Source organism: Paraburkholderia strydomiana (assembly GCF_046030495.1).
GTDB lineage: Bacteria > Pseudomonadota > Gammaproteobacteria > Burkholderiales > Burkholderiaceae > Paraburkholderia > Paraburkholderia strydomiana_A.
In genome coordinates, this window is sequence record NZ_JAQQCJ010000010.1 from 173,015 (window position 1) to 230,685 (window position 57,671).

Genomic DNA, 57,671 nt, shown 5'->3' on the forward strand with positions numbered 1-57,671 from the left:
GTCCCGCCGGGCCATGCTGCCGTGATATGCGCAGTTTTCAACGCGCAACGGTCGTCGGCGAAGACCGACGACCCCAATTGCTCTTCGCCGATGCGCACGGTCGGACCGGCGCATGTCCGCCGGTTCTCCAATGGCGTCCGTCAAGTCGACCGCGACCGCGACCGCGACCGCGAAGATTACGTCAATGCCTGGGCGTAGCGCGCTTCGTTGAGATCGGAGATCAGCGTCGGGCCCTCCGGTTGCCAGCCCAGACGCGCCTGCGTCTGCGCACTCGATGCCGGCATATCGAGCGCGGCGAACATCGCCATCCATCCGAAATGCGCCGGCGCTTCCTCACGGGCGATCGAGACGACCGGCACATTCAGGCCGCGCCCCAGCGCCTGCGCAATCTCAAGAACACTGACGCCCTCTTCACCGACCGCGTGATAGTGCGCACCCGCTTCACCCTTCTCGATCGCGAGCCGGTACAGCCGCACGACGTCCGAAAGATGCCCCGCCGGCCAGCGGTTTTGCCCCTCCTCCACGTATGCGCAAACGCCTTTCTCACGCACCAACTGGATAAGCGGTGTGATGAGGCCCTGCCGGTACGGGTTATGCACTTGCGGCAGGCGCATCACCGACACGTTGATCCCCGAGTCGAGCAGCGCGTTGCCGGCCAGCTCCGATCCGATGCGCGGGTTCGGGTGCTGGGTGTTGAACACGTCCTCGGTGGCCGGTTGCCCGTCGCTGCGGCTGCCGACGCCCGTGCCGGACGTGATGAGAAGCGGACGATCGGAGCCGGCAAGCGCGGAGCCGAGTGCCGCGATCGCATGCTTGTCTTTCTCGCAGTTTTCCACGAAGCGGGAGAAATCGTGGTCGAACGCGAGATGAATGACGGCGTCCGCCTTCTCGGCGCCGCTACGCAGGCTGGCGGCGTCTTCGAGCGAGCCGCGATGGACTTCGGCGCCCACCGCGCGCAGCGCCTGCGCGCCCGCATCGGAACGAGTCATACCGATCACTTGATGACCGGCTTCGATGAGTTCGGGAACCAGCGCCGAGCCGATGAAGCCGGTCGCGCCTGTCAGAAAGATACGCATTGGGAGTCTCCAGGGTGGTCACCCATGCACTATGCGATCATCCGCTATCCTGTTGAAGTAGTAACTTTATCCCGGTAAAACGACTAACAGGCTCCTCATGTCAGTGAACGCCGCCCAAACCCTTGGGGATTTCCTGCGCAGCCGCCGCACGCGGCTCGATCCGGCCAGCTTTGGCTTCTCGGGCCGCAGGCGCACGCCGGGACTCCGCAGGGAAGAAGTGGCCCAACGCGCGAACATCAGCTCAACCTGGTACACGTGGCTCGAACAGGGTCGCGGCGGCGCGCCCTCGGCGGAGGTGCTCGAACGCATCTGCGCAGCGCTGATGCTGACGGACACCGAGCGCGAACATCTCTTCATACTGGGTCTCGGGCGGCCAGCGGAAGTGCGTTCCCGTAGCGTCGACGGCGTGAACCCGCGCCTTCAGCGCGTGCTCGATTCTCTCGACGCGAGCCCGGCGATCATCAAGACAGCAACGTGGGACGTCGTGGGCTGGAATCGTGCCGCAGCCGTCGTGCTCACCGACTACGGCACGCTGGCGCCGGGCCAGCGCAACATCCTGCGCTTTCTGTTCGGCGACCCGAACGTCCGCGCGAAACAGCACGACTGGGAGAGCGTCGCGCACTTCGTCGTGGGGGCGTTCCGGGCGGACGTGGCGCGTGCCGGGCTTGCTTCCGAAGTGGGTGATCTCGTGGACGATCTGTGCCGCACCAGTCCCGACTTCGAACGCATGTGGCGGGAAAACCAGGTGTTGAGCCACGGCGAAGGCGAGAACGTAAAACACCTCCTGCATCCCAAGCTGGGGCCCATCGAGATGGAGTATTCACTGTTCGCAGTCGATGGTCGACCGGACCTCAGTATGCTTGTGTACACACCGCTCGACGCGCAGATGGCGGAGCGCATCCGCACTGCCGTTGCGCAACATCGATTGATGGCGGCCTGATGTCGAGCTGGTAGTCTGAAGTAGAGACGTGCTCAAGTCCTGCCGCAAACCTGCAAGATTCTGAACGGCGCCTCACATAGGCCGTCCAGCATTACGATATGCGCCGCGGATCATCCGCGGCGCATGTTTCGACGATCCCAATCAACTCGATCCCACGCCCCCGCTGAACATCACCGGCAGAGGCGTGGTGCTTCAGGCCGAAGCCAGATCGAAGCGATCGAGATTCATCACCTTCGCCCAGGCAGCGACGAAGTCGCGCACGAACTTCTCCTGACCGTCCGCGCTTGCATAGACTTCGCCCAGCGCACGCAACACGGAGTGGGAGCCGAATACCAGATCCACGCGCGTGCCGGTCCACTTGGACTTGCCGGTCGCGCGATCGCTTGCCTGGAACAGGTCGTTCGCCTCGGACTGCGGCTTCCATTGCGTGCCCATGTCGAGCAGATTGCGGAAGAAGTCGTTGCTCAGCACGCCCGGACGATCCGTGAACACTCCATGAGCTTCCTTGCCCGCCTGAACGCCCAACACGCGCAAGCCGCCGACCAGCACCGTCATTTCCGGTGCGGTGAGCGTGAGGAGTTGCGCCTTGTCGACCAGCAGCGCCTCAGCCGAGGCGGGGAACTTGCGCTGGAGGTAGTTGCGGAAGCCATCCGCCAGTGGTTCGAGCGCGCCGACCGATTCCACGTCGGTCTGTTCCTGCGACGCATCCATGCGGCCCGGCGCGAACGGCACCGTCACCTTGTGGCCGCCCTTCTCCGCGGCTTGCTCGACGCCCACGCCGCCCGCCAGCACGATCAGATCGGCAAGCGACACCTTCTTGCCGCCCGACTGCGTACCATTGAACTCGCTCTGAATGCCTTCGAGCTTCTTGAGCACCTTGGCGAGCTGTTCCGGCTGGTTGACCGCCCAGTCCTTCTGCGGCGCGAGACGAATACGCGCGCCGTTGGCGCCGCCGCGCTTGTCCGAGCCGCGGAAAGTGGAGGCCGACGCCCACGCGGTCGACACCAGTTCGGCAACCGAAAGCCCCGAAGCCGCGATCTTCTGCTTGAGCGCGGCGACGTCAGCATCGTTCACAAGGGGATGGTCGACCGCCGGAATCGGATCCTGCCAGACCAGTTCCTCGCTGGGCACTTCAGGACCGAGGTAACGCGCACGCGGACCCATGTCGCGGTGCGTCAGCTTGAACCAGGCGCGAGCAAAGGCGTCGGCAAACTCGCCCGGGTTATCCATGAAGCGGCGCGAGATTTTCTCGTACACCGGATCGAGGCGCAGCGACAGGTCCGTGGTTAGCATGGTCGGACGGATTTTCTTCGACGGGTCGTGCGCGTGCGGAATCGTCTCCCCGCCATTTTTCGCGACCCACTGATTCGCGCCGGCCGGACTTTTCGTCAGTTCCCATTCGAGGCCGAACAGGTTCTGGAAGAAGCCCATGCCCCACTGCGTGGGCGTGCTGCTCCACGTCACTTCCAGACCGCTCGTGATCGTGTCGGCGCCCCTGCCGCTGCCGAAGCTGTTCGTCCAGCCGAGGCCCTGATTCTCAAGACCGGCCGATTCGGGTTCGGCACCGACGTTGTCCGCCGGACCTGCGCCGTGCGTCTTGCCGAAGGTGTGGCCGCCGGCGATCAGCGCGACGGTTTCCTCGTCGTTCATCGCCATCCGGCCGAAGGTCTCGCGGATATCATGCGCCGCCGCAAGCGGGTCGGGGTTGCCGTCCGGGCCTTCCGGGTTCACGTAGATCAGGCCCATCTGCACTGCACCAAGCGGATTTTCCAGATTGCGTCCCGCGTCGGTGCGGCTTTTTTCGGTGCCGTGGAGTTCTTCGTCTGCGACGATCACACCTTCGTCGTCGTTGTCATTGCCGGCTGCGCCTTTGCCGTAGCGGACATCGCCGCCCAGCCAGGTTTTTTCATTGCCCCAGTAGACGTCCTGATCCGGCTCCCACGTGTCTTCGCGACCGCCGCCGAAGCCGAAGGTCTTGAAACCCATGGTTTCCAGTGCGACGTTGCCGGTGAGGATCAGCAGGTCGGCCCAGGAAAGCTTCTGGCCGTATTTTTGCTTGATCGGCCAGAGTAGACGGCGGGCCTTGTCGAGGCTCACGTTGTCCGGCCAGCTGTTGAGCGGCGCGAAACGCTGCTGGCCGCGTCCAGCGCCGCCGCGGCCATCGCCGATGCGATAGGTGCCGGCGCTGTGCCATGCCATACGGATGAAAAGCGGACCGTAGTGGCCGAAGTCAGCCGGCCACCAATCCTGCGAGTCGGTCATGAGCGCGGCGAGATCTTTCTTGACAGCCGCGAGATCGAGCGTTTTGAAAGCTTCGGCGTAGTTGAAGTTCGGATCCAGCGGATTCGACTTGCTCGAGTGCTGGCTCAGCAAATCCAGCCTAAGCTGTTGCGGCCACCAGTCACGGTTCGTCGTGCCGCCACCGGCGGCGTGTTGGAACGGACACTGCCCTTTGTCAGACATGGATATCCTCCTGAAGGTCTACAAATTATGCTCTTTCGTCGGCCAATCACCCAGACCTCGGTCGTGCACAGGTGATAAGGGAATAATGTAGAGGATTGTGGCAACCGCCAATCGTTAAAGTTGATCGGCGCGTTAGGTAAAGTTGATCGGCGTGTTAGAAACCGGCAATCGCGGTTGTGGCACACCGCCTGGCAATGCGGGCTTGGCAAGCGGCATTGAACGGATGCTGTAGCGTGTCAGGTTCTGCACTGATGCGCATGAACACTGGCTGAAAATATTCTCAATTACGCGTACGGCGGATTTGAGTCGTCGCCGACACGAAACGTGTTGCGCGCGCGTTGCCTGCGGCTTGCGCGTAATCCGCGCGCCGGGACACTTTCAGAACGCTTCATTAGGCATCGAGCCGATTTGAATTCACGAATGTGTCACACGCACCGTGCTCGGAAGACAGACGGATTTCAGGTGAGTTCGGTGAAGTGGTGCCAAGCGGCGAAGCGCGCGGCCACCGCCGGGTACTCTCAGCTGTCACTGGGCGTATCGGCTAAGGCTTCGCCTCGATTCGCTTCGAGTCCGTGGTCACAGCGAGGCGGCTTTGTACCGAGACGAGTTGGTCATCCGTGGTCGCCACGAGCCATAGACGCGCGTGCTCCGCGATAAGCCGATTGTGGTCCTTCAGCGGGCCCATTGCGCTGGCCGCCTTCCACACCACCGGGCCGATTCGGCTACTCCTGCCCGACGGCGCGCCTACCAGCAGGCAGTAAGGTCCCAGTGGCAGCGATACAAACGGAAGCGCGGGACTGACACCTACTCGCCAGTCGATGAACGGCGTATCGCTGATCAACAGCGGCATGGACAACCCATACAGCACACTGAAATCGTACAGCGCCAGTTGGTCCCGCATACCGGAGTAAATGCGCCGGACGTCGTCAATCACTGCCGCCCGGATTTCGTCGTCGAACATGGGCTCCTGCGTGTAGCGGGCCAATGCTTCCCGAGCTTGCCATTGATAGGCGCTGAACAGGCCGAGTTCCACGCAGTCCTGCACAGCGCGCTGAACCTCCGCGACCGAGCCGCCCTCCTCTGGCTTGCCCAACTGCGCAGCCCGCAAAAACCGCGCGAGTCCCGCGTCCTGGATCGCGGGACCATCCACGGATGCATCGTCTGCAACGTCCTTATCAAGCGGTACGTAGATATATTTCTCGGCCGCGAACCGCGATTTCTTGCCTTCATCAAACTTGATCTGACCATCAACGCAATCCAGATAGCGAGTGCCGATGTGGCCATGCTCCCAAACCCAATTCTTCAGAAGCGGACGTAGCGGATGCAGTTTGTCTTGATCGGTCATTGAAGCCTCCAGGTGCCCCAGTATAGTTCCTGGTCGTCGATCGTTCGCTGGAGACCTGGATGATCCACTGCCCTCAAGTACTTTCCGCCACGAGCAGATCTTCGATCATGATCGGCAACTTGCGCACGCGTACACCGGTCGCATGATGCGTGGCGTCGGTAATCGCGGCCGCGATCCCCGCAAGGCCGATTTCCGCGATGCCGCGCACGCCAAGCTCATTGAACACCGTGTCCGGATGATCGAGAAAGGTCACGTCGAGTTCGGGCGTATCCGCATTCGACGCGATGATGTAGTCGGCCAGGTTGCTGTTGATCGGTGCGCCCGTCCGGGCGTCGTACATCGTGTGCTCGAACAGCGCCATCCCGACGCCCATCACGACTGCGCCTTCGATCTGGTTGCGCGCAGCGTGCGGATTGACGATGCGTCCTCCATCGATCACCGTGACGACACGGCTCACGCACAACCGCGCGATCTCCGGCTGCCACGTGACCTCGGCGAAATGCGCGCCGTATGAATAAATGGAGAAGCGCTTTTTAAGCGGATCGTCGAAGCCGCCCGTGGCGCTGCCACTTCCCGACGCGGCGCGCATTTTCGCTGCTTCGAGAATCTGGACGAACGGCACGCCGCGCTCCGGCGCATCTTCCTTCCGATGCACACGTCCCGCGCTGAACGCGAGCGTATCTTCTGCCGCGCCTTTGAATGGCGAACCGTCGACTGCCGCGGCACGCGAGAGCAACAGCTTGATCGCCGAACGCACCGCGTCGAACACCGCCGGGACCACCGATGCCGTCACCGCGCTACCGCCCGAAACCGGTCCCGGTGGCAACATCGAATCGCCGAGACCGACTTCGATGCGCTCGAGTGGAATGCCGGTCTCTTCCGCCACCAGTTGCGCGAGCACCGTGTACGTGCCGGTGCCGATGTCCTGCGTGCCGCACACCACCCGGGCGCTGCCGTCCTCTCGAAGATCGACGTTGGCCGCAGCGGAAAAGCGCACGCCCGGCCAGACACAGGCGCCGACGCCCCAGCCGAGTGTCAGGCCGTCGCGCCGCATCGATCCGACGTCCGGCGTGCGCCGTGACCAGCCGAACCGCTCGGCGCCAGTGCGCAAACACTCGACGAGATGCCGCGACGAGAACGGCAAACCAGTGCTTTCGTCGGTACGCGGTTCGTTGCGCAGCCTCAACTCGACAGGATCGAGATTCAACTCGCGCGCCAGTTCGTTCATCGCCGATTCGATGGCGTACAGGCCAGGCACGGCGCCGGGGCCACGCATCGCCGTGGGAGAGCCGACGTTACGGCGCGCGAGGCCGGAGGTCACGCGCAGGTTCGGCGTGCTGTAGATGACCGGCGTGACTTCGCCGCAGCTTTCCTGGTATTCGTCGGCGATGGCGGTGTGATTGACGTAATCGTGCCGCAACGACGTGAGCTTGCCGTCGCGTTCGGCCGAGAGCCGCACGCGCTGCTGCGTGACCGGACGATGGCCGACGTTCTGGAACATCATCTTGCGGCTCACGACCAGCTTCACCGGGCGACCGGTCTGACGCGTCGCGGCGGCCGCCAGCAGCGTGTGCGGCCACACCCACAGCTTTCCGCCGAAGCCTGATCCCAGGTAACGCGAGATCACGCGGATCTTTTCCTTCGGCACGCCGAGCATCTGCGAGAGCGTGCCGAGGTGGATCGAAATGGACTGCGTCGTCTCGTAGAACGTGTAGTTTTCGCCGTCCCACTGTGCGATCGACGCGTGCAGTTCGATCGGGTTGTGCGTTTCGGTCGGCGTCGCGTAAGTTGCGTCGACGCTCGCTGCCGCCGTGTCGAACGCGGAATCCGGATCGCCGCGCTCGTTCTCGACCTTGGGTTTGCCGTCGGGCTCGAGCTCATCGCGCACGTCGTGCGGCGTGAGTTCGTAGCTCGCTTCGATCGCCGCCGCTGCGGCGCTCGCGGCCTCGAAGGTGTCGGCAATCACGAGCGCGATGTACTGCCCGTAGTAGCGAATGACGTCGTCTTCGAAGGGCGGCCGCGCTTCGTCGACATAGCCGGTCTCCATCGAATTGCCGGAGATCCGGTAGAAGCGGCCGATATTGCCCCGATGCAGCACCGCGTGGACGCCGGGCATCGCCTCGGCGCCCGCAATGTCGAGCGACGTAAGCCGGCCGCTCGCGATCGTGCTGCACACCGGCACCGCAATCAGCAAGCCGGGCAGATCGACATCGGATGTATAGGTTGCGCCGCCGCTGACCTTCAGCGGGCCGTCGACGCGCGCATGGGGCCGTCCGATCACGGACAGCACGGAGTCGGGCAAGGTAGTCATGGTGCGTTCCTCTCGATCGGCGGTTCAGGGCGTGGCCGTAGCCTGGCTCAGTGCGTGGACGATGCAGCGCCGCGCCAGTTCGACCTTGAAGCCGTTCTGGCTTTGCGGCTTCGCGTTCGCGAGTGCGGCGTCCGCGGCCTTGCGGAAGGTTGCAGTGTCGGGCGTCGCACCTTTCAGCACCGCCTCCGCTTCGAGCGCATGCCATGGCCTGGTGCCGACGCCGCCGAGCGCAACGCGTGCATGCGCGATGCGTCCACCGTCGAGCGTCACGACCACCGCAGCCGACGCCAACGCGAATTCGTACGACGCGCGATCGCGCAGCTTCAGGTAAACCGAACGCGCACCCACTGGCAGAGGCGGCAGTGTCACGTGCGTGATGAGGTCTCCCGGGTCGAGCACGTTCTCGCGCTGCGGCGTTGCGCCGGGCAACAGGAAGAAGTCGTCGATCGCGATGCTGCGCGCACCGCTCGTCCCTTCGACATGAATGGTCGCGTCGAGCGCCGTCAGCGCGACATTCATGTCCGACGGGTTCGTGGCGATGCACGCGTCGCTGGTGCCGAGAATCGCCAGCGTCCGATTGAATCCCTGGATCGCGGGACATCCCGAGCCCGGATCGCGCTTGTTGCATGGCATCGCGGTGTCGCGAAAGTAGACGCAACGCGTGCGTTGCAGCAGGTTGCCGCCGGTCGTTGCCATGTTTCGCAACTGAGCCGACGCGCCCGCAAGCAACGCCTGCGACAGCACGGCGTAAGACTCGCGAATCAGCGGATGCAACGCCAGGTCCGCATTGCGCGCCGTAGAACCGATTTTCACGCCGCCGTCGGGCAGCGCTTCGATGCGATCTAGCGGCAGACGGCTGATGTCGATGACACGCGTGGGCCGCTCGACGTTCAGCTTCATGAGATCGAGCAATGTCGTGCCGCCGGCGAGAAACCGGACTTGCGCGCCTTGCTGGGCCGTCGCCGAGGCCGCGGCTGCGGCGATCGCGTCAGACACACCGTTGGCGCGTGATAACTGGAACATGTCCATGATGGCGCTCCTCAGGACTGGCCGCGCACGCGCTGGATCGCCGCGACGATGTTCTGGTAGGCGCCGCAGCGGCACAGATTGCCGCTCATCGCTTCGCGCACGTCGGCGTCGCCGGGCCCGACCGCTTCATCGAGCAAGGCAACTGCGGACATGATCTGGCCCGACGTGCAGTAGCCGCACTGGTAGCCGTCGCATTCTACAAACGCGGCCTGCATCGGATGCAGCGCATCGGGCTGGCCGATACCTTCGATGGTCGCGATTTCGTCGCCGGCGTGAGTGCCCGCCAGCGACAGGCACGCATTCACACGCCGTCCGTTCACGTGCACGGTGCACGCGCCGCACTGACCGTGATCGCAGCCCTTTTTGGTGCCGGTGAGGTGCAGATGCTCGCGCAGCGCGTCCAGCAGCGTGGTACGCGGATCGAGCAACAGCTTGTAGACGTTGCCATTGACGTTCAGTTCGACGGGCATCGCCGTGTCCGCGGAAGCATGGCGACTCGTTCGGGTCGCGGCGCTCTGTTGCGGGGTGTCGGTGTTGGAAGCGGTCTGTTGCATCGTGGTTTCTCCTCGTGGGAAGAGCGGCCGGAATCTGCGTCTCTCGAGGTCGACACACGCGGAAATTGGGGCCGTTATAGATCGATGGCGGATTGTGGGGCGTTCAGGGACCGAGCGACGAAGTCGCGTGCCGCGAGCGCAAGCGATAGTGCAGCAAGCGTAATGCCTGCCTGAGCAGGGGCCGAAAATTAAAGGGCGTTGTGTGCCGCAGCAACTGGGAAATCGGGTGGTTGGCCCCAACGGGCAGTGAATTCGGCGTGTAGATAACCGCCCTCCCACAGTCACGCGGCGAAGCACGTCCGAAAAAATCTCCCCACAGCGCCGGTCAATTTCGGCGTCCTGCGCAACACATCTGGACGCCTGGTCATTCATCAGTACGCTTTGCATCCCGATACTAGCACTCACGAAACTCCACCACGAGGGACCGCCGAACGTGCCGGCATCACCACAAGGAGACTGCGGCTACCGATAGCCCGCGCATTTCGCAGATCAGCTTTTGATTTGCCCGATCGTCGCGCGGGCATGCTCGGAGTGCAATTCGCGGCGTCATCAAAAACAGGCAGCAAAACCACGCCTTCCCGTATCGCTGCCTTTTGCCTCTCAGGAGTTATTCATGTCCGCTGTTGATTCCTCTCTCTCGTCCGTCGCAGACTTCGCCGCCGTCAAGGTCCGGCAACAGGCAACATGGTCGACGGGCAACTATGCCGTCATCGGCACCACGCTGCAAATCGTGGGCGAGAATCTTTGCGAAGCGCTCGACTTGCGCGCCGGCAGTCGCGTGCTCGACGTCGCCGCAGGCAATGGCAACGCGACGCTTGCCGCCGCGCGCCGCTGGTGTGACGTCACTTCCACCGACTATGTCGCCTCGCTGCTGGAATCAGGGCGTGCGCGGGCGCAAGCAGAAGGGCTGCCCGTACTGTTTCAGACGGCTGACGCCGAGGCACTGCCGTACGAAGATGCTTCGTTCGACGTCGTGATGTCGACGTTCGGCGTCATGTTCACCCCGGACCAGGAGAAGGCAGCTGCCGAACTCGCACGAGTCTGCAAGCGTGGCGGCCAGATCGGTCTCGCGAACTGGACGCCGGAGAGCTTCATCGGACAGGTCTTCAAGACGATCGGCAAGTACCTGCCTCCGCCCACGGGCGTGGTGTCACCGGCGCTCTGGGGTACGAAGGCGCGACTGGATACGCTATTTAGCGCAAAGGCCCGGCAGATCGTCGCGACTAGCCGCTATTTCTCGTTTCGCTACCATTCACCGGCGCACTTCATGGAAGTGTTCCGCACATATTACGGGCCGATGAACAAGGCCTTTGCCGCACTGGACGGTGAGCGGCAGACCGCGCTTCTCGACGACCTGATGATATTGATCAGTAGCCACAACCGGTCGGGCGACTCGACGCTCGTCCTGCCGAGCGAGTACCTCGAAATCGTGATCGAGCGGTCATGAGAGAAGTCGGGTGGGGAGCCGCTGCTTGCTCGACGTCGGCTTACGGCAAGAAATTTGGCCTGCTTACGTGGATGCGGCTTACCCGCGCTCGCTGACTTCGTCGCGTCCGCGAGCGCGAGCGCGACGGAGTCGGCACGCCGATCTGCATGTCAGCGAGCCGGACTGTAGCTAGTTCAAGCCTCTATCCCGCAATGTACGTCATGAGCATTCTCCCTGCGCATGCTTTCGCGCGTGCAAACGGTTCAACGAGATTAACGACCGCTTGCTCTCGCACTCATGAGACAGAACCCCGCGGAGAGCAGGAGCAGTCTATCCAAACGAGCACACGCTCTTAAGGCGTAAGAGACACCGTCTGTCTGTCGTGGCTTCCTTTCACACGGGTAAGCGAGTGATGTTCGTTGGTGAGCCAACCCCCGCTCGCGCCTGTGACATCCGTATCGCAACGCGCGCCGCGCGCTTCGCGTTGCCTGAAACAAGGTGGGGAATTCTGCCAGGCGGCGGGGGCACGCAACGACTCGGCAAGATTGGCGGCCTTGGCATTGCGATGAAAATGATCTTGACCGGCGACGAGATCAGCGCCGATTTTGCGCTGAACTGCGGGCTGGTAACTGATCTGGTCGACAGGCGGGAGCTCGAAAACGCCGCACTCGCCATCGCCGGGCGGATCGTGAAAAATGGCCCCCTGGCGGTGGTATCCGCTCGGCAGGCGCTGCTTGCGAGTTTCGAAGTCTCAATGAAACAAGGTCTGGCCAAAGAAGCGGAACTGCAACGCAATCTATTGCTCACTGAAGATGCGACTGAAGGGGTCGCCGCTTTTGCCGCACGACGCCAGCCGACATATAAAGGCTGCTGATTTCGACGACTGGCGGCGCGGGAGAGAGTCGTATCACACGGCTCGTACACGCGCCGCCTGGCCCCTCCGAAGGCTCACACCACCCCGCCACCCGCGCGCACCACCGCGACAGGCTGCGCCAGCGCCAGATGACGCAGCAGCTTGGTCACCATCACAACCACGATGCCCGCGAGAATCACGAAGAACACCGCGAGCGGCGTCAGAATTTGCACCGACACGAAGCCGGCCAGCCCCATCATCGCCGACGACACGAGCAGCAGCGCGCACCCGAGAATCGCGCTCGTGAGCCCCGCGATGTGCGGAAACAGCGAGTTGCCCTTGGCCATCAGCGTCGGATACATCGCGCCAGCGCAAAAGCCCATCACGAGCACAGGCGTGGCGAGCGTCCACACGCGCAGGCCGATCGTGAGCGCAAGCACGAGCATCGCCACCGCAGCGGCGGCCATCAGGCGCGCACCGATGCGCAGCCGCTCTTCCGCGCTCGGCAGACGAGGACCGTGCAAGCGGTTCGACAGGCCGCCAAGAAAATACATCATGCCGATGCCGAGCGCGAGGTAGCCGAAGAAGGTCGGCGGCTTGTGCAGTGTGTTCTGCACCATGAACGGTCCGATGATATTGAACACCAGCAGGATGCTGTAGCACAGACCCTGCGCAAGAAAGCAGCTCTGGAACACCGGACTCGCGAGCACCTTGCGCGCGTTCGTGACCAGCGTGCGCGGTTCGAGATGCACGGGCCGCGGCAATGTTTCGCGATAGCGCCACAACAGCGCCCACATCACCAGCGAATAGATCAACAGGAAGACAAGGCAGGCTCGCCAGCCGAACCACGTCTGCAGATGGGCGCCGATCACCGGCGCCACGATCGGCGCGAGCCCCCACGCAATCGACATGTAGGTGAATGCGTGCATCAACGCCTGACCCTTGAACGAATCGGTGATGATCGCCTTCGCGAGCAGGTTGGTGGTGGCGATGCCGAAGCCCTGCAGGCAGCGTGCGAGGATAAACATCTCCAGGTTCGGCGCCACCAGCGAGAGCAGGCAGCCGATCGTGTAGATGACGAGCCCGAACCCCAGCACAGGCTTGCGGCCATACGCATCGGCGACCGGTCCGAAGATCAGCTGGCCGAACGCGTAGGCGACCATATAGCCAGTCACGCTCGTCTGGATGGCCTGCGGCGAGGTGGCGAAGAAACGCGCCATGGCGGGCAGCGCAGGCACGTAGATATCGATCGCGAGCTGCCCGGCGGAAGCGAACAGGCAAATCAGAATCAGCAGGAAGCGCGGCGAGTTGGGTGCCAGGGCGGAAGTGCCGGCGTGGTGGGCGTTATCGTGGGTCATGACTGCATCAATGGGGAATGCCGGTGGCGCGGCATAGGCCGGTTCGAAAGCCGAACCAGACGTGCGCGCGATGTTATTGCCCGCTATTGTGCCTGTGGTTACGCGCAGACGCGGGATTTCCCTGGTGGGGGAGTGGGATGCGCAATGGCGCGAGGTGGTTGATATCGCGCTCACATCGCGCTTCAGGATGGCGAGGACTCGCCTGACAGGCTGGCGTGATTCACCGAACGGCTCACGCTACATGGCGTCGCAATCGCAGCGATTTCCATGGCCGTCCTGACCAGTTCCCACAGCATCTGCGGACGCGTCTCGCGCACGATCTTGCCGTTGTCCGTGCTCTCGATGGTGGACAGACGATCGGTATTCGCCTCGATCAACGCCGCGAGCTTGTGCATCAGCCCCGCGCGCAGCACGCCCGGAGTATTGCGCCAGCCGTCATGAAACGCCCGGCTGCATGCGTGCCGCGACTCGCGCGACACGCCGATGAAGGGAATCTTCAAACGAAGGAGACCTGGCGTCCAATATCGAATTGGAACTTCTGTTATTTCGATTCGATCGGATTGTGATCGTGTGAGAGGTGCAGACAAACAAACGGCGCGGCGGCGCAAGCCCGCAGACCTTCCTGCAAGGCTTTCGCCACCGCGCCGCCTTGCGCTACGCCGCCTTTGAACTTACTTGACTGCCTGGATTTCGTCGGCGAGCTGCTTCATTTGCGGAGTCTTTTCGTACTTCGCCCACACCGGCTGCATCGCCTTCACGAAAGCCGGCCGGTCGATCTGCGATGCGGTGACGATCGTCGCCCCGCCCTTGGTCACCAGCTTGCCCGCGTCGGCTTCGCGCGCGGTCCACAGCTTCACGTAGTAAGGCACCGAGTCGGCCGCAGCCTTCTTGATGATGTCCTGTTCCTGCGGCGACAACGTATCCCAGACCTTCTTCGAGAACACGAGGACTTCCGGCGTCATCGAGTGCTGGGTTTCGGAATAGACCTGAGCGACCTCGAAGTGCTTGCCCTCTTCATAAGTCGGCAGGTTGTTTTCCGCGGCATCCACCAGACCCGTCTTCAGGCCCGTGTACACCTCCGCGGTCGGCATCGGCGTGGGGGTGCCGCCCATGGCGCGGATTTCGTCGACCATCAGATCGGACGGCTGCACGCGCACCTTGAGGCCCTTCATATCAGCCGGCGAATGGATGGCGCGCTTGGCGTACATCGAACGTGCGCCGCTCTCATAGAACGTCAGCGCGATCATGCCCTTCGCCTTGAAGGCGTCGAGAATCTTCTGGCCTTCCGGGCCGTACATCACTTTGCGGAAATGATCGATGTCGCGGAACAGGAACGGCAGCGAAGGAATCATCGACTCGGGGACGATCTCGTTGAACGCCGCACCATTGGCGCGAGTCATGTCGAGTGCGCCGATGCGCACCTGATCGATCGTGTCGTTTTCCGAACCCAGCGCGCTGTTGCCGAAGACCTTCACGGAATCCTTGCCGCCCGTCGCCTTGTTGATCTGCTCACCCATGTACTTCACGGCCATGTTGGTCGGATAGGTGTCGCCATGGACGTCCGCTACGCGAAAGACCCGCGCTTGTGCCGAACCGGCGCTGAATGCCAGTAAAGAGGCCGCAATAATCATCGGGAAACGGGAAGAGGCGAATTTCATTTTCATCATGACACTTCTTAAAATAGATCGGCCAACGGATTGCGGATTCGACGACATGGTTTGAAGACGCCGCACGGCGGAAAAATCGCGATGTTTTGTTCAGTTGCGTCTCTGAAAAGCACATATGTTGTACGACAACTTACAAATTCTATAAAGCGCGGTTTGACTTGTACAGACCGTGTTTACCCGCTGAGAGAACGCGATTCGTCATGAACGGGTCATCGTTTATCGTCTCGATGTCCGTTGCCTGCAGGCGGAAAGAGTGAAATTGCCGCGGAATCAGAGCCCCACCGCGATGCCGATGTCATACGATGACTGTGCTCTGTCGAACGGGAGCAATTTCATCGAATTCAGGGAGATGCGGATAAATAAAGCAATTCGCCAAACCCGTTTATTCGCGTGCGCAGAGTAATGGATAAACAGCAAACGAGAAGCCGCAAGAGTCGCGGGCTGACCATTGATTTCACACTGCCGAAGACGGAAGACCATTACCCCGATTGTGCCACCGGCGCGCGAGCGAACTCCGTTTCCTTCACGGCTTCGGCCAGATAGTCGACGAAGGACGCGATCCGTGCCGATATCGCGGTGTTGCGCAACAGGCCGAAATCCAGCCGACGTTCGATTAGCAGACAAGGCGCTTTGCGCGCTTCGCCTCAGTTCCCGATGACGACCGTACAGGACGATCTCGCTTCACTGACCACGGCGAAATGCGCGGTGTGATAGTGAGAGCCACCTATGCGCGAAAGCGCACCGGCAGGTTGCGATGAACGGGCGAGCGGAGCGACTTCGGCCCGTTGAGGCAGCGTTACGTGATCAACGTGCGATACAACTCGTTGGCGCGAGTCAGATGTGCGCGCATGGCTTCCGATGCTTCGTCGCCATCATGTTTGGCGATTGCATCGACGATACGCTGGTGCTCGGAAAGCGTCAGTTCCTCGGCACCCGGCGCACGGACAAGCGGCCGATAGTATTCGCCGGCCCAGCGAAACAACGATTCGACGATCGACGGAAAAATCGGATTGCCGCTGATCTTCGCGATCTCGCGATGAAACGCCATATCGCGTTCGATGAACTCTTCGAGATTGACCATCGACGCACGATGCTGGGCCACGCTCAATTGCAGCCGCGCGACATCTTCTTCGGTCGCGCGTTCGGCGGCCATGCGCGCGGTGCCTGTTTCCAGAAAGAGCCGCGCGTGCTTCAGATGCTCCAGCATGTCGGGATACGTGCGCAGCAGATGCATGGCGCCGCCGGCAATCTGTCCGATGAGCCGGTCCGCCGTGGGCACGACCACGCGCGCGCGTTCACCGTGCACGATCTCGACGATGCCCGAGCGCTCCAGCGAAGCACGGCGTGCGCAACTGGCACATCTATATCGGGCTTGCCTACACGACAGGCGTCCGCGGTTCGATATTGAACTCGACTACAACCTTCTTCAGCGTGTTGCTCGCCCATTTTATTTACAGGAACGATAAGATTTCGCCGCACAAAGCTGCCGGGTGTCTGCTCGGATTCGCGGGCGTAACGCTCGTCAATCTCAGCGGCGGCATGCTTGACTTCGCATTTACATTGCGTGGCGAAGGCTTCATCGTTATCGCCGCCTTTGTTCTTTCCGTCGCGTCGATTTACGGGAAACGCGTGTCGCAGGGCATGGACGTCATGGTCATGACCGGCTACCAATTAGGATTTGGCGGCATTGTCCTGTTAGCGATGGGTTATGCCGCGGGCGCAACGCTGCGCGAATTCACGCCGGGATCGGCCACCTTGCTGGGATATCTGGCAGTCCTTTCCGCAGTGGCTTTTACTTTGTGGAGTTTGCTCCTCAAATACAATCAGGTCGGCAAAGTCACCGTTTTCAATTTCCTGGTGCCTGTGTTCGGCACGGCGTTATCGGCGATATGCCTGAACGAGAACATCATGGATGTTGAAAAATCTCGTGGCGCTCGTTCTCGTCTGCAGCGGAATATGGCTGGTCACGCGTGTGCCGCAAATGCGTTCCCGTTATTCGAAACCGGCGGCCACTTTGGCTGATGCTCAAGGGTGCGGCCGAAGCCACGGCTGATAACAGGATTGCGCGAGGCCGCAACCCGTTGCGGCCTGCTATCGTCCTTCAGAACGGTCACTCAAATCCGGGGGAAAGGCACTCGACAGTGCGCAAGTAATGAATACCGCGCGTTGATCGAAGGCAACCTGCTTAAGTCCTCGTTTTTCTGTCCTCGTTCTTCTCAAGGCGCCAGAGCTTGGCGGCTTCAGCACTGTCGGCGTCTTTGATGGCACGCTCGCCAACGCCAACGCGCCCTCCCAGGTTCACGCCACAACCAGTTGACGCAAATACTCGGCCGTGCGGCTCTCCTTCGCGCGCGCGACTTCAGCCGGAATGCCGCTCGCCACGATCGTCCCGCCGGCGTCGCCGGCTCCCGGGCCGACGTCGATCACCCAGTCGCTTTGCGCCGCCACCCGCATATCGTGCTCGACCACCACCACGGTATTGCCCGCGTCGACGAGGCCCTGCAATTGCACCATGAGCCGGTCGACGTCGGCGGGATGCAGGCCGGTAGTCGGCTCGTCGAGTATGTACAACGTGTCGCCGCGCTGTGCGCGCTGCAGTTCGGTCGCGAGTTTGATGCGCTGCGCCTCGCCGCCCGACAGCTCGGTGGCCGGCTGGCCGAGGCGCAGATAGCCGAGGCCAATGTCGCGCAGTACGGTTAGCGCCCGCATCACGCCGGCTTCCTCGGCAAAGAAACTGCACGCGGCATCGACCGTCAGGTCGAGCACCTCGGCAATGTTTTTATCGCACCACGTGATTTCCAGCGTCGCACTGTTGTAGCGGGTGCCGTGGCAGGTCGAGCAAGGCGCATACACGCTCGGCAGAAACAGCAACTCGACGCTGACGAAGCCTTCGCCTTCGCACGTCGGGCAACGGCCCTGCGCGACGTTGAACGAGAAGCGCCCCGCGCCGTAGCGACGCTTGCGGGCGGTGGGTGTGTCCGCGAACAGCTTGCGCACGTGGTCGAACAGGCCCGTGTAGGTGGCGAGGTTGGAGCGCGGCGTGCGACCTATCGGCTTCTGATCGACGCGTACGAGCCGCCGCAGCGCGTTCATGCCCTCGACGATGTGGCCGCTCGTGGGCACGGTTGCGCCGGCGAGCAGCGGATCCTGTTCGTCTTCGTCCGGACTTTCGATGATCCGTCCCAACCGGCTCGCGACCAGTTCAGGCAGCGCCTGGCTCACGAGGCTCGATTTACCCGAGCCCGATACGCCCGTGACAGTCGTCAGGCAGCCGAGCGGAAACGCGGCACTCAGCCCGCGCAGATTGTTGCGCGTGATATTGACGAGCCGCAGCCAGCCCGCGGCGTCGCGCGGTGTGCGATCGACGGGGGCGAGCGGCGCGAACAGATGCCGGCGCGTCTGTGACGCTTCGACCGTCTCGAGTCCGGCCGGCGGCCCGCTGTAGACAACATGACCGCCCGCCTCGCCCGCCGCCGGACCGACGTCGACCAGCCAGTCGGCGCGCCGCATCATCTGTAAATCGTGCTCGACGACGAACAGCGAATTGCCCGCCGCTTTGAGTCCTTGCAGCGCGCTGAAGAGCGCTTCGCCATCGGCGGGATGCAAGCCGGCCGATGGCTCGTCGAGCACATACACGACCCCGAAGAGTTGCGACGACAGTTGCGTGGCCAGTCGCAAGCGCTGCAATTCACCCGACGACAGCGTCGGCGTGCTCCGCTCCAGCGCAAGATAGCCGAGACCGAGGTCAACCAGCGTGCCCAGGCGTTCCAGCAATTCGGCGGCGATGCGCTGTGCCGCGACGCGTTTTTCTTCCGAAAGGTTCGGCGTGCGCCGCACGTCGGGCGACGCCTTATGCGCCGAGCCGCCCGCGGCAACCCGCTTGTCGACGGCGTCACGCATCGCGCTTTTGCTGAGCACGCCGCCTTTGGCCTTGGTCACCGTGGCGGGCTCCGGCCATTCTCCGCGCGCGATCGGTTCGAGCAGCGTGGCGAGCCCCGCGAGCGGCAACTGCGAAAACTCGCCGATATCGAGCCCGGCAAATTTCACCGAGAGCGCTTCTTTCTTGAGCCGTTTGCCGTGACAACTCGGACAGCCGCTGCCGACCATGTACTGCGACACGCGCTTTTTCATCAGCGCGCTTTGGGTGTTCGCAAAGGTGTGCAGCACGTACCGGCGTGCACCGGTAAAGGTGCCCTGATAGCTCGGCTCGTCCTTGCGTCTGAGCGCGGCGCGGGTTTCCCTGGGCGTCAAGCCGGCGTAGACAGGCACAGTCGGCTGTTCATCGGTGAAGAGAATCCAGTCACGATCTTTTTTCGGCAAGTCGCGCCATGGTGTATCGACGTCGTAGCCGAGCGTCACCAGGATATCGCGCAGATTCTGGCCGTGCCACGCCGGCGGCCACGCGGCAATCGCGCGCTCGCGGATGGTCAGCGAGTCGTCGGGCACCATTGATTTTTCGGTGACCTCGTACACGCGCCCGAGCCCATGGCATGTCGGACAGGCGCCTTGCACCGTATTCGGCGAGAAGTCCTCGGCGAACAGCATCGGCTGCTTCGGCGGATAGTCGCCGGTGCGCGAATAGAGCATGCGCACGAGGCTCGACAGCGTGGTCACACTGCCCACCGATGAACGCGCACTCGGTGTGCCGCGTTGCTGTTGCAAGGCGACCGCCGGCGGCAACCCTTCGATTGCGTCGACTTCGGGCACGCCGACCTGTTCGATCAGGCGCCTCGCGTACGGCGCAACCGATTCGAAGTAGCGCCGCTGCGCCTCCGCGTACAACGTCCCGAACGCGAGCGACGATTTCCCCGAGCCCGACACGCCGGTGAACACGACGAGCGCATCGCGCGGAATCTCCACGTCGACGTTCTTCAGGTTGTGCTCGCGAGCTCCACGCACGCGGACAAAGCCGCTGGCGGCGCCTGAGGGCACGAGGGGCGAACCGGGTTTGGTGCGGATGGCGTCCATGTCGATCGATAGCGGATGAGCGCGATGCCTGCGGGCTGTGCGAACGCAGATGGGAACGCACGGAGCATGCCAGATCTAACGCGAGATGGTCGGACGGGATGGCAATGGTAGGCGAAGTAACTCGCGGACACGCCACGCTTCAGGCGCTTGAGCACCGTTTCGGCATGCCTGCTTCCGCCTCGCGGGGGCCATCCACCTTGCTCGCCAGCAATATTCAGCGGCAACGCCAACGGTACCAGCCAAAGCCACCTCAAGCAGGCAAGGCGGTGTAGCGCAGTTCGCAAAACACGTTCAACCGTGGTTATCGATCCATGCCCGGCACCACTCGAGCCCAGCCAGGCGCGCTCCCTCGTCGGTTTCAAACGTGCCGAGCACGCCTGAACCTTCGACCAGCTTGCCCGCGCGCATGATGGTGCCGCCTGCCGCGTACCCGCCATCCTGAAGAATGGCATGGCCCCAGACGGAATAGCCCTTGTAGATTTCAGGTTCCACTTTCGCTCTCTGCATTGACGTGCTGTCGCTTCATTCACCAGGTTACCGGAACACGGCGACGCGGAGTGGGCTTTTCAACCACGTGCAGCAAATTGCAGAAGCTACGTCGCGCACAACCCGTAACCAGCGATGACGGCCTCGTTCATTTCAGACACGCAACACGTTGCCTTCCGGCGTAATCAGTCTGGGTATGTCGAGGGAAGGCGGGGCGGCCGGCTTCTTCGCCGTGACAATGGGCGTGCGTTTGGGCGGCGCGGATCGCGGCATCGGGTCAGCCACGCGCCGCGGCAAAACCTTTGTGGCGTTGCGGCGGGAACTGGCGGCACTGTGAGCCTTCGGCGCGCACTTGCCGGCGGCAATACCCGCACTACCGATACGCGCCTCCGGCGGATTCCAGATTTCCACGTAACGCTCGCCGGCTGTTACGGTCGACGCGATAGTCAGCAGCAGTACTCCAGCACCGAGCAATCGAAACATGTCTTCTCCGTCTATTTGCGTGCGATTAAGGATGGCACGACTTCGCGGCACCCATGCACGAGCCGTCACACCCATCGCAGTCATGCCGGTCGCGCACCGCCCGGTCCACCGGCCAGTTATTCGTTGCGGCCGCCATGGACGTTCCCACCTCGTGCCCGTTTTCGCTGGCATAAAACGTCGGCTCACCGGCTTTCCCGCGACGAATCGCTTCGTCGATCTCCCGCTCGCCAAACGCCGATTTCATCTCGGCAACAAACGCGGCTATTTCCGGCATCGGATGGCCGACCGGCATCCGCACACGCATGTCCATTCGCTGCCCCCTGAAAAAAGAGCGGGTTCACTGTCTCGACGCTCTGCGCAAGATACTGTACATTCATACAGGTATTTTCGCAAATGGGAACTGCGGGGTCGTGGGTGGCCGGTGCCGGGCTGCCGGTGCATCGCCGGCTGATTCGCGTTGGTGAACGTGTCGAGCCAGGCGCAAAGCGCGGTATCGAATAGGCCGTCAAGGGCGAGGACTGTGAGTTTAATGGCGTAAGTGACACCAAATCTGGCATTTACGACACTAGTGCCATGGCCGCTTCCCATCTACAGTGACGTCGATCCGAACGCCGCCCGAAGGCGCAGCAGCCTGGCCGCACAAGCACAAGCACAAGGATAGCCATGAATCGCTCAGCCCAACTTGCCCTCGACAACCCCGTCTGGTCTGCCCTAACAACCAGACAGGCGCATCTGCGCGAGGGCGACCGGCTCGCTTTCCGCTACCACCCGGATATCGCGCCGTTTGCAGGCGTCGAAAGTGAAACCGAAGCGGCTTTTCAGGAACTCGGCGGGCTGCTGCCGTCGCCGCAACAGGTGGCCATGTTGAGCCTCGCCCCATTGCCGCAGATGGAGGCCGTGCGCTGCGAGCACATCGGCGTCGTGCGTCAGATGGTGGCGACGGGCGAGCCAGCCGGCGGGACGAACGACGAGGTGATCCGCCTCACCGACCTCGACGCCGCAGACATGCTCGAGCTGGCTCAAAAGACCAAGCCCGGTCCCTTCGGCAAACGAACGCATCAGATGGGCCATTACATCGGGATTCGCGACGGCGGCCGTCTGATCGCGATGGCGGGCGAACGCATGCAGCTCGACGGCTACGTCGAGATAAGCGCGGTTTGCGTGGATGACGAGTATCGCGGCAGAGGTCTCGCCGCTCGCCTCATGAACATCCTGCGTCGGGAAATCAGGCAACGCGGGGACATTCCGTTCCTGCACGTGTTCGACGACAACCACTCGGCAATCGCCTTGTATGAGCGCCTCGGATTCGAGATGCGTCAGACGTTCCTCCTCTACCGGATCAAGGGCAGCGATCCGGCTGCGGCGTGAGGGGAAGGCGGAACAGCGTTCGCTCACACCGGCCGTGCTCGTCGCACGGCCGGTGTGGAAATCAGCGCGACGCACCACGCCGGACATCAGGCAACTTTCAGCACCACCCTGAAGCGCGCCGCGCCGCTCATCATCCGGTCATATGCTTCGGCCGCACGTTCGAGCGGAAACTCCTCGATCATCGGCTTGACGCCGGAGAGCGCGCTGAAAGCGAGCGTATCCTGCGAGTCGGCGGACGTGCCCGAGGGCCAGCCCTGAACCGAATTGCGGCCCATGATGAACTGGGCGATGGGAACCTCGACCGGCTCCTCTGAAATGCCGACCATGATCATCTTGCCGTTCAGCCCCAGCCCGCCTACCGCTGCGCTCATGGCTTTTCCGCTCGTGACCGTCGCGAGAATGACCTTCGCGCCGCCGAGTTCGTTGAGCTTTTCGGGAATGCTCTGCGTCGTGCTGTCGATGTAGTGGTGCGCCCCAAGTTCTTTCGCCAGCGCGGCCTTGTCCTGTCCGCGAGCGATGGCCACCGTGTTGAAGCCCATCTTCCGGGCGAACTGCACGCCGAGATGCCCCAGCCCACCGATACCGAGAATGGCGACCACATCGCCGGCCCGCGCGCCGCTATTGCGCAATGCATTGAACGTCGTAATGCCCGCGCAGAGCAACGGCGCGGCATCCGCATCGGACAGGTCGTCCGGGATGCTGGCGAGTGCTTCCACCGGCGCCACGACGAATTCGGCATAACCGCCGTCGTAACTGATGCCCGGCACCTGCGCTTTTTCGCACAGGACGAAGTCGCCCTGACGGCAACGGGTGCATCGCCCGCAATGGCCGCCATGCCAACCCACACCGACCCGCTGCCCGACGCGCCATCCGTCCACGCCGCTTCCGACGGCATCGATCACGCCAGCTATTTCATGGCCCGGAACCCGTGGAAATTGCAGACCAGGCCACTGCCCCTCCTTGGTCAACGAATCACTGTGGCAAATTCCGCAAGCCTGAACCTTGATGCGGACCTGGCCCTCGCCCGGTTCACGAACCTCCAGCTCGACAAGCTTCAATGGGCCCCCTGCTGTTTCCACCTGTACAGCCTTCATCCTGGACATGAGCTTCACCTCGGTAGTCATCGATGTGTTGGCATGCCGAGGGGCGATCTGCTTTGACAGCCCTCGGCGTCAAAATGAACACTCCGCGTTCTCTCGGCGTGAGGCGCGGGATCGCTGTCCTCGGCGCGAGAGCGTGAGCTCATTGACCATAGTTGAAAATCCGGCGGAATCCAACTGGTGGGGCTAGCTGGCCGACCTCGCGGCGTCGCACCATGAACAAGATCGCAAAATGCGGAGCCGCCGATACTGGGATGACACGAGGCCATGCCGCGTGAAGCTTTGGGGAGGGAGGACAAACGTGTCGGCGCAGCCGAACAAAACTGGAAGACCGTATCGCGCAGGGCGCAGATCGTAGCCTGAGTGCCTGGAGTCGGGCAATGCCGTTGAAAAGATCCGCTCACGCTCCCGCGTGAAGCGAGGCATGGTCTGGGCGACGAAACACCGCCCAACCATGCGTTCCCGCTCACACCCGCCAGGCCGCACCCGCAGGAAAATCATGCTGATCGAGCGACGCCGCGTGCATTTCGATGCTGTAGCCGGGCCGCCCCGGCGGCATGTAACGGCCGTTGCGGATCACGACGGGATCGACGAAATGCTCGTGCAGATGATCCACGTATTCGAGCACCCGGTTTTCCAGCGAGGCCGACACGCAGATATAGTCGAACAGCGAAATATGCTGGACGTACTCGCACAAACCGACGCCGCCCGCGTGCGGACACACCGGCACACCGAATTTCGCCGCCATCAGCAGCACGACGATCACTTCGTTCAGGCCGCCCAGGCGGCAGCTGTCCACCTGACAGAAGTCGATCGCCTGCGCCTGCAGCAGTTGCTTGAACATCACGCGGTTATGGCAGTGTTCGCCGGTCGCCACGCCGATCATCGGCTTTAACCGCTGGCGGATCGCCGCATGTCCGAGAATGTCGTCGGGACTCGTGGGCTCCTCGATCCACCACGGATCGAATTCCGCGAGCCGCCGCATGTTCGCGATCGCTTCATCGACATCCCACACCTGGTTCGCGTCCATCATCAGCTTCAGGTTCTCGCCGATTTCTTCGCGCAGGATGCGGGCCCGGCGCATGTCTTCTTCGAGGTTGCCACCCACCTTCTGTTTGAAATGTGTCCAGCCCTGCGCGACGCCTTCGCGCGCGAGCCGGCGAATCTTGTCGTCGTCGTAGCCGAGCCAGCCGGCCGACGTCGTGTACGCGGGATAGCCGTGCGCGCGCATTTCCTGTTCGCGTTCGCCGCGCGTTTTCGCATGACGATGCAGCATCGCGATGGCTTCCTGCGGCGTGATCGCATCGGTCACGTAACGGAAATCGAGGCAACGTACGAGTTCTTCCGGACTCATGTCGACTAGCAGCTTCCACACCGGCTTGCCTTGCGCTTTTGCCCAGAGGTCCCAGGTCGCATTCACGACGGCCGCGGTCGCGAGGTGGATCGCGCCCTTGTCCGGGCCGATCCAGCGCAACTGGCTATCGGAGGTCAGCTCACGCCAGAACGCGCCCATGTTCGCGGCGATATCCTCCAGCGTTTTGCCGACGATCAGTGGCGTGAGCGCCTGCACCGCGCTCACGCAGATTTCGTTGCCGCGTCCGATCGTGAACGTGAGGCCATGGCCGGTGAGCGAGGCCGGCGAATCCGTTTCAAGCGTCACGTAGGTCGCGGAGTAGTCCGGCGCGGCGTTCATCGCATCGGAGCCGTCGAGTGAACGCGAGGTCGGAAAGCGGATGTCCCGCACGGACAGCCTGGTGATCGTCGTCATCTGAACACGCTCCTGGGGTCACTGCGATCGGCTTGCGCGCATGCACCTTCTATAAGCGCAGGCGGCACGCATGGGTGCGCTGCAAGTTCAACGTACGGTCTTTCGCGCGCGATACGTGGGCCACAAGAACCACCGGGGCCATGAAAGCAGGAAGGGCCGCACGCCCTTCCCCGCTCATCGCGCATCGGCGCGCATCAACGCACCGCGGTCAATCGTAGAGCACGGCGGCGATCTTCGGATCGCTCATATTGGTCTTGTCGTACCAGAAGAAGCCCGTATCGATCTTCGGGGGCAGCTTCTCGCCCTTGAGCGCCTTCACCGCCGAGTCGACCGTGCACTTGCCGATGCCGACCGGATTCTGCGTAATCGCGCCGAGCATGAGCCCCGAACTGATGTTCGCTTTCTGCTCCTTGCCGGAGTCGAAACCGATCAGCACGAGTTTCTTGCCCGCTTCCTTGACGCCAATCGCCGCGCCTTCCGCCGAGCCTTCATTCGCGCCGAAAATGCCCTTCAGGTTCGGATTGGCCTGGATCATCGCCTTGGCGATTTCCGCCGACTTCAAATGGTCGCCGCCGCCATACTGCACGGAGACGATCTTGACGTTCGGATGCTTTTTCATCTGATTCAGGAAACCGTCGCGGCGATCGACACCCGTGCGGCTCGTCTGGTCGTGCACGATCACGCCGACCTCACCGGCATTGCCGATTGCCTCGGCCATCTTGTCGGCGGCGAGCGCGGCGGCGGCCACGTTGTCCGTCGAGCAGGTGGTGAGCGGAATGTCGCTGTCTACGCCGGAGTCGAACGCGATCACCGGTATTTTCGCGGACTGCGCGCGCTTGAGCAGCGGAATCGCCGCCTTGCTGTCGAGCGCGGCGATGCCGAGCGCCTGCGGCTTCTTCGCGAGCGCGGCCGAGAGCATGTCGATCTGCTTGTCGACCATCGCTTCGGTTTCCGGGCCCTCGAACGTGATCCTGACTTTGTGCTCCTTCGCCGACTGCTCGGCGCCGGATTTGACGGCCTGCCAGAACTGATGCTGGAAGCCCTTCGAAATAAGCGGGATATAGACGTCATCCGCATACGCGAGATTCGCCCCGCCAAGCAAAGTGCCCAGCCCGACCACGACACCGAATATTTTTCGATTCAACATGGAATTTCTCCTCCTAAGGTGGACCATCTACCTTCAGCCGCTGAGGAAGCCTTTTTGCGCTTCCCTTCTTTGAAATTGTCCGGCTCAGCGTCAGCTCTTCCTGCGCCGCAGGATGTCGGCATAGACCGCGAGAATGATGATGAGGCCTGTCACGACGATCTGCCATTCCTGAGCGACCGACATGATGCGCAGCCCGTTGGTCAGCACGCTCATGATGAACGCCCCGATGATCGTACCGAGAATCGTGCCCGAGCCCCCGCTCAACGACGTGCCGCCGATCACCACCGCGGCGATCGCTTCGAGCTCATAGCCCTGGCCGAGCGCCGGCTGGGCCGAATTCAGGCGCGACGCGATGAGCAACCCCGCAATGCCGCAGATCGCTCCGCTCAGGCCATAGATGGCGATCTTCCATCGATCGACGTTCACACCGGAAAGACGCACCGCTTCTTCGTTGCTGCCGAGCGCAAACGTGTAGCGGCCAAGCGCCGTGCGATTGAGCGTGATCGAACTGGCGATCGCCAGAAAGAACAGAATCAGCACCGCGTTCGGAATGGGCAGGCTCGGCAGCAGATAGCCGATGAACGAATCCTGCGAAATCCGATAGAAATTTTCGGTGTCGGTGAAATAGATCGGCTTGTCGGCCGAGACCACGAGCGAGAGCCCTTTTAACAGCATCATCATGCCCAACGTCGCGATGAAGGGCGGGATTTTCATTTTCGCCGTGAGGGTCCCCGAGACGGTCCCGCAGATTGCGCCTGTACCGATCGCGGCGAGGACGCCGACCCACATCGGCAGATGCCAGTAGGTGAGAAACACGCCGCAGATGACCGCCGTGAAAGTCATCAACGTGCCGACCGACAAATCGATGCCGCCCGTAATGATCACGAACGTGCAGGCAATCGCCAGCACGCCGTTGACCGCCGTTGCCTGCAGAATGCCGAGCATGTTGTCCATCTGCATGAACGCCGGCGAAGCGAAGCTGAAGAAAACCAGCATCAGGATCAGACTCGCGAACGCGAGCAGCTTCTGCAGCGCGGTCGGCGAAAAGACGCGGGCGCGCAGGCCGGAATAACGTCCTTCTCTCGCGAGCGCCGATGTGTCCGATGGCAATGTCATAGTGGCCTCTGGCGGTTCATGCCGCCGTTTTCAGGGTTTCGCGCTGTGTCGCCAGATGCATGATGCGCTCCTGCGTAGCTTCCGCGGCGGAGAGTTCGCCGGTAATGCGCCCCTCGCACATCACGATGACGCGGTCGCTCATGCGCAGGATTTCCGGCAACTCCGACGAGATCATCACGACCGCTTTGCCTTCGCTGGCGAGCGCGCGCAGCAGCTTGTAGATTTCATTCTTCGCGCCGACGTCGATACCCCGTGTCGGCTCGTCGAAAAAGAGCACGTCGCAGTCACGCTCCAGCCATTTCGCAATCACGATTTTCTGCTGATTGCCACCCGACAGCAGCCGCACCTCCTGCGCCGCGGAGGGCGTGCGAATCGCCAGCAGATTGATGAAATGGCTGGCTGTCCTGCGTATCTGCGCGCGCCGCAGAAAAAAGTTGCACGTCAGGAATTTGCTCAGATTCGACATGACGATGTTCGATTCGACGTCCATGCCGGTCGCGAGGCCGAAGCGCTTGCGGTCTTCCGACAGATAGCCGATGCCGCGCTTCACCGCGTCGCTTGGACTGCGGATGATCGCCTTGACGCCTTTCACGGCGATCTCGCCGGATTCGATCGGATCGGCGCCGAACACCGCGCGGGCCACTTCGGTACGGCCCGCGCCCATCAATCCGGCAAAGCCCAAAATCTCGCCCTTGCGCAGCGTGAAGCTCACGTCCCTGACCAACGGACCGGCATTGAGGTTTTTGACATCGAGTGCGACCTCGCCCTTCTCCCCGGTGCTGTGCGACGGTTCGATATCGGTCAGGGTGCGCCCGACCATCATCCCGATGATCGCTTCCACGCTGGTGTCCTGGGCGGCGACGGTGGCCACGTATTCGCCGTCGCGCATCACGGTGACGCGATCGGCGATCTGCTTCAACTCATCCATCTTGTGCGAGATGTAGATGATGCCGACGCCCCGGCTCTTCAGTTCGCGGATGATGCGAAACAATTCGGCAATCTCGGCGTCGTTGAGCGCCGAGGTGGGCTCGTCCATGATCAGGACGCGCGAATCGAAGGACAAGGCCTTGGCGATCTCGACCATCTGCTGCCGGGCGACCGTGAGGGCGCCGACTACGGCGCGCGGGTCGAGATTCACGTGCATGCGGGCAAGGATGTCGCGCGCCTGCGCATTGAGCTTGTCTTCGTCGAGAAACAGGCCGAAACGCCCGCGCGGCTCGCGACCGACGAACATGTTCTGCGCGACGCTCAGGTGATTCATCAGTTGCAGTTCCTGATGAATGATGCCGACGCCCACGGCCTGCGCATCGCGCGGGCTCTGGAATTCGACCGGCTGGCCGTCATAGAGGATTTCACCCGAATCGCGGGTGTAGACGCCAGCGAGGATTTTCATCAGCGTCGACTTGCCGGCGCCGTTCTCGCCCATCAGCGCATGGACTTCCCCCGCCATGAGCTCGAACTGGACTTCGTGAAGCGCCCTCACGCCGGGGAAGCTCTTGTTGAGCCTTTTGACGGAAATCAGCGGGGTCACGGCGCGGATCGGACAACGATTCCACTACGGCCGCGTGCCTCGACGCGACGCGCTGACGGCCCGAGCGCCGGGCGCCCCCCGCTTACATGAATGAACTCGCAAAGAGAAGCCAGACACATTGCTGGGCCCCCGGAACCGATGTGCCACGATTTTACGACGCTGCCGAACAGGGGCTCAAGCCCAGGCATTCCCCAGTGTCGGGGGCTTTGTCCCTGCACAATGGACTTGAAGAAAATCGGCAATAGACTCGGGAAATATCGTGACGAAGCTGGCTCCCGGTTTTACCCGTTGTTTGTTCTGCTACTCACAGCCAAACTTGTTTCGGCGCCGGATCATTTACGCCAAACTTTTAAAACATTCAACCACTCACCCGTTGTTATGGCGCAATTTCGTGCCGCAGTTACTATAAGCAAACCACGTCGCCGGTCACACGGTCGGCCAAACCTTCAATGTACATCCGGGTTCCGCGGTCGCATAGCAACGCGCGTCGTGCCGTTTCGATGCAGCCCCACAGTTTGGGACGCACGGTGCATCACGCGGGCATTCGTCCATTCGACAACGGAAGCTGGATCTGAACAACGCGACGACCGCAAAGCTGCGCCATCGACCGCCAAGAATTGGCCGCATCCTCTGCCGGTTTCCCGCTGCGCAAATGCCTGCCCGCCTCGGCCAGGCTCGCGCCTCAGTGGTGAACGGGCCGCGCCGGGGAACCCATTGGCCGAATCACTGCCGCCGCTCGCGCCTGGACTCTTGCCGCGGACGAAGTCGTTTCACGTGGACTGGTTGCGCGGTCGTACCCGTTCATCTCTTCATCGATGACGAAGTCCGCGACTCTCCTCGCGTCCATCGCGTTGCCGTCCACGTCGGACCACTCACGAATCGCGCGATTGACTCTGGTGAGTGCCCCAACCGCAAGTAGTACGGCGTCGGTCTCGGTGATCTTGCCTTCAAGATCATCTGCGAGGTAGTCCGCAACGCGTAGCGCCGCGTCGATCAGATTGCTGTCGTCAATCAGGTCCGTCAATACCGCATGAACCACTGCGAGGCAGGCATCTTTGCGTGCAAGTGCGATATCTGTCATGAGGTTCTCCAGAGTCGAGGTGACTGGTTAGCGAACTTTGGCTACCGCGTCGTTGAACGAAGCGAACGCCACTGCGCCCCTCACTGCGACGGCCACGGCAGCGGCAGCGGCAGCGGCGATATCAGGTGCAAACACAATTTACTCCGAGTTCTCCCGCCTGCCTATCGCATGCGCCACGCGCGCTCGCCTGCGGGGTTTCAGCGTACGTCTGCACACGCCTCTATCAGACCTTCACCTCGTTCTCCAACAGCTGATTCTTTTCGAACGCCGAGACGTTTTCGAGCGTGGTCTCGCAGATGGTCGTCAATGCCTCATGCGTCAGATAGGCCTGATGTCCAGTCACGATAACGTTCGGAAACGACACGAGGCGTTGAAAGACGTCGTCAGTGACAATCTCGCTGGAGAGATCGCGGAAAAAGAGGCTGCCTTCCTGTTCGTACACATCGATTCCAAGCCCGCCCAGCTGCCCGGTCTTCAGTGCGTCGATCGCGGCCTCCGTGTCGAGCAGCCCGCCGCGGCTCGTGTTGATCAGTATCGCGCCCGGCTTCGCGCGCTTGAGCGTTTCCGAATTGATGATGTGGTATGTCGCGGGGGTGAGTGGACAATGCAGCGAAATGATGTCGGCGTTCTCCCCAATCTCGCCCGGCTTTGCATAGCTCAGACCGAGCGCCTCGAATTCCGCCGAGGGTTGGGGATCGAAACCGATCACCTCGCAGCCGAAGCCGAGCATGATCCTCGCGAACACGCAACCAATCTTGCCCGTTCCGACCACCGCAACCGTCTTGCCGCAAAGGTCGAAACCCGTCAGACCGTCGAGCGAAAAGTTCGAATCGCGGGTGCGATTGTAGGCACGGTGCACCTTACGGTTGATCGCGAGCAGAAGTGCCACCGCGTGCTCCGCTACGGAGTTGGGCGAATACGTGACGACACGCGTCACCTTTATGCCGACCTTTGCGGCAGCCTCCAGATCGACGTTGTTGAAGCCCGTGCAGCGCAACGCGAGCAGACGTGTGCCACCCTTGTGCAACGCGCCCAGTACTTGCGCGTCCGCCTTGTCGTTCACGAAAATACAGACGGCGCCGTAGCCGGCGGCGAGACCGACCGTGTCCATCTCCAGCGAAACGTCGAAGTAATGCAACTTATGCTCGCCGCGCTTGTTGGCCTCGTCGAGATACCGACGTTCATAGCGTGTCGAGCTGAATATCGCCACTTCCATGATGGACTCCTTCGGGATCCGTAATGCGAATTTCCTTCGCCCGTGACGCGGGCACGTCTAGCCGGCTGCAATCGCAATCGCGATCTGCACGAAAAGCACCTTGACGATGGTCATCGACGGAAAAATCATCGCGTACATGATGTCGGGCTGATCCGTCGGCGCGACGCGGTTGGCAAAGGCGAGAATCGCCGGGTTGCCGGTCGCGCCGCAGATCACGCCGACGGACGTGTCGAACGACAGCTTGAAGATCCACAGGCAGCAGATCGCCGTCACGCCGACCAGCACCAGCAGCGTAATGGCGCCGTAAAGCAGCAGCAGCGGCCCGGCGGCGCCCACGGTCGCGACGAATTTGGGTCCGCAAGCGATGCCCACCTGCGCGAGGAAAATCGTCAGTCCGAGGTTGCGCAGGACGAGATTCGCCGAAAGCGGCATCACCCAGACGAACGGTCCGCTGCGACGCGCCTTGCCCAGACACAGCGCGACCAGCAGCAACGCCGCGAGACCCAGGCTGAACGCGCCGAGACCGGGAAAGCGCAACGGGATCGCACCGACCAGCAGGCCCGCGGCCGCGCCTATACCGAGGCAAATGAAACTGAGGTCGGCCGTGCCCTTGATCGAATCGCCGAAGAACGCGCGCACGCTCGCCTGATGCGCGCGATTGACGAGCAGGCCGACCCGGTCGCCCGCTTCGAGAATGAGGTCTGGACTGGACAGCAGATCGGTATCGCCGCGCCGCACATGCGCGACCGCGCAGCTCACGCCGTCCGGGTAGCGCAGACTGCCAAGCGGCATTCCGATGACCGCTGGATTCGATGCGAACACGCGCATATAGTCCAGATCTTCCCGATGACTCGCCATTCGCCCAGGCTGCAACTCACCGCACAACGCCGTTGCTTCGCCGAGCAGGCGGGGATCGGTGGCGGTGACGAGGAGGACGTCGTCAGCGCGCAGAACAAAGTCGGCGGTGATCAACTGGTTGTGATGCGCACGCCGCACGGCCGCGATTGCCACACCGGCAGGCAGCCGTGTCAAAAGCTCAGACACCTTGAGACCGAAGAGACTGGCATTGCGCAGCGCGATTTCCGCACTCTCCAGCAACTTCGCAGGCGGCTTACGTATCTCGACTTTCAGGGCCAGTTTCAGCGCGTAGATGAATAGAATCGGCCCGGCCACGCCGAACGGATAGGAGACGCTATAGGCCACGGCGGCATCGCTGCTCTTCATCGATGCGATGGCAACCTGCAGGCTCGCCGTGCTGGTGCCGCTGCCCGCGAACATGCCGAGAGCATCGGCGAGCGTAGCGCCGAAATGGATGAAGCCGCACGCTACGAGACCCGACACGATCACGCCGAGACACGCGGCTGCATTGGCCTTCATGCCCTCCCGGCTGGTGAGCCCGCGGAAGAACTGCGCGCCATACTGAATGCCGATGCCATAAAGAAACATCAACAAACCGAGCGTGCCCAGCAACGCAGGCGGCGTAGATTTCGGCGCGAACGCGCCGAGCGCCAGTCCAACGAAAAGCACGGCCCCGGAGCCCAGAGCCACGCCCTTCACATTGATTTCGCCGATCAGGTAACCGACCGCAATGGTCAAAAAGAGCGCGAACAGCGGCTGACTTTCGACGAAAGCTCTGACTGCATCCATGCTGCCCCCAGATGATCGACAAAGCGACCCAGCAGTACCTAGGTATTAAAGTCGCTTTACCGCGCACCGTCCAGCCCGATTGTTGACCTTCGTCGCGATTCAAGCACTACGACACTGCGCGCTTCTACCCGGCAGGCACCGCGTTCGACGCGGGCCGTTTCAACAGCCGAAACAATGTCCGCCGGTGCTTCCGCGGCCGTATCGACCATCCGCCGCCAGTTCGCGTCGTCGAGGGCGGGAAGCTCTGCATCGCGCGCATCCGCGTTCATGTTGAGGACGACGTGCAACATGGGCGTGCCCGGCGCATGTCCCGCGAGCGTGAACGCCACCAGCCGGGCACCCGGGTCGCCCCATGCGGGAGCGCCGAGCCGCTCGCCATGCCAGGCGACATCGGGGTGCGTGCGCCCCTGCTCCGCAGCGCCCGTGAGAAACCGGCGACGGCGCAGGCTCGGGTGACGCCTGCGAAGCGCGATCATCTCGCGCACGAAGCGCAGCATGTCGAGCGCGTCATCGGAGAAACGCCAGTCCATCCACGACAACGCGTTGTCCTGGCAGTACGCGTTGTTGTTGCCGCGCTGGGTGCGCAGGATTTCGTCGCCGGCGAGCAGCATCGGCACGCCCTGGCTTAGCAGCAGGATTGCGATGAAGTTGCGCGCCTGCCGCAAACGCAGGCCGGCGGCAGACGGATTGTCCGTGTCGCCCTCGGCGCCGCAGTTCCACGAGAGGTTGTCGTTGCTGCCATCGCGGTTGTCGTCGCCGTTCGCCTCGTTGCGCTTCGCGTCGTAGCTGACGAGATCCCGCAACGTGAAGCCGTCGTGGCAGGTCACGAAGTTGACGCTGCTCACGGGCAGTCTGCCGTCCGCCTCATAGAGATCGGCGCTTCCCGCGAGGCATGTGCACATCGGGCCGATCCATCCCGGATCACCGCGCACGAAGCGCCGGATCACATCGCGGTAGCGGCCGTTCCATTCCGCCCATGCCATGCCGGGAAACTCGCCGACGTGATACAGGCCCGCCGCGTCCCACGCCTCAGCGATCAGCGGCACGCGCGCGAGCACCGGCGACGCTTCCATCGCCCATGGCAACGGCGGCGTACGCAGCAACGCGCCGCCTTCGCCACGCGTGAAGACGCTCGCCAGATCAAAGCGAAAGCCGTCCACGCCGAGTTCCTGCACCCAATACTCGAGGCAATGCAGGATGAACGCCGACACCAGCGGATGATTGCAGTTGACCGTGTTGCCGCAGCCGGTGTAGTCGAGATAACGCCCGCCTTCCGCCGGATCGACGTGATAGAAGACGTCGTTGGCGAGCACCTTGAAATTGATCACCGGACCGCTCACGCCCGCTTCCGCGGTGTGATTGAACACCACGTCGAGCAGCACGCGGATGCCGGCCGCGTGCATCGCGTCGGTCAACGCACGAAATTCCTGCGGTGCTCGCTCCGGCTCGACGCAATAGCGCGGATGCGGACTGTAGAAGCTGTGCGTGCTATAGCCCCAGTAATTGACGAGCCCTTTGGCGGCGGCCGATGCCGGCACGTCCTGCTCATCGAAGGCCATCACCGGAAGCAGTTCGACGTGCGTGATGCCCAGCTCCTTCAGATAAGGGATCTTCTCGATGAGCCCCGCGAACGTGCCGGGATGCCGAACGCCGCTCGATGGATCGCGCGTGAAGCCGCCGACATGCATCTCGTAGATAATCGCGTCGTCGAGCGTGCGCACGGCCACGTCTTTGCGCACGTCCAGCGGTTCGGTAACGATCGCTCTAAAAGACGCATGTCCGGGCTCGTGCCCCCCGGCAGCGGACTCGCGGTGCCAGCGGCGGTCGCTAACCGCGCGCGCGGCGGGATCGAGCAACTCGTGGCGGCTGCTAAGTTCGTCGTCGAGCTGCGGCACGCCATGATGGCCATAGGCGCGCCACGTGTAGCAGCACGGCACAGGAAGAGCTTCGATCAACACATGCCAGAAATAGAACGTGCGGTTCCTTTCGGACGTGAGCCCGATGATCTGAAACGGCTCGATGCTATCCGTCGATGCGTAAAGCAGCAGTTCGAGGTGAGTCGCGTGCCGGCAAAAAACGCAGAAGTTGACGCCGTCCGGCACGACCGACGCACCGAGCGGAAATCGCGAACCGGGCCGTGCCTGATAACCGCGCGTACTGTCGACGTTAGGACTGAGCAAGGTCGACCCTCACCGCCCGCGCGTTCCAGATGCGCTCGCAATACTCGTTGATCGCGCGATCCGACGAGAACTTACCCGAGCGCGCCGTGTTCATGATCGACATTCGCGTCCAGCTGCGCGAATCGCGCCACGCGTCGCTGACGCGTTGCTGACAGGCGACGTAATCCGCGAAATCGGCCAGCACGAGGAACGGGTCCGCGTGCAGCAGATTGTCGACGAGCGGCCTGAAGACGTCGCGGTCGCCGCGCGAGAAGCGCCCTTGCGCGATCTGCGCGAACGCTTCGCGCAAGTCGTCGTTGGACTGCACATAGTCGGACGGGCGATAGCCGTTGCGCTTGACCTCTTCGACCTGCTGCGCGGTCAAGCCGAACAGGAAGAAATTGTCGGCGCCCGCTTCTTCGCGGATCTCCACGTTCGCGCCGTCGAGCGTGCCGATCGTCACCGCGCCGTTCATCATGAACTTCATGTTTCCGGTGCCCGATGCTTCCTTGCCCGCTGTCGAAATCTGTTCGGACAGGTCCGCGGCGGGATAGACCCAATGGCCGTTCTTCACGTTGAAGTCCGGATAGAAGACCACTTTCAGGCGCCCGTCGATCACCGGATCATGATTGACGACTTCCGCGATGCCGGTGACGAGGCGGATCATCAGCTTGGCCATCGCGTAGCCGGGCGCGGCCTTGCCGCCGAAGATGAAGCAGCGCGGCGCGATGTCGAGCGCCGGATTGCGGCATAGCTGGTGATACAGACTGATGATGTACAGCGCGTTCAGATGCTGGCGTTTATATTCGTGAATGCGCTTGACCTGAATGTCGAACAGCGCGTCCGGATCGACGTCGATGTCCGTTGCGCTCGCGATCCGCGCCGCGAGCGCGGACTTGTTGTCACGCCGGATCGCGCGCCACGCTTCATGAAAGCCGGCATCGTCGGCGTGCGCGGCCAGTGCGTCGAGCTGCGCGAGATCGGTGCGCCATTCGTGGCCGATCGTTTGATCGAGAAGTTGCGCGAGCCCAGGGTTGTTCAACATCAGGAAGCGGCGCGGCGTCACGCCGTTCGTAACGTTGAGAAAGCGCTGCGGAAATACCTCGGCGAAATCGCGCAGCACGGTTTGGCGCAGCAGATCCGAATGCAACGCGGCCACGCCGTTGACCGCATGGCTGCCAACCGTGGCCAGGTGCGCCATGCGCACTTTCTTGTCGCCGCGTTCGTCGATCAGCGACATGCGCGTGACGCGCGCGTCGTCGCCAGGAAAATCGCGCCGCACGTCGTCGAGAAAGCGGCGGTTGATTTCGTAGATGATTTCGAGCGGTCGCGGCAGCAGACTTTGAAACAACGGCAGACCCCAGGTTTCGAGCGCCTCGGGCAACAGCGTGTGATTGGTGTACGCGAAGGTGCGCTGCGTGATGCCCCACGCGGTATCCCACGCAAGCCCGTGCACGTCCAGCAGCAGACGCATCAACTCGGCCACCGCGATCGACGGATGCGTATCGTTGAGTTGCGCGGCGAACAGGTCCGCGAAATGGTCGATCGGCGTGCCCTTCAGTCCCGTCAGCCTCAGCATGTCCTGTAGCGAGCATGACACGAAAAAGTACTGCTGCGCGAGCCGCAGACGCTTGCCCGCTTCCGGCTCGTCGTTCGGATAGAGGACCTTGGATAAGGTTTCCGACACGACCTTCTCCTGCACCGCCTCATAGTATTGGCCGGCGTTGAAATCCTGAAAGTCGAACGACTCCACCGCTTCGCTTTTCCACAGCCGCAAGACATTGCAGGTATCGACACGATAGCCCTGCACCGGCAGATCGCAGGCGACGCCCTTCACCTGCCGCGCCGGTATCCAGCTCACACGCAGGCGGCCTTCGCCGTCGGTCCGCTGTTGCGTGTATCCGCCGAAGCCGACGTAGTGGCTCACATCCGGCCGCACGATTTCCCATGGGTTGCCGCTCTGCAGCCATTTGTCGGTCACTTCCACCTGCCAGCCGTCGCGAATCTCCTGATCGAAGATGCCGAACTCGTAGTGAATGCCGTAACCGATCGCCGGTATTTCGAGCGTCGACAGCGAATCCATGTAGCACGCGGCAAGGCGTCCGAGTCCGCCGTTGCCGAGGCCGGGCTCTTCCTCGATCGCGAGCAGCACGTCGAGATCCTGGCCGAGCGCGTGCATGGCTTCGCGCGCTTCGTCTTGCATGCCGAGATTGAGCAGGTTATTGCCGAGCTGCGGACCGATCAGGAACTCCGCCGACAGATAGCAGGCAACCTTGACGTCCTTCGCCACATAGACTTTCGTCGATGCGGCCCAGCACGCGAGCATGCGATCGCGCACGCTGAAGGCGAGCGCCATGTACCAGTCGTGCGGGCTCGCAATGTCCGGATAGCGCCCCTCGCGGCAAATCAGATTCCTCACCACGTCGTGCTGGAACGCGTAGCCGCTCACGTCGAGCGACGCGGCTTTCGCATTCGACGCCGCATCTGCTACGGAAACGTCGCTCATCGCTTCTGCCCTCGTATTTCACGCCGGGGCTGGATGGGCCGCCGGCTCCCATTGGATCGCGCCGGCGAGGTTCTCCGCGCCGAGTCCGACCAGCAGGTCGATCGCGCCATTCTTCAATGCTTGCGTCGCGGGCACGCCCGCCGCCTTCAACGCGGCCGCGTCGATCCTCGATACGTCGGATAGTTCGACGCGCAGGCGCGTGGCCGCGAGCGCGTCGAGCTTGATGATGTTGCTCGCCCCGCCGAGCGCCGCGCGAATCTTTTCCGCACGCGCGATCTGCTGCGCCGAGCTTTGCGCTGAGCCTGCCAGCACCGCAGCAGCCGTAGCGCCAGCGCTGGCTACGGGTTCGCCCGGTGTGACGGGCATGCCAGCCGGGGCGAGGTCGGCGTCGCTGCCTGCTGTCTTCAGATACTCCTGCATGTCGGTTTTCAGGTTCTCCGACAGCGGCCCGAAGATCGCTTGCACGCCATTGCCGACTCGCATCACGCCCGCTGCGCCGAGTGCCTTCAGCTTTGCTTCGTCGACGCGCGCGGGGTCTTTCACGGATATGCGCAGACGCGTAATGCACGCGTCGAGACTGGTGATGTTCGAGCGTCCGCCGAACGCATGCACGAGTTCTCGCGGACGTCCGCCTGTGCCGCTCGCGGCGAGCGGTGCGGTTTCGACGGTGTCGTCCTCACGGCCGGGCGTCTTCAGGTTGAAGCGCGTGATGAAGAAGCGGAACACACCGTAATAGATCACCGCGTAAATTGGACCGAGAATGAACACGTACCAGGCGTGCGTGCCCTTATTGCCGACCAGGTTGAACATCAGGAAGTCGATCCCGCCTTGCGAGAACGTGAAGCCCATGCGCATGCCCAGCGTGTTCGCGACGAACTGCGCCGACGCCGCGAGGCACGCGTGGATGAAGTAAAGGACCGGCGCGACGAACAGAAACGCGAATTCGATCGGCTCGGTGATGCCGGTGAGGAACGACGTCAGCGCGGCCGAAATCATCATGCCGCCGACGGCCACTTTCTTCTCCGGGTTCGCGCAGTGCCAGATCGCAATCGCCGCCGCGGGCAGACCGAACATCTTGAACAGGAACGCGCCCGCGAGGATGCCTGCGGTCGGATCGCCCGCAAAGAAGCGCGTGATGTCGCCGTGCACCGTGTTGCCGGTTGTCGGATCGCGATAGCTGCCCATTTCGAAGAAGAACGGCACGTTCCAGATGTGATGCAGGCCGAACGGAATCAGCAGACGCTCGACAAAACCGTAGACCGTTGCCGCGGTGCGCGGATCGGACACCGCCGCCCAGTGCGAGAAGGCCTTGATGCCGCTGCCGATCGGCGGCCAGATGAAGGACAGGATGCCGCCGAGCACGATGGCGCCGATCGCCGTGACGATCGGCACGAAGCGCTTGCCGGCGAAGAAGCCGAGATACGACGGCAAGGTGATCCGGTAGTAACGGTTGAACATCCACGCCGCGAGGCCACCGGCCAGGATGCCGCCGAACACGCCGGTCTGGATCGACGGGATGCCCATGATCATGTCGGGCTCGATGCCCTCGACCTTCGCGATGACGCCAAGCGTCGCCGTCATCACCAGATAGCCGATCGTCGCGGCAATGCCCGAGACACCGTCGTTCTCGGTGAAGCCGAGCGCGACACCGATCGCGAAGATCAGCGGCAGGTTCGCGAAGATCACGTCGCCCGAATTCTTCATCAGCGCGAGCACGACCGCCGGCACGTAACCGTGGAAGTCGGTCGCGCCGAGACCGAGCAACAGGCCGGCCACCGGCAGCACCGCGACCGGCAGCATCAGCGACTTGCCGATTTTCTGCAAGACTCCGAACGCATGTGAAAACATGGCAGGTCTCCTCTTGATCCGCTCAGTCGGCAAAACGGGAAAGATGCGCGCGGACTTCCGCGGCGGTGCCCAAACGCAGCACGTCGGCGGCGAGCTTGCGGGCCTCGGTCATCGTCAACCGCGCAAGCTGGGCCTTGACCGAACCGATAGCGGGAATACTGACCGACAGTTCGTCGATGCCGAGACCCGCGAGCACGGGCACGGCCATCGCATCCGACGCGATGCCGCCGCAAATGCCGACCCATTTGCCGTGCTGGTGCGCGCCCTCGACCGTCATGCCGATCAGACGCAGTACCGCGGGGTGAAGCGCGTCGGCCTGCTTCGCGAGTTGCGGATGACCACGGTCCATCGCGAGCGTGTATTGCGTCAGGTCGTTCGTGCCGATCGAGAAGAAGTCGACTTCGCGCGCGAGTGGCTCCGCGATCAACGCGGCGGCCGGGACTTCGATCATGACGCCGACCTTGACGCTCGCCGAGTGGTCGCCGGCTTCTTCGAGCAGGATCCTGCGCGCCGCCCTCACTTCCTCAATCGTCGCAATCATCGGGAACATCACGTGCAGATTGCCAAGCGGCGCTGCGCGCAGGATCGCGCGCAACTGCGTACGGAAAATGTCGGGACGGGCGAGGCTCACCCGCACGCCGCGCAAACCGAGGAACGGATTGTCTTCCTTCGGCAGCGGCAGATACGACAGCGGTTTGTCGCCGCCGACGTCGAGCGTGCGGACTACGAGCGGACGTTCGCGGCCGAGCGCTTCGGCTACCGCACAGTATTCGGCAGCCTGCTCGTCTTCGGACGGCGCGGTGTCGCGCGCATCGAACAGGAACTCGGAACGCAACAGGCCCACGCCTTCGGCGCCCGCCGCCACCGCGTCGCGCGCTTCCTGCGCGTTGCGGATGTTCGCGACGACTTCGATGCGGTGGCCGTCGGCTGTCATCGCGAGCTTGCCCGCCGCGAGCTTTTCGGCTTCGCGTTTGGCGGCCTGGCGTCCGATGCGTTCGTGCGCCTGCGCCAGTTCGCCGGCGCTCGGGTGGCGCCGCAAGCGGCCGCCCGAACCGTCGAGCACAACGGGGGTGCCGTCGGCCAGTTGTAGCGCGCGTGCGTCGATACCGCAAATCGCGGGGATGCCGAGCGAACGCGCGAGGATCGCAACATGGCTCGTCGCCCCGCCGGTCGTCGTGCAGAAGCCGAGCACCTTGCTGCGATCGAGCGACGTAGTGTCAGACGGCGACAGTTCTTCGGCAACCAGAATCGAGTCCTGCGGCACGTCGATCTGCGCCTGCCTGACGCCCGCGACCAACGCGAGCACCCGGCGGCCGACGTCGCGGATATCGCCTGCGCGTTCGCGCAGCAGCGGGTTGTCGAGCTTCTCGAGCATGCTCGCCTGCTTCTGGAAAGCCTCGCGCCAGGCGAAGCCCGCGCCCTTGCCTTCGCTGATGCTGGCGATCGCCATATCGCTCAGGTCGGGGTCGTCCAGCAGTTCGAGATGCGCAGCCAGAATCTGCGCCTTCGACGCATCGGCGAGCGTCGCTTTCAGCGCTTCGATCTGCTGACGCGCCTGGTGTCGCGCCGCTTCGAGTTGCGCGCGCTCGAGTTGCGGCGACTCGCCCGCCTCGTTCACGTCGATCACTTGCTGGCGGAACTGCACCACGTTGCCGACGGCAAGTCCCGGCGAAGCGCAGACGCCGGTGAACTCGTCGGCGTCGGCGTCGGCGTCGGTGGCTGCGGCGCGGGTGGCGATTGGCTCGGCGGTTGAAACCGCAGGTGCCGAAGTTGCCGCAGACGCGGGTGCGTCGCCGGGCTTTTCGCCAGAACCGTCGGCGAGCAGCCGCGCAAGCACGCTCGCCGCTTCCGCTGCGTCGGGTCCGCGGGCCTCGACGCGCAGCTTGTCTCCGAACGTGCTGGCGAGCCCCATGATCGCGACGACCGACTTCGCGTTGACGCTGTCGCTGCCGCGCAGCAGGCGGATTTCGGAGGTGAACTTCTTCGCTTCCACAGCGACGACGGCAGCGGGCCGCGCATGCAGGCCCGCCGGATTCGGCAGCGTGATTTCGCCGGAGAGGATTGCGCCGCCCGCGCCCGCCGTCTCCTTCTCCGCGACGCTGCCGACCAGCTCGACATACAGGGCCGTGTCGGTACCCGCGTTGACGAGGCCTTTAGCGGGCACATAGCGGGCGACGAGTTCGCCGTTGGCGATCACCATCTGCGTGAGTAGGCTGCTCGCCTTCGCGCCGACCACCACGGGGTCGAAGCGGATCAGCGGTGTGCCAGCCGCGACGGTATCGCCTTCCTTGACCAGCGGCATGAAGCCCTCGCCGCGCAACAGCACGGTGTCGAGTCCGATATGCAACAGGACTTGCAGTCCGCTGTCGCCGGTGATCGTCAGCGCATGGCTCGCACTGTGCAGTTGCGTGATTTTGCCGGAAAGCGGCGCCAACAACTCATCCGACGTCGGATCGATCGACACGCCGTCGCCGACCAGCTTCTGCGCGAAGACCGGATCGGGCACGCTATCCAGCGGCACCAGCACGCCCGAAACTGGCGCGCTCAACGCGATGCGCAGGGGACGCTCAGGCGCTTTCATTGCGACGACTCCTTATGCTTTTAACGCTCGTCTGAAAGAGTTTGATTCGAGCCATGCGCGCGAGAGATGCACGGCGCAGACTGCGAACCGCTCAATACGGCCACACCCATTCGGAGATCTCGGGGCTATCGGTGCCGTGCTCATGCGCGTAATTCATGTTGAGGATAATCGAATTCCTCATGTCGTCTCGCAGATGCGCGGTTCTGCCCTGCAAGCGCGGCACGCGGTCGAGCACGTCGAGCACGAGGTTGAAACGGTCCACCTTGTTAAGGATCGCGAGTTCGAGCGGCGTATTGATGTTGCCTTTCTCCGTGTAGCCGCGAACGTGCAGATTCTCGTGATTGCGAAAGCGGTACGCGAGCTTGTGAATCAGCCACGGGTAGCCGTGGAAATTGAAAATCACGGGCTTGTCGACCGTAAACAGGCTGTCGAACTCGCGCTCGGTAGAGCCGTGCGGATGCTCGGTCACCGGCTGCATCCTGAACAGATCGACCACGTTCACGAAGCGCAGTCGCAGTTCGGGCAAACGCTCGCGCAAAATCGCCGTCGCCGCGAGTGCTTCCTGCGTGGCGACGTCTCCGCATGAAGCCATCACCGCATCGGGCTCCGCATCTTCGTCATTGCTCGCGCGCCGCCATACGCCCATGCCCTTCGCGCAATGCACCACCGCTTCGTCGATGGTCGTAAATTGCAGATGCTTCTGCTTGTCGGCGACGATCACATTGATGCAATCGGTCGAGCGCAGGCACTCGTTCGCTACGACGAGCAACGTATTGGCGTCCGGCGGCAAATAGACGCGCGTGACCGACGGACTCTTGTTGGTGACGAGGTCAATGAAACCGGGGTCCTGATGCGAGAAGCCGTTATGATCCTGACGCCATACCGTCGACGAAAGCAGGATGTTCTCCGAGGCCACCGAAGCGCGCCACGGCACATGGTTCTTGCACACGTCCAGCCACTTTGCGTGCTGGTTGAACATCGAGTCCACCACATGCGCGAACGCTTCGTAAGTGTGAAAGAAGCCGTGACGCCCGGACAGCAGATAGCCTTCGAGCCAGCCCATCAGCGTGTGTTCCGAGAGCATCTCCATCACACGACCGTCGCGCGAGAGTTCGCCGCCGTCGTCGTCCTCGGGCAGCATGTCGGCCATCCACACTTTCTTGCTGACCTCATAGATCGCCTGCAGGCGGTTAGACGCGGTCTCGTCGGGGCCGAAGACGCGGAACGTGTTCATGTTGCAACGCATCGTGTCGCGCAGGAACTGGCCGAGCGGCTGCGTATTCTCGCGCAGCACCTTGCCGGCGTGCGCGACTTCCACCGCGTAGTCGCGAAAGTCCGGCAGCTTCAACTCGCGGCGCAACAGGCCGCCGTTCGTATGCGGATTGGCGCTCATGCGGCGCGGCCCTTGCGGCGCAAGCGCACGCAATTCGGAAAACAACCGTCCGTTGTCATCGAAAAGCTCTTCTGGCTTGTAGCTGCGCATCCAGCTTTCCAGCAGTTCGAGATTCGCGGGGTTGCCGCGCACATCGGAAAACGGCACCTGATGTGAGCGCCACGAGCCCTCCACCTTATGGCCTTTGATTTCCTTGGGTCCGGTCCAGCCCTTCGGCGAACGCAGGACGATCATCGGCCAGCGTGGGCGCTCGGCGCCTCCGTTTGCGCGCGCTCTTTCATGAATCGCGCGGATTTCGCTGATGACCGTATCGAGCGTGCCGGCCATCTTCTGATGCATCTCCGACGGGTCCGATCCTTCGACGAAATACGGCGTATAACCGTAGCCCTCGAATAATGCCGCCAGCTCCGCATGGCTGATGCGCGAGAGGATCGTCGGATTGGCGATCTTGTAGCCGTTCAGGTTCAGGATCGGCAGGACGGTGCCGTCGCGCGCGGGATTGATGAACTTGTTCGAATGCCACGCGGTGGCAAGCGGACCTGTCTCGGCCTCGCCATCGCCGACTACGCAGGCCACGATCAGATCGGGGTTGTCGAGTGAGGCGCCATAAGCATGCGAGAGGCTGTAGCCGAGTTCACCGCCTTCATGAATCGAGCCCGGTGTTTCGGGCGTCACATGCGAGCCGATATGGCCCGGAAACGAGAACTGCTTGAAGAACTTCTGCATGCCCTCGGCGTCTTCGCTCTTGTCCGGATACACCTCCGAATAAGTGCCTTCCAGATAAGCGGGGCCGAGTACGCCGGGCGCGCCGTGTCCGGGGCCGGCCATGAAAATCACGTCGAGGTCGTCGCGCTTGATCACGCGATTCAGGTGCGCCCAGACAAACGACAGCGCGGGGCTCGCGCCCCAGTGTCCGAGCAGACGGTGCTTCACATTTTCGACTGTCAGGGGCTCGCGCAAAAGCGGATTGTCCCTGAGATAAATCATGCCGACCGAGAGGTAATTGCAGGCGCGCCACCACGCGTCGATGCATCGGAGCTCATCGCTGGATAGCGCGGCGCGGTACGACGCGTCCGATGCGCGGTCGTTGCTCATGCAGACCTCTCCTATCCATGCAACCTCTACCCGAGGTGAACGGAGAAGCGTCGGGCGCGCTGCGGTGGCGCTGCCTTTTGTGCAGGACCACATCGAGCCTGGCGGTGGGTCCTTTGCATGGCGGCTCCGGGAAAAAGAACCTGAAAACGCTTCTGACAGGAGCATATGTTACTGAGCGCAGATTGCAAGAAGCGAGCGCTTCTCCGGCGCACATGAAACATGCCTTTATATATGGCACATGACGCGCTTTTGCAGCCTTTGTTTTATCCGCTTAGCGAAGCCACGACAGCTTTTTCGCACGACGACACCGAAACGCCCGCGCTTGACGACCGCTTCCGCATGAGTTCATTGATGCGTAGCGGATAGAAGCAGCAGACACGCTTCATCACTGCAGGTGTTGCGCGAATTGCGAAGCCTTGCGCGGTGGCCCGCTCGCAATCGCGCCTTGTTGCCGATGCATACTTTTTCTGTCGTTAGAATTCCGCCATTGTGACTTGTCTGCCGTGGTCAACGACAGCTGGTCGAGGAAGGTCGGGGATTTCATTGCGATCCAGGCTTGAGCCTGTGTCAAACCGGGGCGACATGGGCCGCTTAACGCAGCTTGCACCCGAACAGCGAAAGGTGCTTCTGCTCACCACGCTGCTCTTTTTCACCCAGCACCCCGAACTCGATGGGCGAGCGCGTATAGAACACGTGCACTCGTTCGCTCTTGACGGTGTCGAGCATGCGCTGCGCTTCATCTTCGGTAACGGCGAGGATGACCTGCAGGGGTTGGTCTGCGAGCTTGAGCATATGGGCGGCATGATGCGCACCCGCATGGCCCGTGCCTTCCGCGCAATTGATGACGGTCGCGCCATGAATGCCTAGCTGCTTCGCTTCGTGAAGAAGCCATTCGCACACCGTGCGGTGACCGTGATGGCGGTTCTGTTCTGTATAGAACGTCAGTTGGTAACCGTTCATATCTTCCTCCACCACTCGGCCCGGAACCGCCACATGACCGCTACGGCCGAGCAGGACTGGTCGGTTCAGGCCAACGGAGTCCATCACTCATTCTAGTGCATCGACCTGGCGACGTTGCATGTTGCATTGCGCCACTCGCGGGGTGCCGTGTCGCGTGTGCGCGTCGCATTTCACCGGCTGGATCGCGCCGGCTTCGAGCGGGATGTTGTCTCCGGCGGGAGTCACGCTGAAGTCCATCAGCTCGCTCCGTCCGTTCCGAGCGTGTCGTACTCGACCGGCGCGCGTGTGTAAAAGAGACGCACGCTGCCGCCGTCGAGCTTTGCGAGCAGTGCGTCGATGTCCGCATCGACGGCAATGATCGTCACGGCGACCGACTGTTCGGCCAGCTCGAAAAAGCGAGCCGCGTGATACTTGCCCTTCACATCGACGCTTTCGGCGACTTCGACGACCGTCGCGCCCTGGATGCCTGCGCCCCTGGCCTCATCGAGAATCCATTCGACGATCGACATGTGCCTGATCCGTTGCCGCTGGTCGGTTGCGTAGATTGTGAGCTGGCTACCAGTCATGATTCCCTCCCGCTGTCCGCTCGACTCTCGCCATGAATACACTTGCCGGAACACGAAGCGGTGCGCGTGCAGCGCGGCCTACTGGGCGGTCTGCTGACGTTGATACTCCTCGTGCTTCATTTGCATGTAGTCAGCGCGGCTGACTTCGTGCAATTGCCGCGGATACTGCTCGGTAGCATCGAACCAGTCGGCGAGACGCTTGTTGAGGCGGGCGTTGGGCGGGCTGGAAAGCGCACCCAGATAGGCATCGATGGCGAGGTAATAGCGCATGGTATTGCGCTCCACCAGACCGCGCACGCCGCCGATGTAACGCTTCTCGCCCGTCGACGATTCGGGCGCGGAAGAAAAGCCGACCTTGTCGCTGCCGATCGTCGCCAGATAGGTTTTCATCGCAAACCGTCCCGCCGCACCGTAACCGTAGGCGTAGGTCAGGTGGATAAAGGTTCGGCTATCGCCCACGGGTATCGCCTCCAGCACGATACGGTAGTCTTTGGTGCTCAGCGGACCCGTAGCGGCGCTGAGCTCCACGCGAACATAATCGGGACTGCTCGCCGTCGCGCGATAGTTGAATTGCACGCGGTAGGACGAGGAAAGCGACTCCGGCGTTTTCTTGCCGATGTTCACCGAGAGGACCGTGCCACTGGCGCTCGTCGCTGCATGGCAGTACTTGGTGTTCAGATGCAGGATCAGCACGTCGCACCAGTTGGCCGGGCCCTGAGCCGGGTCGTTGAGCGTTGTGTTGAGCGTCGAGAACGGATGGTTGAGCACACCGTAAATCTCGCCCTGGAGTGCCGAAGGCAACTCCTGCGATTCGAGGTAGAGCGGTCGTTGGAACTGATTGTGCGCGAGCTGCTGCGTCAGGCTCTCGTATTTCTCGCGCAGGCTCGCCGCGCGGTCGTCTGCTTGCGCGAAGGCGTTCTGGCACAGGCAGCAGAACACCGCCAGCATCGCAGCCGCCAGCCACCGCCGCGCTCTCCGTGTGCCTACAGGGGATTTGGCAAGCCTGCCCATGGACGTACTCCTACTTTTGATTCGGATCGCGACGGCGCCGGGCGCGGATCGTTGCGCGCCGGCTACCCTCCTATTTTTGCAGGCGGCGGCGTGGTTTGTATATCCGTAATCACCGCCGCCCTGCAAGCCGGTACATCGTAAGAAAGTCACCCGGGTGGAAGAACGGCAAAATAACGTCTACGATCATTGAGGAACCGCACAACCTCTTAGGAGGATTCGTCATGAAGAATTTCACTGTGGCCGTGCTGAACATTCTGTTCGGCGCAGCAAGCATCGCTCCCGCGATGGCACAGACGTCTCCTCCTATGGCATCCAGTCCGCCTGCGCCTCTCACACGCGCTGACGTCAAAGCCGACCTTGTCGCCTGGCGTGCTGCGGGATTCAAGCCTCCAACCAATTTTGAGCACTATCCGGCCAATGCTCAACAAGCGAGTCGAATCGTCGCCGATCAGCGCGCGCGGGCGTTGGGTCAGCACTAGCGGGATTCGAAGGGGCCGCCGTGCCGCCGCTTCTCCGATGGCGGCACGGCGCCAAACAGTCGAGTGCGCTCATCGACCGGGAACAAGGGCGAGTACTCGAAGCGGACTGCCGGAGCCAGATTGAATTTTTAGCGGCGCGGAAAGAATCACGGCTCCAGTTGCGGGCAATTCATCCAGATTTTTCAGGCACTGCAATCCGTAACGGTTGGCGCCGTGCATCAGCGTATGGCACGGATACGGAACTGGCCAGGCATAGGATTGGCCCGCGTCGGTGTTAATCGTTTCTACGCCAAAGCCATGGACGTGCCGCTCGTGGATCAGCCACTCCACGGCTTCCTGGGTCGGCCCCGGCGTGTGTGCGCCGTCCTCCCTCAGGTTGACGAATTCCGCCGGGTCTGTCCGCCTCGACCAGTCGGTGCGGAACAACACCCACGCAGACGCAGGTATCTTGCCGTGCTGCGACTCCCAACGCTCGAGGAATTCCTTCGTCAGCAACCAGTCGGGATTAGCCGCGACCTCTTTGCTGGCGTCGATCACGACCGCCGGCGCAATGAAGTGATTCACTTCGATCGTGTCGACCGCATTACGCGCGTGATCCTTGCCGCTCACCCAATGAACCGGCGCGTCAAAGTGTGTCCCGGTATGCTCGCCGCACGAGAAATTGTTCCAGTACCACCCCGGGCCCCTTTCGTCATACCGGCTAATCTGCTCCATCTTGAACGCCCACACCTGGCCGAATTCAGGCGGCAATTCCAGGGCGGGGAAATCGGGGGAAAGTGTCTGCGTCAGATCGACGACGCGAACGCTTCCGACCGAGATTTCCCGGACGAGTTGATCGAGAACTGTTGTCATAGGGAATGTGTCAGTTATATCCGTGATAGGTGAACCATCGTCGTGGGCTGCGCGAATCGTCCAGGCACTCATCGTTGTCGTGCTGTCCCAACCCCCTGATAAAAAAATATCGCACTACTTAGCCTTCTCTCTTCACGTGGGTGGAATCGACCGCGTCGGACCGTCCCCGGCGCCTGACGCTCAGGCCAACGCGTGTCGCCCGAGCGCTTCCTGCAGCTTCTTGCCGTGCTCGTCGGCGAGTGCCGCTTCGCGCAGCTCACGCAGAGTGGCGGGCGCCAGCAGCGCACCCGCGCGGGCCACGGCGGTCATCACCTTCTCGTAGTTGGCCAATCCGCGCGCGTGCGTGTCGCTGTAGCCCTTGACGAGCCGCTGGCATTGGACGACCTCGACGGCAAGCGCCGTATTGCGTTGCGCCGCTTCGAGCACCTGGCTCAGCCAGTGTTCGATGCGCGCATTTTCCATCTGGTAGCGCAGCGTGGCACGGCGCCAGCCGCGCATGCGCGAGACCGCGTAGAGCAGCAGGTAGCCGCGCAGCGAGCTGGTGGTCACGATTCGGCCCGCCTGCGTGAAGCGGCGCACGAGGCGATGCACCCAGTGCGGACGCATCAGCCATCTGCCGAGCGACGCAGGCAACGTCTCGCAGATTTCCTCGATCCGCGGATGCATGAACTCGTTGATCGCGAGGAGTTGGTCCACTTGTGCGCGCACTTCGCCGCGTACCCGCTCGAAGCGTGAACCACGCGTCTTGAGATCGGCCACACGAATGGTGTCCTCGTACGACATCCATAGCGCCAGGTGGCGCGCGGTCTCACGCACGAGCGTGATGTCCTGCTGCCTGAGCCCGCGGCCTACGTCGGCCAGGCGATCGAGATAAAGTCCTGCGTAGTCAGGGTCCTGGTAGTCGATCAACCGGCGCACACCCTCGGTCACCATTGGCTGAACCTCGGCGGGGAATTGAGTGCAAACGCGTTCGACGAGACCCGCTACCTTCGAGTCGCGTGGCTTCAAATCCATGCCGCCAGTCGCAAATTCTGTGTTGTCGTCAACAGGTTGTCCGGCTTCGTTCGCCTTCAGGTAGGCCACGCCGAACGCATGCAGGCTCGGCTTTACGCCCACGCCGCCACGCTCGATCGTCGCCTCGAACTGCTCGCGGCTGAACGCCAACACGCCCGTGCCGGCCAGCGCGCCGAACAGCACGGCGCTGATCACGCTGCCGCAGGCTTCGGCCGCCCGGGCCATGTCGAAGCGCACGAAACGCTTCGCGGCCTTGCCCGCATGCGCGATCAATGCGTCGCTATCCACTCGCCCGTCGCCCATCGCGGTCTTCTCGGCAATCGAATAGACGCGGTGCGTCGAGGCCACGAGCGTGGTGCGATCGGGCGTCACGAGACCGCGCTGCACCGCACGCCCGGCTTCCATCAGTTCGGAGGCGAGCACCACATCGACGTCGCCGGGCAGCGGCATCAGCGCGAGCACTGGCGCGCGGCCGGCACGGTCCGCGAGTTCCCGTGGAAACAGCTCGACGTAATAGATGGTTGCGCCGGTGCGTTGCGCCACACCCGGCACCGAGGTGGTCTGCGCGTAGTAGCCGTTGTGTTCGCCGAGATCGACGATCCAGTCGGCGAGTACGCCACCGCCCTCTCCGCCCATGGCGAGAATGGCGATTTTGATCGGTTGGGCTTTCATAGTGGAACTCTCATTGATCAGAACGCGTAGCGCGCGCGGCGCGCAGCCTCTCGCCGCTGCAACCAGCCGATCAGCCCGTCGCGCACGCGCTGCCGCAGACGGTCGACGCGGGTCGGGTTGCTGACGATCTGCGCACGGTAAAACGACGGGCACAGCACGGCGGCATGGGACACTTCCCCGCACAGTCCGCAGCCCACGCAGCTATCGAGCACGGTGGCAACCGGATCGGTGCGCAACGGGTCTGGGTTCTGCTTGACCGACAGCGACGGGCAACCGGACAGACGGATGCACGAGTGATCGCCGGTACAGGTATCCGAATCGACACCAAAGCGTTCGCGCACCACGCGCTCGCCGGCCGCGATCGCCTTGCGCACCTTCGGCTTCTCGCGGCGTTGCTTGTTCAACATGCACTCGCTTTGCGCGATCAGCACCTTCGGGCCTTTGGTCTGGGTGGTGAGCGCTTCCTTGAGCGTGGCCATCATCGCCTTCAGGTCGTAGGTGCGGCGAACGGTGCGCACCCAGTCGACCCCGACGCCGCGCACGGCCCGCTCGATCTCGTGCCCGGTGCTGCGGGTCGGATTGAGCGCCGTGGAGGAGAGGATGTCCTGTCCTCCGGTCGCCGACGTATAACTGTTGTCGACGATGACAGTGAGGTTGTCGCTTTTGTTGAAGACGGCGTTTGCGATCCCGCTGGTCAGGCCGTTGTGCCAGAACCCGCCGTCGCCCATGACCGAGATCGCCCGCTTGTCCGCCGGTGCGTTCAGTGCCGCGGCGCTCGCGCTGCCGAGGCCGTAGCCCATCGTCGTGCTGCCGAGATTGAACGGCGGCAGAATCGAAAACAGATGGCAGCCGATATCCGCGCTCACGTGGTGCGTGCCCAGTTCGCGCTCGACCAGTTTCATCGCGGTGAAGATCGGCCGCTCGGGGCAACCGGTGCAAAAGCCGGGCGGCCGCGCATGGACGTTTTCATCGAGCAGCCCGACCGGTTCCGGCGCGGACGCTGAAGCGGTAGCGGGTGCCGCCACAAGCGGAATCACCTTGCGCGCGCCCGGCGCGACCGGCTCCGGCGCGAGCATGCCGTAGCGCTCGAAGAACGTGCGCAGACCCTTCATGACCGTCGCCGTGCTGTATTCACCTGCCAGCGACAGCATGTCCTTACCGTGCAGCATCGTCGCGCAATCGGTTTGGCGCAGGATCGCGCTGGCGTTCTGTTCGACGAAGTTCGGCTGGCCTTCCTCGATGACGAGCACGGCGCGCTTGTCCTCGCAGAACCGTTGCCACTCGGAATCGACGAGTGGATACGCGACGTTCATCACGTATAGCGGCACCTTCGACTCGCCGTACACGTCAGCCAGACCGAGGCGTTCGAGCGCGCGCAGCACGGTGTTGTAACTGCCGCCCTGCACGGCGATACCGATCTCGGCGGCATCCGCCTGGAAAAATTCGTTGAGCTGACGTTCCTCGATAAACTTCACCGCCGCGGGCCACCGCTCGTTGATCTTCTCCTGCTCGTGCAGGAAGCTCGCGGGCGGCAGCACGATGCGGCTCACGTCGCGATTCGGGTTTTCGAGCGCATCCTTGATCGAGAACGCCGAGCGGCGGTTATCCGAGGCGATGAACTGCCCGTGCACGTGACACGCGCGAATGCGCAGTTGCAGCATCACCGGCGTGTGGCTCGCTTCCGAAAGATCGAAGCCGTCCTTCACCGCCTGGACGATGCACGGCAGGTTCGGCCGCGGATCGAGCAGCCAGATCTGCGATTTCATCGCGAAGGCATGGCTGCGTTCCTGCATGATCGAGGAGCCTTCGCCGTAGTCTTCGCCAACGATGATCAGCGCGCCGCCCGTCACCCCGCCCGAAGCGAGATTCGCCAGCGCATCGGAAGCGACGTTGGTGCCGACGGTGGCCTTGAAAGTCACCGCGCCGCGCAGCGGATAGTTCACTGAGGCCGCGAGCGAAGCCGCTGCGGTGGCTTCGCTCGCGCTGTTTTCGAAGCGGATGCCGTGATCGCTGAGGATGTCCTGGGCGTCGGCGAGCACGTCCATCAGGTGCGAAATGGGCGCGCCCTGATAGCCGGCCACATACGCTACGCCCGACTCCAGCAGCGCCTTGGTCACCGCGAGAATCCCCTCGCCGCTGAAAACCTCGCCCGCACCCAGGCGCAGCTTCTTCACTTCTTCGACAAATGACCGCTCGGCCATGACGTTCCTTGTGGGTGATCCGATTCAGGCGTTGGCGGCGTTAGCGACCACCGATTGCGCGAGCCGCTTGCGATAGAAGAAGTACACCAGGGAAATGGCGATCAGCCACGGCACGCCGACGATCCAGGAGATGTTCCAGAATTCGGTGTCCAGCCCCATGGTCACCAGAATCGCGCTCAGCAAGGCAATGCCGGTGATTTGCGCGATCGGGAACAGCGGCATGCGCACCGGCAGCGTACGGCCTCGCCATGCGCGGCGAAATCGCAGGTGAGTGGCGAGAATCACGATCCACACGAAGATGCCGCCGAACAACGCGATACCGAACAGGTAGTTGTATGCGAGCGGGCTGAAAAACGACACCGCCGCTGCCGCCAGCACGCCGGCACCGGAAATCAGCGTAGCGACGAGAGGCGTGCCGTTCGCGGTCAGCGAGCCGATCCAGCGCGGCGCGTAACCGCCGCGCGCGAGCGAGAACAACGTGCGCGAGGACAGGTAGATGTTGGTGTTCATGCTCGAGAGCGCCGCCGTGATCACGACGAAGTTCATCAGCCCCGCCGCGTGCGCGATACCTGCGTGCGCGAAAAGCTTCACGAACGGACTTTGCTGCACCACCTTCGCACCGGCTTCGGTCCAGGGAAGATAGGCGACCATGAGACCGAGCGCGAGAATATAGAAAAGCGTGAGGCGCCCCACCATCGATCGCAGCGCATGCGGAATGGCGCGTGCCGGATCTTTCGCCTCGCCCGAGGTCACGGCCACGATTTCCACGCCGTAGAACGAGAAAATCGCCATCAACACGCCCATCCACACGCCGCCGAAACCATGCGGCATGAAGCCGCCCGGCAAGCCGGTGAGATTGTGCAGGCCGATTGCGGGCGTCCCCGTTCCGAGACCGAACACTTTCGCGACGCCGACCACGATGAAGCCGAGGATCGCCACCACCTTGATCAATGCGAACCAGTATTCGAACGAGCCGAAGTTCGTCACCGACCGGCAGTTGACGTAGACGAGCGCGATGCCGAACGCGATGGACCACAGCCACACCGGAACGCCTGGGAACCAGAAACCCATGTAGACGCCGACGGCGATGGCTTCGCCGCCGACCGCCACCACCTCGATAATCCAGTACGTGTAGCGCACGACGAAGCCGACCCCGCGGCTCAGGTACATCTCCGCGTACGTGCCGAACGAGCCCGCGGTCGGATGCGCCACGGCCATCTCAGCGAGGCTGAACACCATGATCACGGCGATCAGCGCGGCGATCGCGTAGCTGATCAGCACCGCCGGGCCGGCGTAGCCGATCGCAATGCCGCTGCCCATGAAGAGGCCCGTGCCAATTGCACCTCCGATGCCGATCATCGTGATCTGGCGCTGCGTCAGGGCCTTGTGCAAGCCCTTTTCGCGTGCAGTAATACTCGTCTCTTCCATGTCGCGTTCCCGTGTCCGTGTAGTGGTTGTGCTGCGTCAGTGGGTCAGCCTGCGGGGAGCAGCGTCGACAGCGTGTCGAGCGCCGCATGGGAAGTCAGCATGCCGGGTGACATGCGCACGGTGCAGCCGCGCGTATCCACCAGAAGTCCGTGCTTCGCCAGAGAAACTTCGAGTTCGTGCGGATCGACGTGCGCCGGCAAATCCGCCATCACGCTGCCGCCGCGCTGCGCATCGTCGCGCGGTGAGCGCAACCGGTAGCCCTTGGCATCGGCCAGCGCAATCAACCGGTGCGACAGCGCAAGGTTGTGCTCGCGCATGCCGGCCGCCGCGATCGAGAGCCGCCACGCGAGGCCCGGGCTCGAGGCGACGAACGGCAAAAACGATGGCGTGCCGTTGTCGAAGCGGCGCGCATCGGCGGCCAATGAGAAGCGCGCGAGGTCCCAGTTGAATGGGTCGGGTTGGCTGAACCAGCCTTGCACGAGCGGTGCCATGTCGCTGTCGAGCAACTCCGGATTGAGGTACGCGAGCCCGGTGCCCGGCGCGCCGCACAACCACTTGAGCGTGGTGCTCGCGACAAAATCGACGGCCGGCTGCGTGACGTCGAAATCGAGGATGCCCGCGCCCTGGGTGATGTCGACTGCGGTCAGGCTGCCCTGGGCCCGAGCGTGCGCGGCGAGCCGCTTGACGTCCGCCCGCTTCGAAGCGGTCGACGTGACCCAGGTGACGACGGCCAGCGCCACATCGTCCTGCCAACGGGCGATGAATGCCTCGTCGGTCACGAACGCTGCGCCGGGTGCGACCGGCACCGTGTCGAGCGTAAAGCCCAGCACGGGCTCGAGCCCGCGCAGCATGTAGTGCAGGCTCGGGAAGCAATCCCCGGCAATCAGCACGCGCCGGCCGGCCAGACGCCGACGGCCAAGCGCGCCGACGAAGCGCGCGAACGCTTCAGTGACGTTCTCCGACGCGAAGACGGCATGCGACGGAGCGTTGACCAGCGTGGCCCACTGATCGAGCACCTGCCGTCGAGCGGCGAGACCGTAGTCCCAGCGCTGGAGATCGGGCCGGCACCAGCTCGACGCGAAAGTGTCGAGCGCGCTGCGCATGGCGTCCTCCTGGCCGGGAAACATGCCGACCGAGTGGTACAGCAGCCACCCCTCGCGATCGGGTTCGGCGGAATAGGTCATGAGTCGTTCCTTTCAATGTTTCGACGAGCGCGCTTTAGAACAGGTGGCGAATGCCGACGGCAGCGCCCGTCTGGTTATTCTTGCCAGGCAGCTCGGTGAACGCGCCGCCGCTGACGTGGTTGTAGTCGACCGTCGCATAGACCTGGGTGCGCTTGGACAGCGCGTACTCGGCCAGCAGCACGCCGGTGTAGCGCTGGCCGGTGTTGCCGCCAAGGCCGTTGATGTTGTGCATGTCGTCGTAGTACGCGGCGCCCGTCAGGCTCAAGGCCGGCAACGCCTGATAGGTGATGCCGGTGTAGAACGTCATGTCGCGGCGTTTGTTGTCGGCGAACGAGCCGGTGGTGACGGTGCGGCTCGGATCGTTGAGCGCGCCGTCGACAAAGCCCGTGCCATCCTGGCCGCCCATGTAGCCGACGAACAGCGTGGCGAGGCCGGCGGAATACTTCGCGGCCGCGCCCCACATGCGCTGGATGTTGTTGCTGAGGTCGCGCGTTTCCTGGTACGTACCGCCGAAGCTCACCGGACCCAGGTCGTAAGACGCGCGCACGCTCCAGGAGGAGTTCCTGCTCAGGCTGCCGGCCTGCTGACCAAAGCCGTAGGTCGCGCCAAGATGCAGGCCGCCGAACTGCCCGGCGTAGGTCGCGGCATTGTCGATGCGGCCCACCGTCATGAAGAACGGCCACGAGTTCGCCGTATAGTTGCCTACGGTCAACGGATCGAAGTCGCCGAAGAAATTGAATGCCTCCGCGCCCTGGCGGCCGAGCGTGAAGGTGCCGAGTCTGCCGGACAGCCCGACGTATGCGTAGCGGCCGAAGAGTCGCCCGCCCTGGTTGAGACTGCCGTTCTGCGGATCGAAACCGCTTTCGAGGCGGAACAGCGCCTTCAGGCCACCCCCGAGGTCTTCGTCTCCCTTCAGGCCCCAGCGGCTGTTGGTGATGGCGCCATTGGTCAACTGCACCTGGTTGTCGTTGGCGGCATTCGAATTGTTCGTGAAGCGCACGCTCTGGTCGACAATACCGTAGAGCGTGACGTCGCCTTGCGCGAAGGCGGTCCCCGTTAAACCGATTCCCAGGATTACCGTTGCGGCGTGGAGTTTGCGTTGCATGATTGACGAGTCTCTCTTGTTGGATGGATAACCGGCCCGGCGATGACGGCCGATCACGAGTGCTGCAAAATCCTGGCTGGGCGGACTGGTCTAGGGCCGCCGGCGCAATAGTGGTTCGAGTCGATCCATGGCTTCGATCAGGCTGGCGTCGCTGCGCGCATAGCACAGGCGGATCTGGTGCGCCGACTCCTCGCCGAACGCGATGCCCGGCGCGAGTCCCACCCCGGCCTCGCGCACGGCGCGCTTGCAGAATTCGAGCGTGTCGGTAATGCCGTCGATACTGAACATCAGATAGAACGACGCGCTCGCCGGCATCACGTGCAGCCCCTCCAGCGTGCGCAGACGATCGAGCACGATTCGCTGGCCCCCACGGCAGCGCGACACGAACGATTCGACGATCGGCTCGCCCTCGTCGAGCGCCGCTGCCGCGCCTGCCTGCAGGAACGCCTGCCCGCCACTGGTGTTGAACTGGATCAGTTTCTCGAAGGTGTCGAGCATGGCGCGCGGATACACGAGCCAGCCCATACGCCAGCCGGTCATCAGCCACGCCTTGGAAAAGCTGTTGATCACGAACACCGGATCGTCCGGCGTGGCGATTTCAAGCAGCGAAGGCGCATAGGGCCGGTCATAGACGATGCGCTGGTAGACCTCGTCGGCAAGGATCGAGATGCCGCGTGAACGCGCGAATTCGAGCAGCGGCTTCTGCTGGTCCGCTTCCATCATCCAGCCGGTCGGGTTGCCGGGCGAGGCGTAGTAGATGGCTTTCGTGCGTGCATCACAGGCGTCGAAGAGCCGCTGCAGATCGAGATGCCATCCGTCAGCGCCGCAGCTGAGCGGTACGCTGCGAACCTCGGCGCCGGTGATCGTGACGGCGCGCAGAATGTTGGGCCACGACGGCGTCACGCACACGACGTTGTCGCCCGGTTCGATGATGGCTTGCGCGACGAGCATCACCGCATTCATGCCACCGCAAGTGGCGGCGATGCGCTCGTCTGCCACGCGGATTCCGCACAGCCTGTCGTAGTAGGCGCGGATCGCCTCCCGCAATTGAGGGATGCCGCGATTGGCCGAATAAAAGGTGTGTCCGGCTGCCAGCGCACGATTGGCCGCGTCGCAAAACGCCTGCGGCGTCGGCAAATCACTTTCTCCCGCCCACAGACCGATGACGTCACTGCGGCCAGCGCCCAGGCGCCAGACGTCGATGATGGGCGAATCCGGCATCGTTGCGATCGCTTGTCTCGTGATACTCATGGCGTCCTCAGCGTGTTCTGATCGATAGGAGAGGCAGGCGTCTCGCATGAGCGGCGAACCTCTTCTCCAGCCGTCAGGAATCCTTGCTTGACCAATTCAATGTCATTGGCGCACACGGCCATCCGGTATCCGCTCTCCAACGCGCGACGCGCGGCGCTTGCGTCGCCGGTGAAGATGCCGCACGGCAATCCGCGCGCCGTGGCGGCACGTAGAACCCGCTCGCAATCGCGGCCGATTACCTCGCTATCGCTGGTGCCGCGCGACAGACAAAGATCGCCGGTTCCGATGAACAAATAGTCGACGCCCGGCACCGCGGCGATGGCTTCGACGTTCTCGACTCCCTCGACCGTCTCGATCATCAGGCCGATTGCCACTTCGCGATCGGCGGCCAGCATCGCTTCGAGCCCGGCCAGCAAGGGGCGCACACCGCCGG

Annotated in this window: 43 protein-coding genes and 2 pseudogenes (1 of these 45 cut by a window edge); 6 read left to right on the top strand and 39 right to left on the bottom strand. The window is 62.9% G+C overall.

What is annotated here, in order from left to right; all coding sequences use genetic code 11:
• Positions 1-176: 176 nt before the first annotated feature.
• The gene (locus PQQ53_RS15690) at positions 177-1,076 is read right to left on the bottom strand and encodes an SDR family oxidoreductase (RefSeq protein WP_408324761.1); all 900 of its coding nucleotides are present in this window, start codon (positions 1,074-1,076) and stop codon (positions 177-179) included.
• Between the two features lie 97 nt (positions 1,077-1,173).
• Between PQQ53_RS15690 and PQQ53_RS15695 the strand changes: the two genes are divergently transcribed.
• Positions 1,174-2,016 carry a helix-turn-helix transcriptional regulator gene (locus PQQ53_RS15695; protein WP_408324763.1) on the top strand — a complete coding sequence of 281 codons (843 nt, stop codon included), beginning with the start codon at positions 1,174-1,176 and terminating at the stop codon, positions 2,014-2,016.
• Positions 2,017-2,208: 192 nt separating this feature from the next.
• On the opposite strand, the gene katG is transcribed toward PQQ53_RS15695, so the two are convergent.
• The 5 genes from katG to PQQ53_RS15720 all read right to left on the bottom strand — a co-directional run bounded on the left by katG (position 2,209) and on the right by PQQ53_RS15720 (position 9,634).
• A complete protein-coding gene (katG, locus tag PQQ53_RS15700; RefSeq protein WP_408324765.1) occupies positions 2,209-4,479 on the bottom strand; it encodes a catalase/peroxidase HPI in 2,271 nt (756 codons plus the stop codon).
• 541 nt (positions 4,480-5,020) lie between these two features.
• Positions 5,021-5,824 (bottom strand): hypothetical protein, encoded by an 804-nt coding sequence (locus tag PQQ53_RS15705; RefSeq protein WP_408153610.1) that lies wholly within the window; start codon positions 5,822-5,824, stop codon positions 5,021-5,023.
• A gap of 73 nt (positions 5,825-5,897) precedes the next feature.
• The gene (locus PQQ53_RS15710; protein WP_408324766.1) at positions 5,898-8,135 is read right to left on the bottom strand and encodes a xanthine dehydrogenase family protein molybdopterin-binding subunit; all 2,238 of its coding nucleotides are present in this window, start codon (positions 8,133-8,135) and stop codon (positions 5,898-5,900) included.
• Positions 8,136-8,159: 24 nt separating this feature from the next.
• Positions 8,160-9,164, bottom strand: coding sequence for an FAD binding domain-containing protein (locus tag PQQ53_RS15715; RefSeq protein ID WP_408324768.1), 1,005 nt, complete (start codon positions 9,162-9,164; stop codon positions 8,160-8,162).
• A gap of 11 nt (positions 9,165-9,175) precedes the next feature.
• Complete coding sequence (locus PQQ53_RS15720; RefSeq protein WP_238812702.1) at positions 9,176-9,634, bottom strand: (2Fe-2S)-binding protein; 459 nt, start codon at positions 9,632-9,634, stop codon at positions 9,176-9,178.
• A gap of 697 nt (positions 9,635-10,331) precedes the next feature.
• Between PQQ53_RS15720 and PQQ53_RS15725 the strand changes: the two genes are divergently transcribed.
• Positions 10,332-11,165, top strand: a complete 834-nt coding sequence (locus PQQ53_RS15725; RefSeq protein WP_408324831.1) for a class I SAM-dependent methyltransferase — start codon at positions 10,332-10,334, stop codon at positions 11,163-11,165.
• Positions 11,166-11,556: 391 nt separating this feature from the next.
• Positions 11,557-12,018: an enoyl-CoA hydratase/isomerase family protein gene (locus tag PQQ53_RS15730; protein ID WP_408324833.1), complete on the top strand. Its 462-nt coding sequence runs from the start codon at positions 11,557-11,559 to the stop codon at positions 12,016-12,018.
• Positions 12,019-12,092: 74 nt separating this feature from the next.
• On the opposite strand, the gene PQQ53_RS15735 is transcribed toward PQQ53_RS15730, so the two are convergent.
• The 4 genes and pseudogenes from PQQ53_RS15735 to PQQ53_RS15750 all read right to left on the bottom strand — a co-directional run.
• Positions 12,093-13,355, bottom strand: a complete 1,263-nt coding sequence (locus tag PQQ53_RS15735; RefSeq protein WP_408324770.1) for a multidrug effflux MFS transporter — start codon at positions 13,353-13,355, stop codon at positions 12,093-12,095.
• 182 nt (positions 13,356-13,537) lie between these two features.
• Positions 13,538-13,855 carry an aldehyde dehydrogenase family protein gene (locus PQQ53_RS15740; protein WP_408324772.1) on the bottom strand — a complete coding sequence of 106 codons (318 nt, stop codon included), beginning with the start codon at positions 13,853-13,855 and terminating at the stop codon, positions 13,538-13,540.
• Positions 13,856-14,026: 171 nt separating this feature from the next.
• Positions 14,027-15,019 carry a TRAP transporter substrate-binding protein gene (locus tag PQQ53_RS15745; RefSeq protein WP_408146028.1) on the bottom strand — a complete coding sequence of 331 codons (993 nt, stop codon included), beginning with the start codon at positions 15,017-15,019 and terminating at the stop codon, positions 14,027-14,029.
• 799 nt (positions 15,020-15,818) lie between these two features.
• Positions 15,819-16,358: pseudogene (locus tag PQQ53_RS15750) on the bottom strand (FCD domain-containing protein); the annotation flags it as partial.
• A 26-nt stretch (positions 16,359-16,384) separates the two neighbouring features.
• Here PQQ53_RS15750 and PQQ53_RS15755 point away from each other — a divergent pair.
• Positions 16,385-17,075: pseudogene (locus PQQ53_RS15755) on the top strand (DMT family transporter); the annotation flags it as partial.
• 245 nt (positions 17,076-17,320) lie between these two features.
• Here PQQ53_RS15755 and PQQ53_RS15760 read toward each other — a convergent pair.
• From PQQ53_RS15760 to PQQ53_RS15775, 4 genes are all read right to left on the bottom strand, one after another.
• Positions 17,321-19,990 (bottom strand): ATP-binding cassette domain-containing protein, encoded by a 2,670-nt coding sequence (locus tag PQQ53_RS15760; protein WP_408324774.1) that lies wholly within the window; start codon positions 19,988-19,990, stop codon positions 17,321-17,323.
• A 291-nt stretch (positions 19,991-20,281) separates the two neighbouring features.
• Entirely contained in the window at positions 20,282-20,482 is a 201-nt protein-coding gene (locus PQQ53_RS15765) for a hypothetical protein (RefSeq protein ID WP_408146034.1), read from the bottom strand.
• A 147-nt stretch (positions 20,483-20,629) separates the two neighbouring features.
• Positions 20,630-20,959, bottom strand: a complete 330-nt coding sequence (locus PQQ53_RS15770) for a hypothetical protein (RefSeq protein ID WP_408146036.1) — start codon at positions 20,957-20,959, stop codon at positions 20,630-20,632.
• Positions 20,960-20,984: 25 nt separating this feature from the next.
• On the bottom strand, positions 20,985-21,269 hold the full coding sequence (locus PQQ53_RS15775) for a hypothetical protein (RefSeq protein ID WP_408146038.1): 285 nt from the start codon (positions 21,267-21,269) through the stop codon (positions 20,985-20,987).
• 353 nt (positions 21,270-21,622) lie between these two features.
• On the opposite strand from PQQ53_RS15775, the gene PQQ53_RS15780 reads away from it, so the two are divergent.
• Complete coding sequence (locus PQQ53_RS15780; RefSeq protein WP_408146040.1) at positions 21,623-22,327, top strand: GNAT family N-acetyltransferase; 705 nt, start codon at positions 21,623-21,625, stop codon at positions 22,325-22,327.
• A gap of 86 nt (positions 22,328-22,413) precedes the next feature.
• Here the strand turns inward: PQQ53_RS15780 and PQQ53_RS15785 are convergent, their stop codons facing one another.
• The 17 genes from PQQ53_RS15785 to PQQ53_RS15865 all read right to left on the bottom strand — a co-directional run bounded on the left by PQQ53_RS15785 (position 22,414) and on the right by PQQ53_RS15865 (position 47,052).
• Complete coding sequence (locus tag PQQ53_RS15785; RefSeq protein WP_408146042.1) at positions 22,414-23,430, bottom strand: alcohol dehydrogenase; 1,017 nt, start codon at positions 23,428-23,430, stop codon at positions 22,414-22,416.
• A 463-nt stretch (positions 23,431-23,893) separates the two neighbouring features.
• Positions 23,894-25,195, bottom strand: a complete 1,302-nt coding sequence (locus tag PQQ53_RS15790) for an L-fuconate dehydratase (RefSeq protein WP_408146043.1) — start codon at positions 25,193-25,195, stop codon at positions 23,894-23,896.
• A gap of 208 nt (positions 25,196-25,403) precedes the next feature.
• Positions 25,404-26,342, bottom strand: a complete 939-nt coding sequence (locus tag PQQ53_RS15795) for an ABC transporter substrate-binding protein (protein WP_408146045.1) — start codon at positions 26,340-26,342, stop codon at positions 25,404-25,406.
• 90 nt (positions 26,343-26,432) lie between these two features.
• Positions 26,433-27,458 carry an ABC transporter permease gene (locus tag PQQ53_RS15800; protein WP_408146047.1) on the bottom strand — a complete coding sequence of 342 codons (1,026 nt, stop codon included), beginning with the start codon at positions 27,456-27,458 and terminating at the stop codon, positions 26,433-26,435.
• Between the two features lie 16 nt (positions 27,459-27,474).
• Positions 27,475-28,989, bottom strand: coding sequence for a sugar ABC transporter ATP-binding protein (locus tag PQQ53_RS15805; protein ID WP_408146049.1), 1,515 nt, complete (start codon positions 28,987-28,989; stop codon positions 27,475-27,477).
• A 682-nt stretch (positions 28,990-29,671) separates the two neighbouring features.
• Positions 29,672-30,070 carry a hypothetical protein gene (locus PQQ53_RS15810; RefSeq protein WP_408146051.1) on the bottom strand — a complete coding sequence of 133 codons (399 nt, stop codon included), beginning with the start codon at positions 30,068-30,070 and terminating at the stop codon, positions 29,672-29,674.
• Between the two features lie 223 nt (positions 30,071-30,293).
• Positions 30,294-31,286: a 2-hydroxyacid dehydrogenase gene (locus tag PQQ53_RS15815; RefSeq protein WP_408146053.1), complete on the bottom strand. Its 993-nt coding sequence runs from the start codon at positions 31,284-31,286 to the stop codon at positions 30,294-30,296.
• 57 nt (positions 31,287-31,343) lie between these two features.
• The gene (locus PQQ53_RS15820; protein ID WP_408146055.1) at positions 31,344-32,933 is read right to left on the bottom strand and encodes an aspartate:alanine exchanger family transporter; all 1,590 of its coding nucleotides are present in this window, start codon (positions 32,931-32,933) and stop codon (positions 31,344-31,346) included.
• Positions 32,934-32,989: 56 nt separating this feature from the next.
• A complete protein-coding gene (locus tag PQQ53_RS15825; protein ID WP_408324775.1) occupies positions 32,990-35,113 on the bottom strand; it encodes a glycogen debranching protein in 2,124 nt (707 codons plus the stop codon).
• Positions 35,100-37,598 (bottom strand): glycogen/starch/alpha-glucan phosphorylase, encoded by a 2,499-nt coding sequence (locus PQQ53_RS15830; RefSeq protein WP_408324776.1) that lies wholly within the window; start codon positions 37,596-37,598, stop codon positions 35,100-35,102. The genes PQQ53_RS15825 and PQQ53_RS15830 overlap by 14 nt, the downstream gene beginning before the upstream one ends.
• Positions 37,599-37,616: 18 nt before the next feature.
• On the bottom strand, positions 37,617-39,446 hold the full coding sequence (gene ptsG, locus PQQ53_RS15835; RefSeq protein ID WP_408324778.1) for a PTS glucose transporter subunit IIBC: 1,830 nt from the start codon (positions 39,444-39,446) through the stop codon (positions 37,617-37,619).
• A gap of 22 nt (positions 39,447-39,468) precedes the next feature.
• Positions 39,469-42,027, bottom strand: coding sequence for a phosphoenolpyruvate--protein phosphotransferase (ptsP, locus tag PQQ53_RS15840; protein WP_408157215.1), 2,559 nt, complete (start codon positions 42,025-42,027; stop codon positions 39,469-39,471).
• 91 nt (positions 42,028-42,118) lie between these two features.
• Complete coding sequence (locus PQQ53_RS15845; protein ID WP_408324780.1) at positions 42,119-44,515, bottom strand: phosphoketolase family protein; 2,397 nt, start codon at positions 44,513-44,515, stop codon at positions 42,119-42,121.
• A 591-nt stretch (positions 44,516-45,106) separates the two neighbouring features.
• Positions 45,107-45,559 (bottom strand): putative PII-like signaling protein, encoded by a 453-nt coding sequence (locus PQQ53_RS15850; protein WP_408146065.1) that lies wholly within the window; start codon positions 45,557-45,559, stop codon positions 45,107-45,109.
• A 3-nt stretch (positions 45,560-45,562) separates the two neighbouring features.
• Positions 45,563-45,712, bottom strand: coding sequence for a hypothetical protein (locus PQQ53_RS15855; protein WP_408146067.1), 150 nt, complete (start codon positions 45,710-45,712; stop codon positions 45,563-45,565).
• On the bottom strand, positions 45,712-46,041 hold the full coding sequence (locus tag PQQ53_RS15860; RefSeq protein WP_408324781.1) for a putative PII-like signaling protein: 330 nt from the start codon (positions 46,039-46,041) through the stop codon (positions 45,712-45,714). Before PQQ53_RS15860 ends, PQQ53_RS15855 begins: the two co-directional genes overlap by 1 nt.
• Before the next feature lie 78 nt (positions 46,042-46,119).
• Positions 46,120-47,052, bottom strand: coding sequence for a hypothetical protein (locus PQQ53_RS15865; RefSeq protein ID WP_408324783.1), 933 nt, complete (start codon positions 47,050-47,052; stop codon positions 46,120-46,122).
• A 221-nt stretch (positions 47,053-47,273) separates the two neighbouring features.
• On the opposite strand from PQQ53_RS15865, the gene PQQ53_RS15870 reads away from it, so the two are divergent.
• Positions 47,274-47,531 carry a DUF4148 domain-containing protein gene (locus PQQ53_RS15870; RefSeq protein ID WP_408146072.1) on the top strand — a complete coding sequence of 86 codons (258 nt, stop codon included), beginning with the start codon at positions 47,274-47,276 and terminating at the stop codon, positions 47,529-47,531.
• Between the two features lie 69 nt (positions 47,532-47,600).
• Here PQQ53_RS15870 and PQQ53_RS15875 read toward each other — a convergent pair whose 3' ends face one another.
• The 8 genes from PQQ53_RS15875 to PQQ53_RS15910 form a co-directional block, all read right to left on the bottom strand.
• Positions 47,601-48,383, bottom strand: a complete 783-nt coding sequence (locus PQQ53_RS15875; protein ID WP_408146074.1) for a cyclase family protein — start codon at positions 48,381-48,383, stop codon at positions 47,601-47,603.
• A gap of 180 nt (positions 48,384-48,563) precedes the next feature.
• Positions 48,564-50,069, bottom strand: a complete 1,506-nt coding sequence (locus PQQ53_RS15880; protein WP_408324785.1) for an indolepyruvate oxidoreductase subunit beta family protein — start codon at positions 50,067-50,069, stop codon at positions 48,564-48,566.
• 17 nt (positions 50,070-50,086) lie between these two features.
• Positions 50,087-52,270, bottom strand: coding sequence for a thiamine pyrophosphate-dependent enzyme (locus tag PQQ53_RS15885; RefSeq protein WP_408324787.1), 2,184 nt, complete (start codon positions 52,268-52,270; stop codon positions 50,087-50,089).
• A 24-nt stretch (positions 52,271-52,294) separates the two neighbouring features.
• Positions 52,295-53,698: an amino acid permease gene (locus tag PQQ53_RS15890; RefSeq protein WP_408146080.1), complete on the bottom strand. Its 1,404-nt coding sequence runs from the start codon at positions 53,696-53,698 to the stop codon at positions 52,295-52,297.
• 44 nt (positions 53,699-53,742) lie between these two features.
• A complete protein-coding gene (locus PQQ53_RS15895) occupies positions 53,743-54,882 on the bottom strand; it encodes an aminotransferase class V-fold PLP-dependent enzyme (protein WP_408324789.1) in 1,140 nt (379 codons plus the stop codon).
• A 34-nt stretch (positions 54,883-54,916) separates the two neighbouring features.
• Positions 54,917-55,987, bottom strand: coding sequence for a porin (locus PQQ53_RS15900; protein ID WP_408324791.1), 1,071 nt, complete (start codon positions 55,985-55,987; stop codon positions 54,917-54,919).
• A gap of 90 nt (positions 55,988-56,077) precedes the next feature.
• Entirely contained in the window at positions 56,078-57,238 is a 1,161-nt protein-coding gene (locus tag PQQ53_RS15905) for a pyridoxal phosphate-dependent aminotransferase (protein ID WP_408157235.1), read from the bottom strand.
• Positions 57,235-57,671, bottom strand: the 3' portion of a protein-coding gene (locus tag PQQ53_RS15910) for an HpcH/HpaI aldolase family protein (protein WP_408324792.1). Its footprint extends 352 nt past the window's final position; 437 of the gene's 789 nt are visible here — the last part of the coding sequence; its start codon lies beyond the right edge, outside the window; its stop codon occupies positions 57,235-57,237. The genes PQQ53_RS15905 and PQQ53_RS15910 overlap by 4 nt, the downstream gene beginning before the upstream one ends.

Coding starts and splice junctions, on each gene's coding strand:
- PQQ53_RS15810 (WP_408146051.1), bottom strand. CDS start 30,070: ATGACAGATATCGCACTTGCACGCAAAGATGCCTGCCTCGCAGTGGTT.
- PQQ53_RS15715 (WP_408324768.1), bottom strand. CDS start 9,164: ATGGACATGTTCCAGTTATCACGCGCCAACGGTGTGTCTGACGCGATC.
- PQQ53_RS15900 (WP_408324791.1), bottom strand. CDS start 55,987: ATGCAACGCAAACTCCACGCCGCAACGGTAATCCTGGGAATCGGTTTA.
- PQQ53_RS15880 (WP_408324785.1), bottom strand. CDS start 50,069: ATGAAAGCCCAACCGATCAAAATCGCCATTCTCGCCATGGGCGGAGAG.
- ptsP (WP_408157215.1), bottom strand. CDS start 42,027: ATGAAAGCGCCTGAGCGTCCCCTGCGCATCGCGTTGAGCGCGCCAGTT.
- PQQ53_RS15830 (WP_408324776.1), bottom strand. CDS start 37,598: ATGAGCGACGTTTCCGTAGCAGATGCGGCGTCGAATGCGAAAGCCGCG.
- PQQ53_RS15705 (WP_408153610.1), bottom strand. CDS start 5,824: ATGACCGATCAAGACAAACTGCATCCGCTACGTCCGCTTCTGAAGAAT.
- PQQ53_RS15710 (WP_408324766.1), bottom strand. CDS start 8,135: ATGACTACCTTGCCCGACTCCGTGCTGTCCGTGATCGGACGGCCCCAT.
- PQQ53_RS15795 (WP_408146045.1), bottom strand. CDS start 26,342: ATGTTGAATCGAAAAATATTCGGTGTCGTGGTCGGGCTGGGCACTTTG.
- PQQ53_RS15690 (WP_408324761.1), bottom strand. CDS start 1,076: ATGCGTATCTTTCTGACAGGCGCGACCGGCTTCATCGGCTCGGCGCTG.
- ptsG (WP_408324778.1), bottom strand. CDS start 39,446: ATGTTTTCACATGCGTTCGGAGTCTTGCAGAAAATCGGCAAGTCGCTG.
- PQQ53_RS15890 (WP_408146080.1), bottom strand. CDS start 53,698: ATGGAAGAGACGAGTATTACTGCACGCGAAAAGGGCTTGCACAAGGCC.
- PQQ53_RS15730 (WP_408324833.1), top strand. CDS start 11,557: ATGTTCGTTGGTGAGCCAACCCCCGCTCGCGCCTGTGACATCCGTATC.
- PQQ53_RS15815 (WP_408146053.1), bottom strand. CDS start 31,286: ATGGAAGTGGCGATATTCAGCTCGACACGCTATGAACGTCGGTATCTC.
- PQQ53_RS15790 (WP_408146043.1), bottom strand. CDS start 25,195: ATGACGACGATCACCAGGCTGTCCGTGCGGGACATCCGCTTTCCGACC.
- PQQ53_RS15895 (WP_408324789.1), bottom strand. CDS start 54,882: ATGACCTATTCCGCCGAACCCGATCGCGAGGGGTGGCTGCTGTACCAC.
- PQQ53_RS15780 (WP_408146040.1), top strand. CDS start 21,623: ATGAATCGCTCAGCCCAACTTGCCCTCGACAACCCCGTCTGGTCTGCC.
- PQQ53_RS15695 (WP_408324763.1), top strand. CDS start 1,174: ATGTCAGTGAACGCCGCCCAAACCCTTGGGGATTTCCTGCGCAGCCGC.
- PQQ53_RS15820 (WP_408146055.1), bottom strand. CDS start 32,933: ATGGATGCAGTCAGAGCTTTCGTCGAAAGTCAGCCGCTGTTCGCGCTC.
- PQQ53_RS15800 (WP_408146047.1), bottom strand. CDS start 27,458: ATGACATTGCCATCGGACACATCGGCGCTCGCGAGAGAAGGACGTTAT.
- PQQ53_RS15860 (WP_408324781.1), bottom strand. CDS start 46,041: ATGACTGGTAGCCAGCTCACAATCTACGCAACCGACCAGCGGCAACGG.
- PQQ53_RS15850 (WP_408146065.1), bottom strand. CDS start 45,559: ATGGACTCCGTTGGCCTGAACCGACCAGTCCTGCTCGGCCGTAGCGGT.
- PQQ53_RS15865 (WP_408324783.1), bottom strand. CDS start 47,052: ATGGGCAGGCTTGCCAAATCCCCTGTAGGCACACGGAGAGCGCGGCGG.
- PQQ53_RS15745 (WP_408146028.1), bottom strand. CDS start 15,019: ATGAAAATGAAATTCGCCTCTTCCCGTTTCCCGATGATTATTGCGGCC.
- PQQ53_RS15725 (WP_408324831.1), top strand. CDS start 10,332: ATGTCCGCTGTTGATTCCTCTCTCTCGTCCGTCGCAGACTTCGCCGCC.
- PQQ53_RS15885 (WP_408324787.1), bottom strand. CDS start 52,270: ATGGCCGAGCGGTCATTTGTCGAAGAAGTGAAGAAGCTGCGCCTGGGT.
- PQQ53_RS15735 (WP_408324770.1), bottom strand. CDS start 13,355: ATGACCCACGATAACGCCCACCACGCCGGCACTTCCGCCCTGGCACCC.
- PQQ53_RS15855 (WP_408146067.1), bottom strand. CDS start 45,712: ATGGACTTCAGCGTGACTCCCGCCGGAGACAACATCCCGCTCGAAGCC.
- PQQ53_RS15905 (WP_408157235.1), bottom strand. CDS start 57,238: ATGAGTATCACGAGACAAGCGATCGCAACGATGCCGGATTCGCCCATC.
- PQQ53_RS15785 (WP_408146042.1), bottom strand. CDS start 23,430: ATGTCCAGGATGAAGGCTGTACAGGTGGAAACAGCAGGGGGCCCATTG.
- PQQ53_RS15720 (WP_238812702.1), bottom strand. CDS start 9,634: ATGCCCGTCGAACTGAACGTCAATGGCAACGTCTACAAGCTGTTGCTC.
- PQQ53_RS15775 (WP_408146038.1), bottom strand. CDS start 21,269: ATGGACATGCGTGTGCGGATGCCGGTCGGCCATCCGATGCCGGAAATA.
- PQQ53_RS15875 (WP_408146074.1), bottom strand. CDS start 48,383: ATGACAACAGTTCTCGATCAACTCGTCCGGGAAATCTCGGTCGGAAGC.
- PQQ53_RS15760 (WP_408324774.1), bottom strand. CDS start 19,990: ATGGACGCCATCCGCACCAAACCCGGTTCGCCCCTCGTGCCCTCAGGC.
- PQQ53_RS15770 (WP_408146036.1), bottom strand. CDS start 20,959: ATGTTTCGATTGCTCGGTGCTGGAGTACTGCTGCTGACTATCGCGTCG.
- PQQ53_RS15845 (WP_408324780.1), bottom strand. CDS start 44,515: ATGAGCAACGACCGCGCATCGGACGCGTCGTACCGCGCCGCGCTATCC.
- PQQ53_RS15870 (WP_408146072.1), top strand. CDS start 47,274: ATGAAGAATTTCACTGTGGCCGTGCTGAACATTCTGTTCGGCGCAGCA.
- katG (WP_408324765.1), bottom strand. CDS start 4,479: ATGTCTGACAAAGGGCAGTGTCCGTTCCAACACGCCGCCGGTGGCGGC.